Annotated in this window: 41 protein-coding genes (1 of these 41 cut by a window edge); 5 read left to right on the plus strand and 36 right to left on the minus strand. The window is 71.4% G+C overall.

Annotated elements, in window-relative coordinates; all coding sequences use genetic code 11:
• The 4 genes in view from AB0M59_RS27165 to AB0M59_RS27180 are tightly spaced (each overlapping or abutting the next) and all read right to left on the minus strand, a layout consistent with a single transcriptional unit that may run on beyond the window.
• A protein-coding gene (locus AB0M59_RS27165) for an isochorismatase family cysteine hydrolase (RefSeq protein ID WP_364620152.1) crosses the window boundary here: on the minus strand, positions 1-372 show its 5' portion. It extends 201 nt beyond the left edge of the window; only the first 372 of its 573 coding nucleotides appear in the window; its start codon is at positions 370-372; the stop codon falls past the left edge of the window.
• A complete protein-coding gene (locus AB0M59_RS27170; RefSeq protein WP_364620154.1) occupies positions 369-1,691 on the minus strand; it encodes an MFS transporter in 1,323 nt (440 codons plus the stop codon). Before AB0M59_RS27170 ends, AB0M59_RS27165 begins: the two co-directional genes overlap by 4 nt.
• Positions 1,688-3,421 (minus strand): hydantoinase B/oxoprolinase family protein, encoded by a 1,734-nt coding sequence (locus AB0M59_RS27175; protein WP_364620157.1) that lies wholly within the window; start codon positions 3,419-3,421, stop codon positions 1,688-1,690. The genes AB0M59_RS27170 and AB0M59_RS27175 overlap by 4 nt, the downstream gene beginning before the upstream one ends.
• On the minus strand, positions 3,418-5,475 hold the full coding sequence (locus AB0M59_RS27180; protein ID WP_364620159.1) for a hydantoinase/oxoprolinase family protein: 2,058 nt from the start codon (positions 5,473-5,475) through the stop codon (positions 3,418-3,420). The genes AB0M59_RS27175 and AB0M59_RS27180 overlap by 4 nt, the downstream gene beginning before the upstream one ends.
• Before the next feature lie 152 nt (positions 5,476-5,627).
• Here AB0M59_RS27180 and AB0M59_RS27185 point away from each other — a divergent pair, with 152 nt between their 5' ends.
• The gene (locus AB0M59_RS27185; protein ID WP_364620162.1) at positions 5,628-6,347 is read left to right on the plus strand and encodes a GntR family transcriptional regulator; all 720 of its coding nucleotides are present in this window, start codon (positions 5,628-5,630) and stop codon (positions 6,345-6,347) included.
• Here AB0M59_RS27185 and AB0M59_RS27190 read toward each other — a convergent pair.
• The 12 genes from AB0M59_RS27190 to AB0M59_RS27245 form a co-directional block, all read right to left on the minus strand.
• Positions 6,344-7,444, minus strand: a complete 1,101-nt coding sequence (locus AB0M59_RS27190) for a pyridoxal phosphate-dependent aminotransferase (RefSeq protein WP_364620164.1) — start codon at positions 7,442-7,444, stop codon at positions 6,344-6,346. The two genes, AB0M59_RS27185 and AB0M59_RS27190, sit on opposite strands and share 4 nt — an antisense overlap.
• 83 nt (positions 7,445-7,527) lie before the next feature.
• On the minus strand, positions 7,528-7,767 hold the full coding sequence (locus AB0M59_RS27195) for a hypothetical protein (RefSeq protein WP_364620167.1): 240 nt from the start codon (positions 7,765-7,767) through the stop codon (positions 7,528-7,530).
• Positions 7,768-7,911: 144 nt separating this feature from the next.
• Positions 7,912-8,196: an SDR family NAD(P)-dependent oxidoreductase gene (locus tag AB0M59_RS27200; protein ID WP_364620169.1), complete on the minus strand. Its 285-nt coding sequence runs from the start codon at positions 8,194-8,196 to the stop codon at positions 7,912-7,914.
• A 209-nt stretch (positions 8,197-8,405) separates the two neighbouring features.
• Positions 8,406-10,403 carry a right-handed parallel beta-helix repeat-containing protein gene (locus tag AB0M59_RS27205; protein ID WP_364620172.1) on the minus strand — a complete coding sequence of 666 codons (1,998 nt, stop codon included), beginning with the start codon at positions 10,401-10,403 and terminating at the stop codon, positions 8,406-8,408.
• A gap of 47 nt (positions 10,404-10,450) precedes the next feature.
• A complete protein-coding gene (locus AB0M59_RS27210; protein ID WP_364620175.1) occupies positions 10,451-11,221 on the minus strand; it encodes an SDR family oxidoreductase in 771 nt (256 codons plus the stop codon).
• Positions 11,218-12,279 (minus strand): alcohol dehydrogenase catalytic domain-containing protein, encoded by a 1,062-nt coding sequence (locus AB0M59_RS27215; protein WP_364620178.1) that lies wholly within the window; start codon positions 12,277-12,279, stop codon positions 11,218-11,220. The genes AB0M59_RS27210 and AB0M59_RS27215 overlap by 4 nt, the downstream gene beginning before the upstream one ends.
• Positions 12,276-13,115: an amidohydrolase family protein gene (locus AB0M59_RS27220; protein ID WP_364620181.1), complete on the minus strand. Its 840-nt coding sequence runs from the start codon at positions 13,113-13,115 to the stop codon at positions 12,276-12,278. Before AB0M59_RS27220 ends, AB0M59_RS27215 begins: the two co-directional genes overlap by 4 nt.
• Entirely contained in the window at positions 13,112-14,056 is a 945-nt protein-coding gene (locus tag AB0M59_RS27225) for an aldo/keto reductase (RefSeq protein WP_364620184.1), read from the minus strand. The genes AB0M59_RS27220 and AB0M59_RS27225 overlap by 4 nt, the downstream gene beginning before the upstream one ends.
• Positions 14,053-15,972 carry a hypothetical protein gene (locus tag AB0M59_RS27230; RefSeq protein WP_364620187.1) on the minus strand — a complete coding sequence of 640 codons (1,920 nt, stop codon included), beginning with the start codon at positions 15,970-15,972 and terminating at the stop codon, positions 14,053-14,055. Before AB0M59_RS27230 ends, AB0M59_RS27225 begins: the two co-directional genes overlap by 4 nt.
• A gap of 2 nt (positions 15,973-15,974) precedes the next feature.
• On the minus strand, positions 15,975-16,910 hold the full coding sequence (locus AB0M59_RS27235; protein WP_364620190.1) for a carbohydrate ABC transporter permease: 936 nt from the start codon (positions 16,908-16,910) through the stop codon (positions 15,975-15,977).
• Complete coding sequence (locus tag AB0M59_RS27240) at positions 16,900-17,805, minus strand: sugar ABC transporter permease (RefSeq protein WP_364620192.1); 906 nt, start codon at positions 17,803-17,805, stop codon at positions 16,900-16,902. Before AB0M59_RS27240 ends, AB0M59_RS27235 begins: the two co-directional genes overlap by 11 nt.
• Positions 17,802-19,169, minus strand: a complete 1,368-nt coding sequence (locus tag AB0M59_RS27245) for an extracellular solute-binding protein (protein ID WP_364620195.1) — start codon at positions 19,167-19,169, stop codon at positions 17,802-17,804. Before AB0M59_RS27245 ends, AB0M59_RS27240 begins: the two co-directional genes overlap by 4 nt.
• 229 nt (positions 19,170-19,398) lie before the next feature.
• On the opposite strand from AB0M59_RS27245, the gene AB0M59_RS27250 reads away from it, so the two are divergent.
• Positions 19,399-20,166 (plus strand): FCD domain-containing protein, encoded by a 768-nt coding sequence (locus AB0M59_RS27250; protein ID WP_364620198.1) that lies wholly within the window; start codon positions 19,399-19,401, stop codon positions 20,164-20,166.
• Between the two features lie 15 nt (positions 20,167-20,181).
• On the opposite strand, the gene AB0M59_RS27255 is transcribed toward AB0M59_RS27250, so the two are convergent.
• The 5 genes from AB0M59_RS27255 to AB0M59_RS27275 are packed head-to-tail and all read right to left on the minus strand — an operon-like array spanning position 20,182 to position 22,748.
• Entirely contained in the window at positions 20,182-20,700 is a 519-nt protein-coding gene (locus AB0M59_RS27255) for a hypothetical protein (RefSeq protein ID WP_364620201.1), read from the minus strand.
• A 58-nt stretch (positions 20,701-20,758) separates the two neighbouring features.
• Positions 20,759-21,520: an SDR family NAD(P)-dependent oxidoreductase gene (locus AB0M59_RS27260; protein WP_364620204.1), complete on the minus strand. Its 762-nt coding sequence runs from the start codon at positions 21,518-21,520 to the stop codon at positions 20,759-20,761.
• Complete coding sequence (locus tag AB0M59_RS27265; RefSeq protein ID WP_364620207.1) at positions 21,406-21,705, minus strand: hypothetical protein; 300 nt, start codon at positions 21,703-21,705, stop codon at positions 21,406-21,408. Before AB0M59_RS27265 ends, AB0M59_RS27260 begins: the two co-directional genes overlap by 115 nt.
• Positions 21,690-22,376, minus strand: a complete 687-nt coding sequence (locus AB0M59_RS27270) for an alpha/beta hydrolase (RefSeq protein WP_364620209.1) — start codon at positions 22,374-22,376, stop codon at positions 21,690-21,692. Before AB0M59_RS27270 ends, AB0M59_RS27265 begins: the two co-directional genes overlap by 16 nt.
• 12 nt (positions 22,377-22,388) lie before the next feature.
• Entirely contained in the window at positions 22,389-22,748 is a 360-nt protein-coding gene (locus tag AB0M59_RS27275) for a hypothetical protein (protein WP_364620211.1), read from the minus strand.
• Between the two features lie 134 nt (positions 22,749-22,882).
• Here AB0M59_RS27275 and AB0M59_RS27280 point away from each other — a divergent pair, with 134 nt between their 5' ends.
• The 3 genes from AB0M59_RS27280 (at position 22,883) to AB0M59_RS27290 (ending at position 24,670) form a co-directional block, all read left to right on the plus strand.
• The gene (locus AB0M59_RS27280) at positions 22,883-23,491 is read left to right on the plus strand and encodes a TetR/AcrR family transcriptional regulator (RefSeq protein WP_364620213.1); all 609 of its coding nucleotides are present in this window, start codon (positions 22,883-22,885) and stop codon (positions 23,489-23,491) included.
• Between the two features lie 89 nt (positions 23,492-23,580).
• On the plus strand, positions 23,581-23,973 hold the full coding sequence (locus AB0M59_RS27285; RefSeq protein WP_364620215.1) for an ester cyclase: 393 nt from the start codon (positions 23,581-23,583) through the stop codon (positions 23,971-23,973).
• Between the two features lie 10 nt (positions 23,974-23,983).
• Complete coding sequence (locus AB0M59_RS27290) at positions 23,984-24,670, plus strand: SDR family NAD(P)-dependent oxidoreductase (protein ID WP_364620218.1); 687 nt, start codon at positions 23,984-23,986, stop codon at positions 24,668-24,670.
• A gap of 134 nt (positions 24,671-24,804) precedes the next feature.
• Here AB0M59_RS27290 and AB0M59_RS27295 read toward each other — a convergent pair whose 3' ends face one another.
• The 15 genes from AB0M59_RS27295 to AB0M59_RS27365 all read right to left on the minus strand — a co-directional run.
• Positions 24,805-25,284: a MarR family transcriptional regulator gene (locus AB0M59_RS27295; protein ID WP_364620221.1), complete on the minus strand. Its 480-nt coding sequence runs from the start codon at positions 25,282-25,284 to the stop codon at positions 24,805-24,807.
• Positions 25,281-26,819, minus strand: coding sequence for an MDR family MFS transporter (locus tag AB0M59_RS27300; protein WP_364620224.1), 1,539 nt, complete (start codon positions 26,817-26,819; stop codon positions 25,281-25,283). Before AB0M59_RS27300 ends, AB0M59_RS27295 begins: the two co-directional genes overlap by 4 nt.
• 80 nt (positions 26,820-26,899) lie before the next feature.
• Positions 26,900-28,315, minus strand: a complete 1,416-nt coding sequence (locus AB0M59_RS27305; protein ID WP_364620227.1) for an NAD(P)/FAD-dependent oxidoreductase — start codon at positions 28,313-28,315, stop codon at positions 26,900-26,902.
• A 1-nt stretch (position 28,316) separates the two neighbouring features.
• On the minus strand, positions 28,317-28,877 hold the full coding sequence (locus AB0M59_RS27310) for a hypothetical protein (protein WP_364620229.1): 561 nt from the start codon (positions 28,875-28,877) through the stop codon (positions 28,317-28,319).
• A gap of 118 nt (positions 28,878-28,995) precedes the next feature.
• Positions 28,996-31,302 (minus strand): hydantoinase B/oxoprolinase family protein, encoded by a 2,307-nt coding sequence (locus tag AB0M59_RS27315; protein ID WP_364620232.1) that lies wholly within the window; start codon positions 31,300-31,302, stop codon positions 28,996-28,998.
• Between the two features lie 11 nt (positions 31,303-31,313).
• Positions 31,314-33,416, minus strand: coding sequence for a hydantoinase/oxoprolinase family protein (locus AB0M59_RS27320; protein WP_364620235.1), 2,103 nt, complete (start codon positions 33,414-33,416; stop codon positions 31,314-31,316).
• Between the two features lie 20 nt (positions 33,417-33,436).
• Positions 33,437-35,038 carry an FAD-dependent monooxygenase gene (locus AB0M59_RS27325; RefSeq protein ID WP_364620238.1) on the minus strand — a complete coding sequence of 534 codons (1,602 nt, stop codon included), beginning with the start codon at positions 35,036-35,038 and terminating at the stop codon, positions 33,437-33,439.
• Positions 35,035-35,778 (minus strand): alpha/beta hydrolase, encoded by a 744-nt coding sequence (locus AB0M59_RS27330; protein WP_364620241.1) that lies wholly within the window; start codon positions 35,776-35,778, stop codon positions 35,035-35,037. Before AB0M59_RS27330 ends, AB0M59_RS27325 begins: the two co-directional genes overlap by 4 nt.
• Before the next feature lie 38 nt (positions 35,779-35,816).
• Positions 35,817-36,443, minus strand: coding sequence for a cysteine hydrolase (locus AB0M59_RS27335; protein ID WP_364620243.1), 627 nt, complete (start codon positions 36,441-36,443; stop codon positions 35,817-35,819).
• Positions 36,440-37,756 carry an MFS transporter gene (locus tag AB0M59_RS27340; protein ID WP_364620246.1) on the minus strand — a complete coding sequence of 439 codons (1,317 nt, stop codon included), beginning with the start codon at positions 37,754-37,756 and terminating at the stop codon, positions 36,440-36,442. Before AB0M59_RS27340 ends, AB0M59_RS27335 begins: the two co-directional genes overlap by 4 nt.
• 262 nt (positions 37,757-38,018) lie before the next feature.
• Complete coding sequence (locus AB0M59_RS27345) at positions 38,019-38,612, minus strand: TetR/AcrR family transcriptional regulator (protein WP_364620248.1); 594 nt, start codon at positions 38,610-38,612, stop codon at positions 38,019-38,021.
• A 62-nt stretch (positions 38,613-38,674) separates the two neighbouring features.
• Positions 38,675-39,418, minus strand: a complete 744-nt coding sequence (locus AB0M59_RS27350) for a 3-hydroxybutyrate dehydrogenase (protein WP_364620251.1) — start codon at positions 39,416-39,418, stop codon at positions 38,675-38,677.
• On the minus strand, positions 39,415-40,281 hold the full coding sequence (locus AB0M59_RS27355) for a VOC family protein (RefSeq protein ID WP_364620254.1): 867 nt from the start codon (positions 40,279-40,281) through the stop codon (positions 39,415-39,417). The genes AB0M59_RS27350 and AB0M59_RS27355 overlap by 4 nt, the downstream gene beginning before the upstream one ends.
• Before the next feature lie 6 nt (positions 40,282-40,287).
• Positions 40,288-41,103, minus strand: coding sequence for an alpha/beta fold hydrolase (locus AB0M59_RS27360; protein WP_364620257.1), 816 nt, complete (start codon positions 41,101-41,103; stop codon positions 40,288-40,290).
• Between the two features lie 93 nt (positions 41,104-41,196).
• Positions 41,197-41,396: hypothetical protein (locus AB0M59_RS27365; protein ID WP_364620259.1), on the minus strand; the 200-nt coding region annotated here is incomplete at its 5' end.

Consider the following 41,396-nt stretch of genomic DNA (forward strand, 5'->3'; position numbering starts at 1 on the left):
CGCCACCCCGGCCAGGGTCACCGATTCCACGCCACGGGCCCGGAGGACGAGGTCCAGGTCGGTGCCGGCGAAGGCGCTCGCCCGGCGCTTGCGCACGACCACGTCCTCGGGGTGCACCGGCAGCTCGAGCTCGATGCCGGGCGAGCCCTCGTGGAAGATCTCGCCCGCCTCGAAGAACGCGGCGAACAGGGCGCTGCCCGGCGGCAGGTCCGCGCGGTTGACGCGGAACGCGGTCTGGATGTGCACGACCAGCCCGCCGCCCGCGCGCACGCGGGGCACCAGCTCGGTCAGGGGCGGCAGCACCTGCCGCGTGAACGCGAACCGGCCGGTGATGCCCCGCTGGAGGTCGCCGATGATCAGTGCGGTGCTCATGAGGTCAGCTTCCCATCGAGCCGCTCCATGCGGCGGCCGGCCGTGGCCAGGACGAGGAGCCCGGCCACCATGATCACCGCGATCGCCAGCAGCGCGTAGGTGAAGCTGCCGGTGGCGGTCTTGATCGCGCCGGTGAAGTACGGGCCGACGAACCCGCTGAGGTTGCTGACCGAGTTGATCAGGGCGATGCCGGACGCCGCCGCCGTCCCGGTCAGCCCGATCGCCGGGATCCGCCAGAACTGCGGCATCGCGGTGTAGATCCCGGCCACGCTCAGGCAGACCGCGACGATGAACAGCGGCCCGTTGCCGGCGAAGGTGGCCAGCAGGAGCCCGGCGGCGCCGACGGCCATCGGGACGCCGGTGGCGAAGACCGCGGACCGGCGCCCGGCGAAGCGCGCCCAGACGAGCATTGCGAGCGCCGCGACGACGTACGGGATCCCGGACAGCAGCACACTGCTGACGTCGCCGACGCTGTGGGTGATCGCGCTGATCATGGTGGGCAGGAAGAACGCGAGCGGGTAGAGGCCGAACACGATCGCGAAGAAGGCGACCGCGAGCGCCCACACCCGGCCGCTGGTCAGGGCCTGGCGCAAGCCGGTCAGCGCGCCGTGCCCGCGTTGCTCCTCGGCTTCCGCCGCAAGCGTTTGCTCCAGCTTGACCTTTTCGTCGTCGTCGAGCCAGCGCGCGTCGGACGGCCGGTCGGGCAGGAACACGAAGATCAGGACGCCGATGATGATCGTCAGCGCGCCTTCGACGAGGAACAGCGAACGCCAGCCCGCGATCCCGAACAGGTTCTGGCCCCACGCCAGCAAAGCGGCGGCCAACGGTGAGCCGACGATCGAGGAGAGCGGGATCATCAGGAAGAACCCGGTCAGCGCCCAGGAGCGCTGGCGGCGCGGGAACCAGTAGGTCAGGTACAGCAGGATCCCGGCGGCCAGACCGGCCTCGGCGAACCCGAGCGCGAGCCGGGCGAGGTAGAGCGCACCGGCGGAGTCGACGGTCGCCGTCAAGCCGGTGACCACACCCCAGGTGAGCATGATCCGGGTGATCCACTTGCGGGCCCCGAACCGCCGCAGCGCGAGGTTGCTCGGCACCTCGACGATGATGTAGCCGATGAAGAACAGGCCGGCGGCCAGGCCGACCTGCCCGCTGTCGAGGTGGAGGTCGCGCGACATCGGCGCGGCGATGTAGCCGAGGTTGGCGCGGTCGACGTAGCTCATCACGTAGGCGACGCCGATCAGCGGGATGATCCGGGTGCCGACCTTGCGCCAGGTCCGGCGGTCCACGGTGTCCGTGGTGGTGCGCGGGGCGGATTTCATGACTGTGTCCCTTCCGGACGGGCCGTCCCGCGCAGGGCGCGCGTGGCGCTGGGATCGATCGTCGTGCCGGCGGTGATGACGACGCCGTAGTCGCGGGCCGCGCCCTCGCGGGTCACCTTGCCTTCGCGGACGTCGTCGAGAACCCGCTCGGGGTCGCGGGTGTACGGGTCGCCGTGGCCGCCGCCGCCGGCGGTGACGTGCCGGTGCCGGCGGCCGGCGGTCAGCACCAGGTGGGGCTTGGACTCGAGGACGCGTTCGCCGGGGCCGCCGAGATCGAGCACGTTGAGCGACGGGGTGCCCGGCGCTCCCCCGTCGAGCCCGTACGGGAGGAACTTGCGCCGGTCGGAGCGGATCTGCACGCTCGCTTCGGCGGCGAGGATCGTGATGTCCCGGAACGTGCTCAGGCCGCCGCGGAACCGGCCGGCACCGCCGGTGTCGGGGAGGTAGCCGTAGCCGTCGACGCGGACGTGCCCCGACTGTTCCAGCTCTTCGACCGGGGTGTTGGCGAGGTTCGCGCCGAGCGGGCTGATGCCGTCGACGCCGTCGCGGTCGGGCCGCGCTCCCCACGCGCCGCACAGGATGTCCCAGAGCACGACCGAACCGCCGTCGGCGCCGGTGACGCCGATCGCAACCGAGTCGGGGCCGCCGTCACCCGCCGCGGGGACGCGGGTGGGGAACACCGGGGCGAGCGCGCCGAGCACGGCGTCGATGATCCGATAGGCGACGAGACCGCGCGCGCCGCGGGCGGCGGGACGACGGCCGTCGAGGATCGACGCCTCCGGGATGGTGAAGGTGAACGGCCGGTAGAAGCCGCTGTTGGCCGGGATGTCGCGGGCGAGCGCCCCCTGGACGGCCGCGTAGGACGCGGATCGGGTGAACGAGGTGGTGGCGTTGAGCGCGGAGGCCACCTGCGGCGACGATCCGGTGAAGTCGAGCGCGATCCCGGTGCCGGACAACGTCACCTTCACCTGGAACGGGATCGGGCCCGAACCGAGGCCGTCGTCGTCGATGTGGTCGGTGAACTCGTAGGTGCCGGGGACGGCGTCGGCGAGCGCGGCCCGCAGCAGCGTTTCCGAGTAGTCGAGCAGCTCGTCCTCGAGTTCCGCCAAGCCGCCGACGCCGTAGCGCGCCGCGAGCGCGCGCAGGCCTTCACCACCGGCGTGGCACGCGGCGAGCTGGGACTCGAGGTCGCCGCGCAGCAGTTCCGGCTCGCGGACGTTGCGCAGCACCAGGTTCAGGAAGGTCTCGTTGAGATTTCCCGCGTCGACCAGGCGGGACGGCGGGATCTGCACGCCCTCGGCGAAGATGCTCGTCGACTGGACGGCCATCGAGCCCGCGACCCAGCCGCCGACGTCCGCGTGGTTGACCACGGTGACGGCGAAGCCCAGCAGCTCCGCTCCGGCGAACACCGGGGCGACCGCGAAGATGTCCGGCAGGTGCATGCCACCGAGCGACGGATCGTTGAGCACGTAGACGTCGCCGGCGCGGAGCCCGTCGCCGAACTCGGCGAGCATCGCCGCCATCGCGTCCGGAATGGACCCGAGATGCACGGGACAGGTGTTGGCCTGCGCGATGACCCGGCCGCGGGCGTCGCACAGCGCGGCGGAGAAGTCCATGCTGGACGCGACGATCTGCGAGTGCGCGGTGCGCAGGATGGTGATCGCCATCTCGTCGGCGACGCCGGTGACGGCGTTGCGGAAGACCTCGAAGGTGACGGCGTCGCGGATCATTCGGCGCTCCAGGTGATGACGAGGGTGTGGAACCGGTCGCGGTGCACCCGGGCGCCCGGCGGCACGAGGGTGGTGGCGTCCATGTCCTCGACGACCAGCGGTCCGTCGATGGGCCCGGCCCCGACGTCCGAACGGGCGATGACCGGTGTGGCCACGGTTTCGGCGAAGCGGCACTCACGCATGGCTCGAGCCTTGCCGGGAGCCGGCGGCAGCCGCAGCACGTCTTCGAGGGAGACCGAGCTGGGCAGCGTGCCGCGGACCCGCAGGTTGACGACCTCGACGAGGCTGTCGTCGCCGGCGCGGCCGTAGGTGCGTTCGTGCTCTTCGTGGAACCGCGCCCGCGCCGTCGCCAGCAGCTCGTCGGTCAGCGGCCCTTCGTCCAGCCGGATCCGCAGCTCGAAGCGCTGGCCGCGGTAGCGCATGTCCAGCATCCGCTCGACGACGGCGTGCTCCCCCAGCTCGGCGATGACCCTGCCGGTCAGCCGCTCGAACTCGGCGGCCGGATCCGGCCGGCACGGGGCGACTTCGTTGAGCTCGGTGTCGGCGACGAGGAGGCCGAGGCTGCTGAACAGGCCGGGGTGGGCGGGCACCAGCACCGTCGAGATGCCTAGCTCCCTGGCCAGCGCGGCGGCGTAGAGCGGGCCGGCGCCGCCGAAGGCCACCATGGTCGCCTCGCGGGGATCGCGGCCGCGTTCGCTGGTGACGGCCTTGACGGCGGTCGTCATGCTCGACACCGCGACTTCGTAGGCGCCGCGCGCGGTGGCAGGGACGTCGCGGCCGAGCCGCTCGGCCACCGGGGACAGGGCCTTCGCGGCCAGGTCGGCGTGGATCGCCACCCGCCCGCCGGCCAGCGCGTCGGGACTCAGGTAGCCCAGGGTCACGTTGGCGTCGGTCAGGGTCGGCAGCTCCCCGCCCTGGCCGTAGCACGCGGGGCCGGGGCGGGACCCGGCGCTGGCCGGCCCGACGTGCAGGGCGCCGGCCTCGTCGACGGTGATGACGCTGCCGCCCCCGGACCCGACCTCGGCGATGTCGATCGACGGCGTCCGCACGGGGTAGCCGGCGCCGGAGCCCAGTCCGCGGGCGACGTTCATGCCGCCGCCGACCTCGTAGTCGGCCGACACGAACGGCTCGCCGTGCTCGATCAGCGACGCCTTGGCGGTGGTGCCGCCCATGTCGAACGCGACCACTGACGGCAGGTCCAGCAGGCGGGCGAGCCGCCGAACCGCGGTGACCCCGGCGGCCGGGCCGGACTCGATGATCTGCACCGGCCGGCTCGCCACGGATCCGGCGTCGAGCAGGCCGCCGCTCGACTGCATGACGAGCAGCGGCGCGTCCACCCCCACGGTCCGCAGCCCGGCTTCGAGGTGCGTCAGGTAGCCGTGGACCGCGGGGCCGACGTAGGCGTTGACGGTCGCGGTGCTCGTGCGCTCGAACTCCTGCGGCTGCGGGGAAATGTCCACCGACGCGGTGACGTACACCCCGGGCAGTTCCGCCCGCAGCAGGTCGGCGACGCGCCGTTCCTCGTCCGGGCGGACGTAGGAGTTGAGCAGGCAGACCGCGACCGCCTCGATGCCGTCGGCCCGAAGCCGGGCCGCCAGCGCGCGGACATCGTCTTCGACGGTGGCCGGGGCCAGCCGGCCGTCGGCGGTGATGCGCTGCGCCAGCTCGTGGCGGTGCCGGCGCGGGGCGAGCGGCACCGGCTTGGTCCAGGACAGGTCGTACAGCACCGGCCGCCGCAGCCGGCCCAGCTCCAGCACGTCGCGGAAGCCCTGGGTGGTGACCACCGCGGTGCGGGCGCCGGCCATCTCGAGGATCGCGTTGGTCGCCACGGTCGTGCCGTGCAGCATCGCGGTCACGGCGGCCGGCGGGACCGCGGCGGCGTCGAGCACGGCGGTCGTGGCGGTGACGACGCCCGTCCCGTAGTCGGGCGGGGTCGAGAGGACCTTCATCGGCACGACTTCGCCGGCGGGACCGAGGGCGATCACGTCGGTGAACGTGCCCCCGATGTCGGCGCCGACGCGCCAGCCGGGGCGGTGCTCGGAACTGGGAAGCACAGCGGGTCTCCTTCGCCTGTCCGGTGTCTGGGAGGCAGCGTAAGAACCCGTTGAGATATTAGCAAGACGTACTTGAGATATTTACTCACCTTGTTGAGTACGACCAGGCTGGCGTACCGTTGCGGCAACCGCCTGCGCCGAAGGAGCGACCGTTGCGTTACGAGCCCGACCTGATCCGCGAGCGGCCACCCTCGGGCAGCCTGATGGAGAACGCCTACCGGCGGCTCAAGCGGGAGATCATCGAGCTGGTCCGGCCGCCCGGCGCGAGCTTCACCGAGCAGGAGGTCGCGAAGGCCTACGAGCTGAGCAAGACGCCCGTCCGCGAGGCGCTCGCCCGCCTGCACCGCGACGGCCTGGTCCGCCCCCTGCCCCGGGCCGGGTACGTGGTTTCGACGGTGACCCTCGGCGACGCGACCGACCTGTGCGACATGCGTTCCTTGCTGCAGTCCCAGGCGGCGGCGCTGTGCGCCGAGCGCGGACTGTCCGAAGCGGACACCCGGCGGCTGGCGGAACTGGCCGTCGACACCGATGAGGACCAGCTCGGCGGGCCGCACTTCGAGGAGCGGTTCCGGGCCAACTACGAGTTCGAGTCCCTCATCGCCAACGGCGGCGGGAACCACCGCCTCGCCGCGGCGTCGGTCGGCGTGCTGGACGAGATCGAGCGCATCATCCGGCTGAGCATCCGGCTGGACCCGTCCATGCCGCCGACCCGGATCCGCGAACGCCAGGCCATCGTGGACGCGATCGCCGCCCGCGCCCCGGACGCCGCCCGGGAGGCGATGCGGCAGCGGACCGCGTCCGCGCGGCGCGAGATCGTCGGCGCGCTGGCCGCGAGCCGCTCGATCATGCACGCCGAGATCGGCATGCCTTAGCCGGTCAGCGCGGCGAGCCGGTTCCCCACTTCGACCAGGTCGGCCTCGGCGCCCCCGTACAGCAGGCGGGCGTGCCCGGCCGGGCCGTGGAACGCGTCCCCGGCGATGCCCGTGATCCCGTGCCGCAGCAACGTGTCCTCGAGCTCCCGGCCCCGCACGCCGAGGGCGGAGAAGTCGGGGAACAGGAAGATGCCGGCGTCGGGGCGCACGACGGGCAGACCCGCCGCCTCGACCGCCTTGACGAGCAGGTCACGGCGGTGCCGGAAGGTCGAGTAGACGACGTCGAGCCAGTCCTGCGGGCCGGTGATGACCGCGCAGGCCGCCGCCTGGGGTACGTCGCCGACGTTGATCGCGTCCCACTCGAACGCCCGGTGCACGCGGTCCAGCAGCGACTCCGGCGCGTGCACGTAGCCGACCCGCCACTGGCTGAACGCGTAGTTCTTGCTCAGGCTGGTCACCGTCACCAGCTCGGGCCAGACGTCCCGCAGGGACTGCTGAGGTGTATAGCTGGGTCCGCTGTGGACGTAACGGGCGTAGGACTCGTCGGACAGCACCAGCAGCCCGCGCTCGGCGGCCAGCGTCAGAATTTCCGAGAGCTCTTCCCGGCTCGGCGTGTGGCCGGTCGGGTTGACGGGGTTGCACAGCAGGATCGCCCGGGTCGCCGGGGTGACGGCCGCCCGGACGGCGTCGAGATCCGCGGCCCAGCCGCGCTCCGGCCGCCCCGGGACGTACACCGGACGGGCGCCGGTCATGCGCACCATGCCGTCGAAGAAGTAGGTCGGCGCCGGGACGACGACCTCGTCGCCCGGCGAGAGCAGCGCCCGCAGGACGACGCTCATCCCGTGCTGCGCGCCGTGGGTCACCAGCAGCTCACGGTCCGGGTCGACGTCCAGGGCGAACTCCCGGCCGAGGTGCTCCGCCACGACCCGGCGCAGCTCCGGCCACCCCCGCGACTGGCGCGGGAGCAGCCGGGCCGCGGCCTCGTGAACCGCCTCCAGCACGTGGTCCGGCATGGGCAGCACGGGCACCCCGGCCATCGGTATGACGGGCCATTCTCGCGCTCGCTCGGTCAAAGCGAGCGCCGGGAGTCGCTCCATGTCGCCTCCTTGATATCTTACGGCGCTGTGTTAAGATATTAACACTGGAGCGTCGCAGCCGCAGCTCCCGGCGCGGGACTCGGTCAGGCCTGCGGGTAGCGCACACCGGTGAGCTGCTCGCACCTCTCCCACAGCGTCGCGCCCGCGGCCTCGTCGCGGGCGACGGCTGCCGCCTCGACCCGTTCCGGCCGGGCCTTGACGCCGTGCCACCCGCCGGGACCGTAGAGGTCGCCACCGCGCACGTCCGGATCGGCCGCTGCCCGCAGCGTGGGCAGCGCGCCGGCCGCGGCAGTGTTGACGAGCGGGGACAGCAGCCACCGCACGGGCGGCCACCGAGATCGCCGGTTCCCCGGCTGCCGCCAGTCGCCGCTGGAGTTCGAACGTGAACACGAGGTCGGCCGGCTTCGTCTGCGTGTAGGCGCGCCAATGGCTGTAACGACTCTTCGCGAAGCCCAGGTCGTCGAGGTTCAACCGCCCCATCTCGTGACCACCGCCGCCGCCTCACGAATGGACGCCGCGTCCGCGAGGTCCAGCCGAACAGCGCGGAGGTCCGCATCCGGTGCGGACGAACGGATCGCGTCACACGCCGCGGCCCCTCGGTCGAGGCTCCGGCACGCCAGAACCACCTGCGCACCCTTCTCGGCGAGCATGCGCGCGGTCTCGAAACCGACCCCGGAATTCGCGCCGGTGACGACCGCGGTGCGACCTCGCTGGTCGGGGAGGTCGGCAGCGGTCCAGCCCGAGGTCGACATGATCACGTTCCTTCATCGAGGCGATGGGTGCCGCGCCGGACGATCCAGGCCAGGGCTCGGGAACGAGGTCGCGGGTCCCCGGTTCGGGGACATCGCGGGTGGCTCGCAGGAGGGACAGCGAGCTTCGTCGGAAGGCGGCGGCTCCGGGACGCGGGCACGCGTTCCCGGAGCCGCCGCGGGTCGGCAAAGCGCCACTCAGGCGCCCGTCATCACGACGAGGGACCACCCCGCTGTCCGGGCCTGATGCCCGCGTCGCGCATCACGTCCTGCGCGCCCGGCGGCCAGCTCCCGTCGGCGACCTTGACGTTCCCGTCGAGGACGTTGTTGTGCGGTGGGCCGGTCGCGACCTGGGTGGCGCCGGTGTCGTACCAGTTGCCGGTGAAGGTGTTGTCGTTGGTGTTGTTGGTGTTTCCCGCGTTGGTGAAGGCCCAGACTCCGGCGTCCTGGATCACGTTGTCCGCCAGGCTCACGTACCGCGACCCTTCGTCCAGGTACAGGCCCACGGTGTTGTGGTTGTCGTAGATGTAGTTCCGGTCGATGACCGCACCCGGGTTCGCGGAGAGGTTGTAGATGCTGCCCCCGTCGTGGAAGACCTTCTTGGTCCCGTGCACGAGGTTGTAGCGGACCACGGTGTCCTTCAGCGTGGTCGGCGTGGTGTACACGGGCTGGTAGGCGTACAGGCCGCGGTTGCGGTAGTCCTGGCTGCCGCCCGGGTCGTTGGCGCCCCAGCCCCAGCCGACGTCGATGCCGTCGTAGGCGAGGTCGGACACTTCGTTGTGCTCGATCACGGCGTGGGTGACGTAGGTGCTCAGGATCCCGGCCATGTCCTTGTAGTCCCGCGCCACGTTCGTGACGAGGTTGCCGGTGATGGTGATGTCCTTGTTCGTCATCGCCGGGTTGCCCGGGTGGTGCGCGTCGGGCTGCACCCCGCCGGCCACGATGCCGGAACCGGCGTCGTCGGTGAAGGTGTTCCCGTGCACGGTGATGCCGGACGCGCCGAGGCCGACGCCGGCGGCGTGGGCGTTGGCATCGTTGCCGATGCCGAGGGCGACCTGGCCCAGGTGGGCGAACGTGTTGCCCTCGAACGAAATGGTGTCCGCCGCCGAGACCTGGACGGCGGCCGGGACCTGGTGCCAGCTGTTGCGCGCCGCTTCGAACAGGGGGCAGCCGATCTGGCACGAGGTCAGGAAGTCGGCGGGCTGGGGGAAGGCCGAGGCGAGGAACGTCCCGCTCTGCTGGTCGGCGTAGCCGATCGACGTGCCGGGCTGGAGCCAGGTCGTGTGCTCGAAACCGAGCCCGCGGAAGGCGAGGTTGCGGACCGGGCGGTCGTAGGTTCCGCTCACCTGGACCAACGACGTCAGGCGCGGCAGCTCCACGTCCTTGCCGGCCGGGGACTGTCCCGGCGCGGCCTTGTAGAACAGCTTCCCGGCGGCCGGGTCGAGGTACCACTGCCCGGTCTGCAGGAAGGAGTACGAGTTCTCCAGCAGCAGCGTCCCGCCCGCGAACGGACGGGCGAGGGTGTCGTAGCCCCAGTTGTTGTTGTTCCACGCCGGTTGCTGCATGGTGATGGTGGTGCCGGCGATGCTCTGCACCGGCGCGTACCGATCGGTGAAGGAGTTCTGGCTCTCCACCTCGATGCGGTTCTGAGCGGGCAGGGAAGCCAGCTGGTTCAACGCCGGGTTGACGATGGTCAGGCCGGTGGCCGTGACTTGGACGTCGGTCCGCGCGATGGTGATCGCGGCCCGGGGAGCCGAAGCGCCGTCGACGTAGAGCTGCCGCGAATCCGCTCCCTTCGGCACGTCGGCGACGTAGATGTTCGCGGCCGGGTCGTGCAGCTTCCACCCGGTCACGGCCTGGCCACCGGACAGGACCGGAGCCTGGCCGGAGCGGGCTCGCCACGTGATGGTGTGGCCGTTGCGGCCGGAATCCTCGCTGGTGAACCGGAGCGGGGAAGTCAGCCGGTACGTGCCGCCGGTCAGCTCGACGTCGACGTTCGCCAGCGCGGACAGCGTGCGGGCGAGCTTCTGGGCGTGCTGCAGGGTGGCGACCGGACGGCCGGGGGTGCCGGGGTCGCGATCGTTGCCGCGGGGCGCGACGACGATCGTGAACCCGGGGATCCCGGCGGCCTGCGCCGGGACGGCGGCCGGTGCCGCGGCGCAGGCCGCGACGGCCAGCGCCGCCAGCACCTTCTTGACGGGGTGACGCATGATCATCCTCCTCGAGGATCGTGCGGTGGGGAAAACAGGGAGCGCGTTCAGCGGCCCAGCCAGCCGCCGTCGACGGGGACCAGCGCGCCGTGCACGTAGTCCGATGCCGCGGAAGCGAGGAAGACGGCGACACCGCCGAAGTCCCCGGGGTTCGCCCAGCGGCCCGCCGGGATGCGGTCGAGGATCGCGGCGAAGCGGCCGGGATCCGCCCGCAGCGCCTCGGTGTTGTCGGTTTCGACGTAGCCGGGGACGATCGCGTTGACGTTCACGCCGCGTCCCGCCCATTCGTTGGCCAGGGCGCGGGTGAGGCCCGCGATGCCCGACTTCGCCGCGGCGTATCCGGGAACGTTGACGCCGCCTTGGAAACTCAGCAGCGAAGCGGTGAACACGATCTTGCCGCGGCCGCGGACGAGCATGCGCCTGCCCACCTCGCGGGTGAGGGTGAACTGGCTGGAGAGGTCGACGGTGATGACCCGGTCCCAGTCGGCGTCGGGGTGTTCGGCGGCCGGAGCGCGGGCGATGGTGCCCGCGTTGTTGACGAGGATGTCCACCGGACGCCCGAGATCGGCGAGGGTGTCCGCGAGTTCCGCGACGGCGGCCCGATCGCCGAAGTCCGCGCTCAACGCGGTGCAGGTGCGCCCGAGCGCCGTGACGCGCCTTTCGACCTCGCTGCCCGACGGCTCCTGCTGCGCGCTGACCGCCACGATGTCCGCGCCGGCGGCGGCCAGCGCCTCGGCGATGCCGAGGCCGATCCCCCGCCGGGCGCCGGTGACCACCGCCAATCGGCCGGTGAGGTCGAACGGGGAAGGCGGGGTCATCGTGTCTCCTCGGCGGCACGGCAGTCGATGAGGACCTTCATCACGCCCGCGCCGGATTCGAGTGCCGCGAAGGCCTCGCCGGCCCGCTCGAGGGGTTCGGTCCGCGAGATCAGGGCGCGGGCCGGGATCGCACCCTCGCCGAGGAGCCCGACCGCGGCGGTGAAGTCGTCGCGGTCGTACAGGCGGGCGCCGACGAGCGTCAGTTCGCGCCAGAAGAACCGGTGGAGGTCCACCTGCCTGGGCGCCGGGTGAATGGCCACCTGGACCAGCCGGCCTCTCGTGGCCAGTGCGCCGATCGCCGTCGCCACGCCCGCTTCGGCTCCGGAAGCCTCGAAGGCCACCGCAGCGCCTTCCCCGCCGGTCCACCGGTCGACGGTGGCAGGGAAACCTTCGGCACGCGGGTCGAGCGCGGTCAGGCCGAGCCCTTCCGCGACCGACCGGCGGAACGGGTCCGGCTCGGCCAGCAGGACGGCCGCCCCGGACCGGCGTGCGACGACGGCGATGAGCAGTCCGATCGGTCCGCCGCCGACCACCAGCGCCCGCTCGCCTGGCCGGAGGGCGGCCCGCCGGACGTCGTGCACGGCCACCGCGACGGGCTCGACCAGCGCGGCGTGGTCGAGCCGGAGGTCGTACGGCAGGCGCACCAGGGTTTCGGCGGGGACCGTCCAGCTGCTCTGCATCGACCCGGGCGCGTCGATGCCGAGGAACACCAGGCGGTGGCAGATGTGGGAGTGGCCTGCCCGGCAGGCCGGGCACTCGCCGCACCACCGCAGCGGCATGACCGTCACGGGATCGCCGGGTCGCCGGCCTTCGACACCGGCGCCGAGCTCCGCGACCCGCCCGGACATTTCGTGGCCGAGCACGCCGGGCGGATGGACGCGGCTGTCCATGTCTCCGTGGTAGATGTGCAGATCGGTGCCGCAGATCCCGGTGTAGGCCACGTCGATCCGGACGTGGCCGGGTGGTGGGGACACGGGATCCGCCGCCTCGACGACCAGGCTCCGGCGGCCGGAGTAGGCGACCCGCCGGGTGGGCGGGCTCTGCGGTGGGGCGTTCATTCCGGGTCCTTTCGTCCTGCTTGCCCGACGGCGGCGCGTGCGAGGTAGGTCTTCTCGGCGTTGTGGCGGAGAACGGCTTCGGCGGGGTGACCGCCGAGCGCGGCGTGGACCGCGTCCAGCCACGCCTCGAGATCCGTGGCCAGGGTCATGACAGGCCAGTCGCTGCCGTACAGGCACCGGTCGGGCCCGAACGCGTCCAGAGCTTCCTCGAGCGCGTCGACCACCAGCGAGCGGGCCGTGCCCGGGGCGGTTTCCGTGGCCAGGCCGGACAGCTTGCACCGCACGTTGCCGTGCCGGGCGAGCCGGCGCAGGGCCCCGCGCCACTCGCCGTACCCGGGCCCGCCGGGCGACGGTTTGCCGAGGTGGTCCAAGACGATGGTGGTTTGGGGGCAGGCTTCGGCCAGTGCGGTCAGTTCGGGCAGCTGGTGCGCGCGGACGCAGGCGTCGAATGGCAGCCCCGCCTCCCCGAGCAAAGCCACGCCCGTGCGGAAGTCCTCGCGCTGAAGGAAGCCGGGAGCTTCGTCCTGCACGTTGCGCCGGACTCCGACCACGAACGGGTCGTCGGCGAACCGGCCCGCCTCCGCGGGGTTCTCGAGATCGGCGTGCGCGACGATCCCGCGGATCCAGGGGTGTCGCTGCGCTTCCCGCCGCATCCACGCGATCTCGGCGACGGCGTCCGCCGCGACTCGCCCGGCCTCGACGACGATGACGTCGTGCCGAACGGGGAAGAGGTCCGGGGTGAACGGCCGGTCGAGCCGGGCGACGTCGTCGAGCCACGGGTAGCGCAGCCGCCGCGGATCCCAGAAGTGCACGTGGGAGTCGAGGACCGCGGTCACGCTGCCACTCCCGGCTCCTGGTTTTCCGGGCGTCCGGTCGGCCACGAGCGGTCGCGGACCGGCCCGAGGCACTTCTCGACTTCTCGCAGCAGGTCGTCGTCGACCGGCTCGGTGAGCCAGCGGACGTCCCGGCGCACCTCCTCCGGGTCGGCGGCACCGACCAGCGTCGAGGCGAACCCGCCGGTGTTCACCGCGAACCGGAGGGCGACCCGGGCGAGTTCTTCACCCCGGTCCCGGCACAATGCGGCGGCCTCCGCGCACCGCGCGAGGATGTCGCTCGGCGCCGGGTGCCAGGACGGCGCCCCGCGGTTGGTGAGGGCCCCCATCGACAGCGGGGACGCGTTGACGACGGCCGTGCCGTGGCGCGCGAACCACGCCCGCCACTCGGCGAGCCGCCGGTTCTGCAGCGTGTACTGGCAGTAGGAGATGACCGTGTCGACCCGCGCACGCTCGACGACGTAGGCGAGCGCGGGCAGCGGGAAGCCGGTCACGCCGACGGCACCGATCAGGCCGGTCTCCTGCAACGCGCGCAGGGCGGGAACGGTCTCGTGCACGACTTGGTCGAGGTCGCCGAACTCGACGTCGTGGCACTGCACGAGGTCGAGGTGGTCGGTCCTCAGCCGGTCGAGGCTTTCGTGCACGCTGCGGGTGACCCGGTCGGCGCTGAAGTCGAACTCCGTTTCGCCATACCGGCCGACTTTGGTGGCGAGCACGTATTTCGAGCGCCCAACGCCGCTCAAAGCCTTGCCGAGAACGGTTTCCGCGACCGTGGTCCCGTAGAACGGGGAGACGTCGAAGAAGGTGATGCCGAGTTCGAGCGCGGTGTGGACGGCGTCGATGCCGCGGTGTTCACCCCCGCGGGGCAACCGGCCCAGCGGGGCGGCGCCGAAGCCGAGTTCGGAGACCTCCAGCCCGGTGCCGCCGAGTGGTCCTCGCCTCATGCGTCACGCTCGTCGAACGGGGTGGCGTAGGACGCGGTGCGGGCTCGCAGGGCAAGCCGCAGCGTCAAGCGGATCCGGCTGGACCGCGGCAGGTCCACCCGCAGCCACGGGCCGTCGAGCTCGATCGACGCCGACGTCACAGCCGGTTCGCGGTGGCCGTAGTCGTAGAGGCCGCCGATCCACGACGGGTCCTCGCACACGCTGTACTCCACGTGGCGGATGTGGTGCTCGGCGAACGCCCCGGCCTGGACGACCACCGACCGCGGCTCCTGCGGGTCGAGGTTGACCAGGTCGACGACGGTCGCTTCGGGGTCGATGCCGGAGACCAGCGCCGCCACGGACGGCGGCAGGCCGGGACGCCGCGCCTGCGCGTCGTGGTAGCGGACGCGAGCCTGCTGCAGCCCGCCGTTGTAGACGACCTGCGGGCCGCCCCAGGTGAGCTGGACCAGCGCCTCGGTGACCACGGGGTTGGACTGCTGCCACAGGTGGATGTCGGCTTCGGGCACGGCCTCGCCGCGGTAGCGCTCCATGCGGGTGAGCCGGTGCCGCACCTGCGCCTGGGCGGCGGCCAGGATCCGCTCCGGGTAGTCCGGGTTGTCACCGGCGAGGTAGGCGAGCCACGGCTCCTCGTGCCCGGCCTCCTCCTTGCTGCGGAACGGCCGCACGGTCCGCCAGTCGTGGCCGCCGGCCGCGCGCAGCCGCTCGAGGCGTTCGCGGTCTTCCGGCGCGGCCGTGTGGTGCCACAACGCGGCCGGGACGCCCATCAGCATCGGGTTGTAGTCGAACCAGCCCCGGTCGTCGTAGCGGAAGGGAACGTGCAGGGTCGGGGTGTCCACGTCCTCACGCAGCTGCACACTCCACTTGGACGCGAGGCTGGAGTCCGCCTCGGTGAACGCCATGACCTTGCCGTGGGCGATGAGCTCGTCCAGCGCCGGGCGCACCAGGTCGGTGAACGTCTCGTCGCCCGTGGCGATCGCGGCCGCCAGTGCGGCGACGACGGCGGCGTGCCCGACGCTGTACCAGCCGTGCGGCCAGGACCAGCCGTAGTGCCCGCCGTACCAGCGCCCCTCCAGCAGCCCGCCCACGGTGCCGTCGGGAGCGACGTTGTCGGGGAGGATGCCGTTGTTGGCCGCCGCGCGCTCCCGCCACGCGCCGACGTACTCGGCGAGCCAGTCGCGGTAGCGCCGGTCGCCGGAGAGCAGCAACGCGTTGAAGACGAGCCCGGACGCGGCCAGGTTGACCGCGGTGTCCCCCCGCCCCGTGCGCTGCCGCATCTGCTCCCCCAGCCGCGGGTCGCGCTCTCGCGGGGGCTCCTCGGCGTCCGGCGGCAGCAACCACTCCAGCGGGAAGCCGTACATCGCGGCCTCCTGGGGCAGCCACGGGTACGAGTCGCCGTCGAAAAGCCCGTCGCGCGCCGGGTCGCTGCCGTTGTGCGGACGGCGGATGATGCGGTGCACGGGGTCGTAGTTGCCGTAGGCGGGGTCGACGTACAGCTCCGCGAACCGCAGCGCGCGCTTCCGCCACCGCTCGGGCGCGGCCATGCACAGGAAGTACAGCAGCAGCAGGCTTTCGCCCTGGTGGAACCAGTCGTAGCCGCGTTCGTACTCGTCGTGCAGCATGCCCAGCTCGGTCAGCTGCCGGGTGACGCCCTCCCAGTGCCGCTCCGACTCGGCGAGCAGGTCGTCGGCGCCGCCGAGCAGGTAGAGCTGGGGCCAGTTGAAGAAAGTTTCGTAGAAGTCGTCGACGCCGTCGCGGCTGGTGAGCCCGTCGTCGTAGGCCAGCCGTCCGTCCGGGCCGGTGAAGTCGCCGGCGAACCGGCGCCAGGCCCGGTCGAGCAGGTCGAACAGCTCGCGCTGGGCGATCGCCCACCCCGGTGGTTCGAGCAGCGGGACCGACGCCGTGATGACGGGATGCATGACTACTCCTTGGTCGCGCCGGCCAGCATCCCGGTGACCAGGAAACGCTGGGAGAAGAGGAAAACCACGAGGACGGGCGTGATCGCCAGCAAGGTGGCCAGCGCCAGTTCCGGCCGCTGCACCGCCGCGGTGCCGACCGTCGGGTTGAACTGGGGAACCGAGTTCAGCAACGTCCCCAGCCCCACCTGGACCGGGAACTGGTCGCTTTCCGGCAGCAGGACGTAGGGCAGGAAGTAGTTGGTCCAGTTGGCCACGAAGCTGAAGAAGCCGACGAGCGCGACGATCGGCGCGGCCAGCGGCAGGGCGACGTGGCGGAACACCCCGAACGACGAGCAGCCGTCGAGCTTCGCCGCCGCGATCAGGTCACGCGGCACCGCGGTGGTGAAGTAGATGTAGGTCAGGTACACGCCGAAGGGGTAGAACGAGTACGGCAGGATGATCGACCACATCGAGCCGATCAGGTGCACCGCGTTCACCTCGAGGAACAACGGCACCACGAGGGTCGCGTTCGGCATCAGCATCACGACCAGCGTCGCGACCAGCAGCGTGCGCCGGCCGCGGAACTCGGTCATCGCGAGGGCGTAGCCGGCCGGGATCGCCACGCACAACGTGATCGCGAGCGCCACGAACGAGTACACCGCGGAGTTGCCCAGCCACTGGAAGATCGCGTTGTCCTGGAAGGACGTGAGCGCGTTCCAGTTGTCCCCCAGCGCGCCCCACGAGCCGAAGGACAGCGGGTTGCCGTGCACGAGCTGGTCGTCGGTCTTCGTGGCGGCCAGCAGGAGCCACAGCACCGGGAGCACGAAGAAGACGAGGAACAGCACGAGCACCAGAGCCGAGAGCGGGTTCGGCAGCCTCCGGGTGCGACGCCGCCGTGGAGCGGCCGCGCGGCGCACCGCCTCGTTCACTGGCGCGGCAACGTGGGTGTCAGTCGGCATCGAAGAACCCCGATCGGGCGACGAACACGCCGGCGACGATCAGCCCGACCAGCAGCAGCTCCACCGAAATCGCCGCGGCGGTGTTCACGTTGTTGTTCTGGAAGGCGAAGTCGTACGAGAGCTGGTTGAGCGAGTAGTCGTGCCCGGCGACGCCGACACTGGCCTGCGAGAGCAGCTGCGGTTCGACGAACAGCTGGGTCCCGCCGGCGAACGCCAGGATGACCATGTAGACGATCCACTTGCGCAGCAACGGGATCTGGATGCGCCAAGCCGTCTGCCACGCGCCGGCGCCGTCGATGCGGGCCGCCTCCAGCAGGTCGGGGGAAATGTTGTTCAGGGCGCCGTACATCACCACGATCCAGCCGCCCGCCCCGGTCCAGAACGCGATCAGGGCGAACAGGACCGGGAGGTGGTCCGGCGCGACGACCTGGCCGAAGGTGTCGAACCCGACAGCGCGCAGCAGCGCGCTCACCGGGCTCACCGACGGGTCCAGCATGAACAGCCACACCAGCACGCTCGCGGCCCCGGCGAGTGCTCCCGGGATGTAGTACAGGAAGCGCAAGGCCTTGCCGGCCCCGGTCGCGGTCAGGCGGTGCAGCAGCAACGCCAGCCCGACGACGAACACCACCAGGGAAACCAGCCAGAACACCAGGTACAGCGCCACGTGTCCGACTGCGGCGAAGTACCGGAAGTCGGTGGCGGCGTCGACGAAGTTCGAGAAGCCGGCGAAGCGGTCCCCCGCGTCGGTGAAGGCGAAGTACACCGCGTACACCGTGGGGACGACGCCGAACGCGATCAGCAGGACGACGTAGGCGGCGACGAACAGGTGGCCGGCCCGGCCCGGCCGGAACACCCGTCGCCGCGACGAGGTCCTGGCCGTGGCGGCGGTGGTCACCGGCTGACCTCGTACCCGGCGGACCGCGCGTAGTTCGTGATCGCGGTCTGCCATTCGGGCAGCAGCGAGACGATCGTCTTGCCCGCGGTCAGCCCCGGTGTCACGGTCGCGGCCCAGATCGCCTCCTGGCTGAACTGGCCGTAGCCCCAGCCCGGCCACACCTGCGGGGCGGCCGCCTGCAGCGGGACCGCGACGTCGTTGGCGTAGTACTTGCTCGAGGACTGCTGCGCCAGCCAGGTCTTCGCCGCCGCCGCGTAGGCGGGGTAACCCGGCGAGACCTTGCCCTGGTAGTCGTCCGAGGTGGTGACCCAGGTGAGGAAGTCGGTGGCGTCCTTGAGGTTGGCGCTGTGGGCGGACAGCAGCCACGTGCCGCCGCCGACGTTGCCGACCGAAGGGGACGGGTCTCCGGCCCACTGCGGCAGCGGGGCCGCGGCGATCTGACCGGCCGGGGTCTTGAACGACTCCTGGAACACCGAACCGCCGAACCACGACGGCCCGGGCATCATGAGGATCTTGTCCGCGGCGTTCTTGTCGAAGTCGGAGCTGAACACGCTGCTGGTGGACATCGTGCGGTTCTTGACGAGCGTGTCGAGCAGCGACGCCATCCGGGTGCAGTTCGGGCTCGAGGTGTCGACCTTGACCGCCTTGGGACCGGTGATCTCGTTGGCGCCGCACTTGGACGCCCAGAGGTAGATCTCCGGGGTGAAGTTGTCGCCGGCGGTGCCCACGAAGTAGCCGGGGTGCTCGGTGGCGACCCGCTGACCCAGCGCCTGATACTCCTCCCACGTCTTGGGCACCTGGTAACCCCACGACTGCATCAGCGGCGCGTTGTACCAGAGGACGGTCTGGGCCAGGTCGTTGCGCAGGCAGTACAGCGTGCCCTCGACCGTGCACGGGTCGTTCGCCCCCGCGGTCCAGCCGCTGAGGGTGGCCTCCGGGATCTGACCCTTGTTCAGCGGCGCCGTGAACCCGGCCTGCACCGCCCAGGTGGCCTCGTTGTTCTGCGAGCTGAACACCACGTCCGGCCAGCCGCTGCGGGTGCGGTTGAACAGGCTCACCTTGGTCTGCAGGTAGTTCGAGCCGTTGGCGTCCCCGTCGTAGGTGACGATGTCCATCGGCACCGACGGGTGCTGCTTCTGGTAGAGCTGCGCCGCGGGCAGCCGCGTGGAGTCGACCCAGACGGTGATCTTCCCGCCCGTCTGCTGCACCGGCTGGAACCCGCCCTGGGCACCGCTGCCGCTCCCGCCGTTGCCGCAGGCCGTGACCCCGGCGAGGACGGCCGCGACGCCGACGATCAACCCCGCGTACCGCCTGCGGCGCACGAACGAGCCTCTGGCTCCGGAAGCGCGCACCTGAACTGTCATGAGGTTCTCCACTTCGTCGTGGCACCCGCAGGTCACACCTGATAAGGGAACAGATCCACCAAATGTGTCGCACACATTGCTGCGAGCTGTCTCTACTGCGCACCATCACAGCTGGTCGAGCCGCCTTCGTCAAGAGGTCATGCGGCCGAAAATAAGTCATACACATTGTTGCGCAGCTCGGGCGGATGTAGGGTTCACGGCGCAGAGCCGAAGACGAAGGAGACAACGGGTGGACGAGACGCGCGCCGCGGGCGAGCCCGGGATCGACCCGCCCGCGCCGCAGGAAGCCGCCTACCGGCCGGGGTACGAACGCATCGCCGAGGAGATCCTCCGGCTCATCGCCGAGCTGCGGCTGCAGGCCGGCGAGCGGATGCCCACGGAGAACGAGCTCGCGACCCGGCTGGGCGCCTCGCGCACCGTGGTGCGGGAGGCGATCAAGATCCTCTCCGCCCTCGGACGGGTGCGCGCCCAGAAGGGGCGGGGCCTCTACGTGGCCGACGACGAGGGCATGCTCGGATCGGCCCGCTGGTCGGGTTTCTTCCTGCCGACCGACCTGGACCACGTCTACATGCTGTTCGAGTTCCGCCGCGTCCAGGAGATGACCGCCAGCAGGCTGGCCGCCACCCGGGCCACCCCGGTCGAGCTCCGGTCGATCGAGGCGGCCGCGGAAACCTGCCGCCAGGGACACGTGACCGGCGAAGCGGCGCTGTTCGACCGCGGGGACGAAGACTTCCACCTCGGGATCGCCGCCGCGTCCCACAACCAGTTCCTCCTGGCCGCCGTCCGCGAAGTCCGGCGGCTGCAGCACCAGTCGAGCACCATCGGGCTCCACGGCACGGTCGGTGGCCACGCCGCGGAAGCGGTCGAAGAGCACGCGGCGATCTACGAGGCCATCCGGGACGGCGACCCGGAAGCGGCCGCCCAAGCCGCCGCGGTGCACCTCGACAACACACTGGAGGACTACCGCCGCGAGATCCAGCGACGCGTCTTCGGCTGACGCCCGCTCCCCTCCCTACTCGACGTCGTCTTCGTCATCGACGGGACCGGCGTACCAAAGGTCGATCGCGTAGCGTTCGAGCCCGGCGTACCGGTCGAGTTCGTCCAGCGCATCCGGGTCGCTGCCGAGTCGCTCGAGGACGGTGCGACGTACGCGTTCGGCTTCGTCACGGCCCGCGTGGCTGACGGCGACGTGATACTCCCCCGGCCCGGGCGGAAGCGTGAAGTCTGTGACCTCGCCGGTGGGCGAGCCCAGGACGAGCAGCCCGGTGGGGCACTCGAGCGGGAGACGCGGCATGCCGCCGGGTTCAGCTTCGGGTTCGCCGTCCCACACGACAACGCGCGCGGTGACCGGAAACAGGTCCTGGACACAGCTGATGAACAGCTCGTAGCCGGTGCCGGCCACGATGGAGGTCTTCAACCGATCGATGGCCGCGGAACTGCCGACTCCGGCGTCGTTGTCCTGGTCGCGCAAGGTCAGAAGCCGATAGCCGGCAACCGTGGTCATCTCGTGCTCGGCGATCGAACGGGCCATCGTCGGGCGGTTCTCCGTTCTTCAGCGGCTTCGGCGATCCTAGCGACGATGATCACGACTAACGCTCGGCTCCCGTCGTCGTCGCCTGTTCTCCGGACGGGGCGGGCCAGCGGCCGTGGATGCGTTCCTGGGCCGGCGCCGGCCGGTGCACGGTTCCGGACGTCGGCCGCAACCGCGTGCGGGACAGCACGGCCAGCCGGAGCAGGGGGCCGACCAGCCGGTCGTACACCAGGGGCAGGAGCCGGAATCCCGCGATGATGAGCGGATTGCCCGGGCCGACCGGTACGGACACGTGCCGGCGGGGGCGGTCGGCCAAGCGCATGATCGCCGCGGCCACCCGTTCCGGGGCCAGCACCGGCCACGGCGGCCGTACGACGTGGCCGGTGTAGTTGGCCGCCTGGTAGTAGATGGGCGTGTTGACGCTGCCGGGACTCACGATGCAGACCGACACCCCGGGCTCGTCCCGGGTTTCCTGCTGCAGGGTGCGCAGCACCGCCCGCTGTCCCCATTTCGACGCCGCGTACGCGCCCATCCGAGGCACAGTGACCGAGCCCAGCAACGAGTTGACTCCGATGAACGTGCCCGCGTGCTGGGCGCGCATCACCGGGAGCACCGCACGAGCCAAGTGGACGGTGCCGTGCACAGCGGTGTCGACGACGGCGGTGAACACCTCGGCCGGCATCTCCTCCACGCTGCCGTACCCCATCACCGCCGCGGTGTGCACGAGGACATCGATCCGGCCGTGACGCCCCAGAACCCGAGCGACGAGATCGTCGGCTGCGCCCGGGTCGCCGATGTCCTCGGCCACGGTGTCCACCACGTCGGCGCCGGCACGTCGGCACGCCGCTTCGGCGGCGTCGACCGCTCGGCGCTGCGCGACACCAGAACGAGCTTGCCGGCCCGGGCCGCGAACGCGACCGCGGCGGCCAGCCCGATCCCGCTCGTAGCACCGACGATCACCACGACCCGTCCGGTCGCCGAGCGGGGTTTCAGGCGACTGTGCACGATGCTCCGTCCAGGATCCGGCCCAGTGGGCCGCGCGCGCCGACCAGAGGTTCGTCGAGCAGGGTGGCGGCCGTGAAGCCGGCGGCCAGTCCGTCGAAGGTCCGATGCCGGCGCAGCATCGCGTGCCGGCCGTGGCGCACCTGGACCACGCCGACTCGCGCGGTGCGGGCGAGGCGACGGGCGGCCGCGAGCGCCCGGTGCGGGCTCGCGATGCGATCCGCCGTGCCGTGCACGAACAGCACGTGCCGGTCCGCGGCGTCGACGTCACCGTCGTGGGCGTAGACCCAGGGTGCCAACGCGACGACGCTGCGAACGCCGTCCTCGCCGGCGCTCAAGATCGCCGCGCGGCCGCCGAGCGAGTGTCCGATCAGGCCGATCGGTGTGGCGGGTGGCAACTGCGCTCGGAGCTGGTCCAGCGCCCACCGGACGTCGTCGACCGGGGTGTGCGTGCAGTCCCAGCCGCGTACCGAGTTCAGCAGCCGCCACACGGCCAGCCGCCCGCGGCCGGCGTGGGCGACGCGGCGGGCGATGGGGATCATGCGCACCACCGACAGCTGAGCGGGACTCACCGGCATGGCGCCACCCCGGCTGCCACCGCCGTGCAGCACGACGACCGCGGCGGCCGGGGACCGCGGGATCCGGGTCGGGAAGAGGCGGGCGGTGGTGAGCAACGGGAGTCCTCTTCAGCGCACGAGAGCGGAGGCGGCGCACAGCGCGGCCCAGGTGGCGGCGAAGGCCGCGACCTTGGTGCGCGCGGAGCGGTCGGGCAGGGTGGTGCCGAAGATGAGGGCGTCCGCGGCGTCGGAGGCCACGCGGGCGGCGAGGGCGAGCCGCAGCGGACGGCCCGGCGGGGCGAACATCATCGCGAGACCGATGACGGCGTCCCGGGCACCGATGCCGCCGACCAGTGTCCGCACGCCCGCGGTGACATCGCCGGTCGGTGTGGTCAGGCCGCACGGTTTGGCCAGCACCTTCGGTGCGGCGATGATCGTCGCACTGTAGGCGGCGGTCGCCGCTCCGAGAACGCGGGTCAGCGCGGGCATCGGTCACTTCCTTCGCATCGGAGTCGAACACCGAACTGGCTGCATACCCGGTCGAATCGCCAACAAACCGATGCATTCGCCGAGCCGACGCCGCTTTCCGCATCGATCGCTGCGGAAAGCGGTAGACTGCGGCCGTGGAGACCGACAAGCGCCGCCCGAGCGGCCGGCCCCGAGGATTCGACCCCGACGCAGCCCTCGAGCGCGCCCTGCTGGTGTTTTGGGAACACGGCTACGAAGGCGCCAGCCTGGCCACGCTGACCGAGGCGATGGGCATCTCCACGACCAGCATGTACGCGACCTTCGGCAACAAGGAAGAGCTGTTCCGCAAGGCCCTGGAGCGCTACACCGAAGGCCCGAGCGCCTACGTCGCGCGCGCCCTGGAAAAGCCCACCGCGCTCGACGTCGCCACCGCGCTCCTCGCCGGCACGATCCAGACGACCACCCGGCCCACCGGCCCGCACGGGTGCCTGGGCGTCCAGGGCGCCCTGGCCACCGGCGACGCCGGCCGCGGCGCCCGCGACCTGCTCGTCGACTGGCGCGACGACGGCTACAGCACCCTCCGGGACCGGTTCGAGCGAGCCGTCGACGACGGCGACCTGCCTCCGGAGGCCGACCCGGCGCTGCTGGCCCGCTACGTCACCGCGCTGGGGTACGGCATCGCGGTGCAGGCCGCCGGCGGGGTCGGCCGCGACGACCTCCAGGAGATGGCCGACGCCGCGTTGCGCAGCTGGCCACTCCTCTAGCCCGGGACTTCTGCATCGATCGATGCGGAACCTGCTACAGTCGAATTGTGCATCGATCGATGCGAAAGTCGGCGAGAGCGGGGCACCCGATGTCCGTCAGCGATTTGCGCGAGTTCTACCTGCGCTACCTGCAGGAGCTCAACGCCCACCGGTTCGCTCGGATGGCCGAGTTCATCGACGACCGGACCACCCTGAACGGCGAGCCGGCCACCCGGGACGACCTCATCGCCGTCCAGCAGGCCGACGTGGCCGCGGTTCCCGACCTCCACTGGGAGCTGAAGGAACTCCTCTTCGACGGCGACCGCCTGGCCGCGCGCCTGGTCAACACGGGCACTCCGGCGAAGGAGTGGCTCGGCGTGGCACCGACCGGCGCCTCGTTCGAGATCGTCGAGTACGCCATCTACCAGGTCCACAACGGACGGTTCGTCCACATGACCGCCCTGCACGACGCCGGCGAACTCCGCCGGCAGCTGACCGACTGAAAGAGAGACCATGACCGTCACCCTGATCACCGGAGCCAACAAGGGCATCGGGTTTGCGGCAGCGAAACAACTTCTGCGGCGCGGGCACACCGTCTACCTCGGCGCCCGCGACGTCGAGCGCGGCGAGAAAGCCGCGGCGGAGCTCGGCGCACGGTTCGTTCAGCTCGACGTGACCGACGACGCCTCGGTCGGCAGCGCGCTGGCCACAATCGACGCGGCCGAGGGCCGGCTCGACGTCCTGGTCAACAACGCGGGCGTCCTCGGCAGCGAAGCCCTCGACGGCCCCACCGCGCTGCGGGTCTTCGACACCAACGCCGTGGGGATCGTCCGCGTCACCGAAGCGGCGCTTCCCTTGCTGCGCAAGTCCTCGAACCCCACGGTGGTCACGGTGTCGAGCAGCGCCGGCTCGTTCTGGGCGGTGACCAACCCCGACCGGCCGGAGTTCGGGCTGCCGCTCGCGCTCTACTCCGCGTCCAAGGCCGCGGCCACCATGCTGACGGTCCAGTACGCCAAAGCCCAGCCGGGCATCAAGTTCAACGCGGTCGAGCCCGGCACCACGGCCACCGACATGACCGCGGCCTTCGGTATCGGCCGCTCACCGGAAGAGAGCGCCGAAACAGTCGTGCGCCTGGCCACGCTCGACGTCGACGGCCCGACCGGAACCTTCAGCGACGAAATCGGGGAGCTGCCCTGGTAGGCCCGAGCGCGGCGGCCACCGACCGGGACGCCCACGAAAGTTCATCCGCGGCTACTCCGAAGAATCGACGAGGAGGGCCGGCTGGTCGGCGTCGACGCGCCGGTTCGTCTCGATCGGGCCATGGCGGTCTCCCCTCATCCGGGGGCGTCCTCGATTCCGCCGCACCGCCGGGAAGGTCTCGCGGCGCTGCCGTTGAACCTCGCCAGCAGCTCCGCGAAGGTGCGGACATCGCGGTCCGGCCAGGACTCGAGCAGCTCGCCCAGCCGTCCGCTGCGGGCGACCCGGACCTCGTCGACCCGGCGGCGGCCCGCGCCGGTCAGCGTGACCAGGTACGCCCGGCCGTCGTCCACCGCCCGGAGCCGTTCGATCAGGCCCAGCGCTTCCAGGTGCTGGAGTTGCCGCGAGATGGTCGGCGAGGTGACGCCGACGTGACAGGCGAGCTCGGTCGGCCGGCGCGGACCGCGATCGGCCAGCTGAGCCAGTAGCCGGTACGCGGCGACCTTGAGGTCGGGGTGAACGTCGCGGCCGAGCTGTCCCGACGCGGCGCGGTCCTGCCGGACGAAGACGGCGAACTCGCGTTCGAGGTCCGTGATCGTTTCCTCGTCGAGCGTCATCGCGGCCCTTCCCCGGGAACGGCGTTGGAGGTGCGCAGCGGCACTTCGCGGATGAACAGGACGCAGACCAGCGCGACCAGCGCCAAGGGCAGCGCGTACTGGAAGATGCTGCCGGTGGCCTGCCCGTACGCGTCCTCGACCACGGCGCGGACCGGGGCGGGCAGCTCGGCCGGCCGGGACAGCGATGCCCCGGGCGTGACGCCCAGCTTCGCCAGTCCGTCGGCGACGAGGTCGCCGACCCGGCCGGCCAGGACCGCCCCGAGGGCCGAGACGCCGATCGTGCCGCCGAGGGTGCGGAAGAACGAGACCGAGGAGGTGGCCGCGCCGAGTTCGCGGGGGCTCACCTGGTTCTGGACGGCGAGGACGAGGTTCTGCAGGGTGACACCGAGCCCCAGGCCGAGCAGCGTCATCGCGAGGGCCAGCTGCCAGTACGGGGTGTCGCGGCCGGTGAGGCCGAGCAGCGCGAGCCCGGCGGCGATCAGCACGGTGCCGGCGACCAGGAGCGGCTTCCACCGGCCGGTGGCGGAGATGATCCGGCCGGCGATGGTGGACGCGAGTGCCAGGCTGAGGATCTGCGGCAGGGCGAGGATGCCCGCCACCGTGGGCGACTTTCCTTCGGCCAGCTGGAAGTACTGGCTCAGGTAGGTCGTCGCGGCGTAGAGGGCAACCCCGATCGCGAGGCCCGCCGTGATCGCCAGCACGACCGTGCGGGTGCGGAACAGCCACAGCGGCAGCACCGGGGCTTCGGCTCGCCGTTCGACGGCGACGAACGCGACGGCCAGCAGCAGGGTGCCGCCGAGCATGACCGCGGACGGCCAGGAAAGCCAGGCGTACCGGTCGCCGGCGAGCGTCACCCAGATCAGCAGGAGCGACGCGGCGGCCGTCAGCAGCGCGGCCCCGGCCCAGTCGATCTTCACGGAACCCTTGGTGGCCGGCAGGTTCAGCGTCTTCTGCAACACGATCAGGGCGACGACCGCGAACGGCGCGCCGACGAAGAAGCACCAGCGCCAGCCCAGCCAGTCGGTGTCGACGATGAGGCCGCCGATCAGCGGACCGGCGCTGGTGCCGACCGCGAACACCGCGCCGAAGTAGCCGGAGTAGCGCCCCAGCTCCCGCGGCGGGATCATCGTCGCGATGATCACCTGGATCAGCGCGAGCAGACCGCCTGCGCCGATGCCCTGGACCACGCGCGCCGCGATGAGCAGGCCCGGCCCGGAGGACAGGCCCGACAGCACCGAGCCCGCGGTGAAGATGACCAAGCTGGCTTGGATGAGCAGTTTTTTGCTGACGAGGTCGGCCAGCTTGCCCCAGACCGGGCTGGACACCGTCGTGGAGAGCAGCGTCGCGGTGATCACCCAGGTGTAGACGCTCTGGCCCGCGTGCAGGTCCGCGACGATCGTCGGCAGCGCGTTCGTCACGACCGTGGACGACAGGATCGCCACGAAGATGCCGACGTAGAGCCCGGACAGGGCTTGCAGGATCTGCTTGTGGGTCATCGGCGCGGCCGCGGCGCGGGTGGTGGTTTCGGCAGTCATCGAGGAACCCCTTTCGGGGAAGGAGGCGTGCCGGTGTCCCGTCCCCCGGATCGCGGTGGGACGGGACACCGGCGGGCTGATCAACGGCCGTAGGCTTCGAGCAGCCGAAGCCACACCTCGCTGACGGTGGGAAAGGCCGGGACCGCGTGCCAGAGCCGGTCCAGCGGGACCTCGCCGGCCACCGCGATCGTCGCCGCGTGCAACATCTCCGCGACGTCCGGGCCGACCAGGGTGAACCCGACGATCACCTTGCGGTCCTCGTCGACGACCATCCGGGCGTGGCCCTGGTAGCCCTCGGCGTGCACGGCGGAGCCGGCGGTGGCGGCCAGGTCGTAGTCGACGACCCGGATCCGCAACCCGGCAGCCTCGGCGTTGGCCGCCGTCAGGCCCACCGACGCGATCTCCGGCTCGGTGAAAACCACCTGCGGCACCGCGCGCTCGTCGGCAGTCGCCGCGTGCCGGCCCCACTCACCGTCGTCGACCGGTTCGTCCTTCGCGCGCGCCACGATGACGTCGCCCACCGCGCGGGCCTGGTACTTGCCCTGGTGCGTCAGCAGAACCCGCCGGTTCACGTCACCGGCGGCGTACAACCAGCCGTCCCCTCCGACGACCCGCATCGTGCCGTCGACCGTGAGCCAGGAACCCGGCTTCAGGCCGACGTTGTCCAGCCCGATGTCCTGGGTGTTCGGCGTGCGGCCGATCGCGACGAGCAATTCGTCGGCCTCGAGCTGCTCGCCGTCGGTGAGCGTGATCGACACCGTGCCGTCGTCGTTGCGCTTCACAGAACCGGCCTCGGCGCCGACACGCACCGAAACGCCCTTGTCCCGCAAGGCCTGCGCGACGCTTTCGCCGACGAACGGCTCGTTGAGGTGCAGCACGCCGTCGCGGGCCAGCATCGTCACCGACGACCCCAGCTCACTGAACGCCGTCGCCATCTCCGAGGCCACCACCCCGCCGCCGATGACGGCGAGCCGGCCCGGAACCTCCTTGGCCGCCACCGTTTCCCGGCTGGTCCACGGTTTCGCGTCGCGGAGACCCTCGATGTCCGGGACGAGCGCGCTGCTGCCGGTAGCGACGATCACCGCGTGGCGTGCGGTCAGCGTCGTGGTGGTGCCGTCGGCGCCGGTCACCTCCACGACCCGCGCCGCGGTGATCCGGCCGTGACCGCGGAACAGCGGGATGCCCGCCGACTCGAGCCACGACACCTGACCCTCGTCGTTCCAGTTCGAGGCGAAGGAGTCACGACGGCGCAGCACCGCCGCCACGTCGAGCTCACCGGTCACGGCTTCGCGCGCGCCGGGCACCTGGCGGGCGGCGCGGAGGGCCGCTCCGCTGCGCAGCAACGCCTTCGTCGGCATGCACGCCCAGTAGGAACACTCACCGCCGACCAGTCCCCGCTCGACGATCGCGGCGGTCAACCCGCCCTGGACGATCCGGTCGGCGGCGTTTTCCCCGACCGGGCCGGCGCCGATGACGACGACGTCGTACGTGGGCATGTCAGTTCGCCTTCGCGGCGCGGCCGAGCCGGATCGCCGAGACGAGGAAGAAGACGCCGCCGAGGACGGCGTATCCGGCCACTGTGGACAGTGACGGGTTGGCTGCGGAGGCGCCGATGACGAAGTTGGCGCCGGCCAGCACGGAGATGCCGCCGCTGAGGATCATCGGCCACTGGCCACCCATCTTGCGGCGGCTGACGGCGACGATCAGCTGGACCAGCCCGGCGACGATCGCCCAGGCCCCCCACACGCGCAGCACCCCCGGCACGCCGGATGCGGAAGCGATGGCGATCCCGATGGCCGCGAGCAGGCTGATCGCGATGTTGACGTAGAGCCCCCGAGCCGAGCCGGTGGCCCGGGACGACCGAGCGTCCACGACCGCGGCGGCGACGTCGAACAGCGGGTAGAGCACGACCAGCGCGACGCCGATCGGTCCCACCTGCGACTTGGAGGTGACGAACAGCAAGACCGCCCAGACGATGGCGAAGGCGAACCGCACGAAGTACAGCCGGCGCAGAGCCGGGGCGATTCCGCTGGTGGCGGGTGAGTCAACGGTGGTCACGATGATCCTCTCGAGGCGGTGGCGTAGGCGGTCAATGAGACCGAACGTTCTATCTCCTTTCAGCATGGCAATACCCTCGCGCACTGTCAAGACAGAACGTTCTATCCAAACTCTTACGTCAGGCCCAGCTCCGGTACTCGTCGACCGGGAGCGGGTGGTCGACGGGCACGACGCGCGAGTGGACCGCGGTCAGGCAGCCGGGGCAGAACAGCTGGCGGAAGACGATCTCGGCGTCGACGTACTCCAGTGGGTCGTGCCAGATGTGCGGGCCTGCTTCGGTCGGCGCCGCGTCCCGGCGAGCCAGCGCCGCGACGAACGCGCCGCCGGCCAACGGCCCGATCTCGGTTCCACAGTGGACACACGCCACGGTCCCGCTGTCCAGGACGGCGAGGTTGTCGTCGAGCCGGCGCACCTCGCCCAGTTCAGGCGTGCTGATCGGTGTGAGACCGGACAGCCCGGCACCGGATGCCCGGCGGTGACGCAGTTTCGAGCGGACCTCGTCCGTCGCGGCCACGTCCACTTCGCCGCCGCGGACCACGACGCCGTAGACGTCCCTCGCGGCATCGGACGACACTCGTACCTGCTGCACGTCTTCGCGCACGCTCTCGGGCGAGCGAAGCAGCGGATCGCCGTACCCGCCGCCGGCTTGCCAGTGCAGGTAGAGCGCGTCCCCGGGCCCGAGGTCCGACTCCCCTTCACACGGCAGCACCTCGATCTCCCCGCCCAGCTCGCCCAGGTGGCCGGGGATGGTGACCGCCTGGGCGAGCTGGGGTTCGTGGACCCCCCGCACGACCAGGTCGAGCTGGGAGTTGCCCGGATAGCCGCCGGCCAGGCCGACGTTCTGGTTCGCGACCTTGCCGGTACCGGAGACGACCAGCGACATCGTCCCCTCCTGGTCGGGGTGCTGGACATAGCAGACCGAGCCGCTCATCCCGCCCCGCTGCCGGCCGGGGCCGCCGGAGTCGGTCTGCTCACGGCGCCACAGCGCCACGAGCGGGTACAGGTACTCCGTCATTTCGACGTCCGGTGCCCGGGCGGAGGGGATGATGAGGCGGCCACCGGTGTCGACGCCGTCGTGGTACACCTGCGCGCCGTAGCCGCCGGCCATGACGTCGAAGATCGGTGACACGAAGCCCTTGCTGCCCCCACCGCGAGTGTCCACACCGGACACCACGCAGAGGTCGGTGGTGCCGTTGCAGATCGACTGCACGTCGGTGCGGTGGTCGGGCTCGGCGTCCAGCATCTTGGCGAGCACCTCGGCGACCAGGTTGCCGGAGCCCCACGCCGGCCCGAAGGGCCCCTTGCCGACCGCGGCCGGGAAGGACGCGTTGGTGATGGTGTCCTCGTCGGTGATGATCTCGAAGCAGCGCATCAGCCCGCCCGCGGCCCACGGGATGTCGCCGGCCAGCAGGGGCAGCATCGTGAAGACGATCCCCGCGCGCAGCCCTGGGTAGGGGCAGTTGATGATCCCGGTCTGCCCGGCGGTGCCGCGGAAGTCGAAGACGAGCCGGTCGGCTTCCTTCGTCATCGCGACCTTGATGGCGTGCAGGCCGCGATCGCCGGTCCGCGACTGCTCTTGGTAGCCGACCGCGGACCACGTCCCGTCGGGCAGCTTCTCGAGCTTGGCCCGCAGCCGGCGCTCGGCGTCGTCCATCATCCGGCGCATCACGGACTTGACCGTGTCGGCGCCGTACTTGGTGATGAGCCGCAGGATCTGCTCGGCCGCGTTCTTGTTGGCGGCGATCTTGGCCCGCAGGTCGAGGCCGACCAGGTGCGGCAGCCGCGACCGGCGGACCCACGCGTCGGCGATGTCGCGCTGCAGCACGCCGCCGCGGACCACCTTCATCGGCGGCGTCGGAACGGCTTCGCCGAAGACGTCCTGCGCGGACGGGCTGAAGGAGCCCGGCCGCGGCCCGCCGAGATCGACCTGGTGGGCGATGGCCGTCGTCCAGCCGAACAGCTCGCCGTCGTGGAAGATCGGCGCCAGGATCGCGGCGTCGTTCTGGTGCAGCCCGCCCCCGATCCACGGGTCGTTGCACAGGAACATGTCGCCCTCGGCGATACCGGGGTTGTCGCTGCGATGGCGCAACGTCCAGGTGATGGCCAGGTCCATCGAGCCGATGAGGCCGATGTTGTAGGTGCCGACCTGGACCTGCTCGCCGAGCTCGTCGCAGATGGAGAAGTTGAAGTCGTTGGACTCGGTGACGACGTGCGAGCCCGACATCCGCCGCAGCGTCTCCCCCATCTCCTGGGTGATCGCCCACAGCCGATGCCGGACGACCTCGTACGTCAGCGCGTCGACGTGTTCGGCCCAGTCGTCGCCGACCTGGTGCAGCGGCAGGCTCGGCGAGATCTGCCGCAGCAGTTCCTCACGCGGCATGGGCCGGCTGGTGAACTCGTCCGCCCCGGGGATCCTGGAAGTCATGGGAACTGTCCTCACTGGTAGCGCAGCACGAGGTTGCCGAGGTGGTCGACGCGGCCGGTGACCCCGGCGGGGACCACGACCACCGTGGTCGGGACGTCGACGATCGCGGGTCCGACGAGCTCGTGGCCCGCGCGCAGCCGCGCGTAGTCGTAGACGGGGGTCATCACGAAGCCGATCTGCGAGTCGAGGCAGACCGAACGCTCCAAGAGCAGCGCCTCCGCCGGGTCCGGGCCGTCGGCCTCGGGGACCACCGGAAGCCGGACGGGGAATCCGAGACTGGCCTTGGCCTGCACGCGGTAGGTGATCGCCTGGACGCCGGCCTCGCGGTAGCCGGCGCCACTGCCGTTGATGCGCTCGTACTGCTCCTCGAAGCGCTCGAGGATCTCGTCGCCGGTGCGCTCGGTGAACTTCGCGTCCGGGACGGCCGTGGCGAGCTCGGTGACCTGCATCGAGTACCGCAGGTCGATCTCGCGGTGCAACGTCACGTCGTGGAACTTGACCTTCTGCCGGTCCAGGGCGCGCTGCAGGTCGGCCTCCAGCCGGTCGAAGTGGGACTCGATCACCGCGGGGTCGACCGGGAACGACGACGGGTCGGACAGCTCCGCGCTCAACGCGACGTCCGAGGCCGCGAGCCCGTAGGCCGAGAAGGCGGACGCGACGGGTCCGAGCGGCACGACGACCGCGCCGACGCCCAGGTCCTGGCAGTAGCCGGCGCAGTGCGCGGGTCCCGCTCCCCCGAAGGCGTAGGCGACGAAGTCGCGGGGGTCGTAGCCGGCCTGCACGACGGCCCGGCGCAGGAGGTCGCCCGCCTGCGCGTTCTGCACCTCGTGGATGGCGATGGCGGCTTCCTCGACGGTGAGGCCGAGCGGCTCGGCCACGTGCTCGCGGATCGCGTCCCGCGCCAGGTCCAGCCGCAGGGGCTTGCGGCCGCCGAGCAACCCGCGCTCGCTGAGGATGCCGAGCACGAGGTTGGCGTCGGTGTTCGTGGGCCGGGTGCCGCCGTTGCCGTAGCAAGCCGGGCCGGGGACGGCTTCGGCGCTCTGCGGGCCGAGCCGCAGGTTTCCGCCTCCGTCCACCGATGCGAGCGCCCCGCCACCCGAACCGATGGTGTGCACGCGGATCGTCGCCGCGTTGATCGGGAACTGGTTCACGATCGAGCCCGGCGCCATGACCGGCTCGCCGTCGACGATCAGTCCCGCGAGGAACGTCGTGCCGCCGACGTCGGTGGTGATGACGTTGCGGTGCCCCAGCTGCTCGGCCAGGCGCATCCCGCCGATGACGCCGCCGGACAGCACGGACCCCACCGTGGTGATGGCGTGCTCCGGCGCGCGGTCGGCGGTGATGGTGCCGCCTTCGCTCTGCATGACCAGCAGGGGCCCCTTGAGGCCGCCCTCCTCCAGGTGCTTCTGCAGCGGCAGCAGGTAGGTGCGCAACCGCGGGCCCACCTGGGCGTTCATGATCGTCGTGGAGGTCCGCGCGAACTCCCGGATGCGCGGGCTGACCTCCGAGGAGAGCGTGACGTACATGTCCGGGGCGATCTCGTGGATCAGCTCGCGGACGCGCTGCTCGTGGACGCCGTTCTTGAACGACCACAGCAGGCAGACCGCGATGGCCTCGACGCCTTCGTCCACAAGGGACTGTGCGACGCGGCGCACCTCTTCTTCGTCCAACGGCACCAGGATCTTCCCGGCGTGGTCGATCCGCTCGGTGACCTCCAGCGCCCGGTACTTCGGGATGAGCGGCGCGGGCTTGCGCTGCCGGAGCGTGTCCTGGATTTCGTGCGCCGATCGGCCGAGGGTGCGGCCTTCGGCGTTCATGATGTAAATCGAGTCCCGGTGGCCCTTGGTGGCGATCAGGCCGACGTCGGCCACCTGGCCCTGGACCAGGGCGTTGATCGAGGCGGTCGTGCCGTGGGCGATGTAGTCGGTCTGCGACAGCAGTTCGCCGACGCTGATGCCGAGCTCACCGGCGAGGTCCTCGATCGCGCGCATGACCCCGGCCTCGCGGTTGGGCGGGGTCGTCGGCGTCTTGGCCGACACGATCCGGCCGGCGCCGTCGGAGGCGACCGCGTCGGTGAAGGTGCCGCCGACGTCGATGCCCAGTGCGTATGGCATGGCGTTTCTCCTGGTGATCCTCATGCCTGGTGGGCGGCGACGCGCCCGGTGACGGTGTGCAGGAGCTCGTCCGGCCGGGCGTCCGCTCCGCCCATCCAGGCGACGTGCTGGTCCGGGCGCACGAGCAGCAGCTCGGCGGGGTAGCGGCCGGGCCACCGCCCGGGAAGGTCGACGACGGTGAGCGGAATCCCGAGTTCCCGGGCCGCCAGGGTCCAGGACGTCGTCCCGGTCCCCGGGTCCGTGCGCAGCAGGGTGAAGCCGGGGCCGAGGAGGTCGAACACCGACCGGCCGTCGTCGAGCCAGGCGTGCGGCAGCCGGAACCCGGGGTGCGCGCGTTCCCGGTACTCGCCCATGGTGATCTCGGCCTGGTCTTCCCCACCGACCACCAGGGGCGAATCCGCGTAGTGGTAGCCGAAGCTGAAGCCGTCGGGCGAGTACCGCCGCGGTTCGGTGTCCGCGAGCCGCTCGGCGAACTCCGCACGAGCGCGCTCGCCCTCGGGGCCAGCAAGGTGGATGTCGGGCGAGACGTCCGCGAACGACGTGCGTGCCTGTGCTCCGACCGCGGTCGCGAACTGTTCGCCCACCGGCTTGCGTTCCCGCTCGTACGCATCCAGCAGCTCCGGCGGGGCCCAGCCGTGGTGGACCGCCGCCAGCATCCACGCCAGTGTCGCCGCGTCCTGGATGCCGGCGTTCATGCCGAAGCCCCCGACGGGGATCCAGATGTGGGCGGCGTCGCCGGCCAGGAACACCCGCCCCGCGCGGTACCGCTGGGCGACGAGCCGGCGGCCGGTCCAGCGCACCACGCCGAGCACCTCGTGCTCGACGGGCTCCCCCACCGCCTCGCGCAGCAGTTGTTCCGGGTCTTCGCCCTCGGTGTCGTGGCCGGGGGCGAACGCGACGTGGTTGAGCCACAACGATTCCCCGTCGATCGCGATCAGCGACGCGATCCGGCGGCCGTAGGTCCAGTACGTCCAGGCCCGGTCCCGCGCGGCCAGCCGGCCCAGTTCGGGCGAGCGGACGAAGGTCGACACGAACTGCTGGATCGCATCGACACCCTCGTAGCGGATGCCCAGCCGGCGGCGGACGGTGCTGTGGGCGCCATCGCAACCGACCACGTACGCGCAGTGCAGGGTGCGCCGCTCCCCGGCGGTCTCCACGACCGCTTCGACGTGGTCGTCGTGCTGCCGGAGCTCGACCAGCCGGGTGCCGCGTTCGAGGGTCAGCCCGGGGAGCTTGCTCGCGTGCTCCTCCAGGATGGGCTCGAGGTACAGCTGCGAGATCCGGTGCTGCGGTTCCGGCGTCGGCCAGCTTTCCTTGCCTTCGCCCGCCAGGACGTCACCCGCGGACGGCAGGTCGATCCGGTAGATCTCCTCGCCACGCAAGGTCGTCCGGTAGCGGATCGACGTCGGATAGTCCTCGGGCAGCCCGGCCCGCCGGATCTCGTCGGCCAGTCCGAGGCGGCGGAAGATCTCCATCGACCGCGCGGACGTGGTGTTGCACCGCGGGTTGACGCCGCGTTCCTCGGTCGCCTCGACGACGTGGCAGGCAACACCGCGTTGGGCCAGGTCGATGGCGAGGGTCAGGCCGGCGGGACCGGCGCCGACGATCAGAATTTCGTTCATGCGCTCAGGAACTCCCCTACCAGCTTGGCGAACTCGTCCGGCCGGTCGACGTGGATCCAGTGCCCGGCCCCCGCCACCACGTGCAGGCGGCCGTGGGGCAGCGCGGCGGCGAGGCGCTCCGAAACCTCGACCGGCGAGACCCGGTCGCGCTCTCCGTGCAAGGCGAGGACCGGCGTGGTGATCTTGGCCGGGTCGACGGGTGGCGGGCCGCCGGCGGTGGCGGCGAACATCGCGCGGAACGCTCCCTCCGCGGCGGGGCGAAGAGCTTGCCTCAGCCGGAGTTCGGTGAGTTCGTCCAAGAGTTCTTCGTGGACGCTCTCGTCGGCGACCAGCCGGCCGAGCGTGGCGCGCATGGACTCCCTGGTCGGGTTGTCGTAGAAGGGGACCACCGGGGGCAGCGGCCCGGTCCCGGCTCCGCCCATGACCACCGCACGCTCGACGCGGTGCGGCGCCACCGCCAGGAGGGCCAGCGCCGCGGCGCCGCCCGCGGCCGAGTTGCCGACGAGGTGGACGCGGTCCAGGCCGTGGCGGTCGAGCAGGTCCAGCACCTGCCGGGCCCGGGCGATCGCCCAGGCGTGCGGGCCCCGGAGCCCGGCCGTTCCGGCGATCTGCGTGCCGAACCCGAGCAGATCCGGCGCGAGACAACGGAATTCCGCCGCGAACCGGGACCGCACGCTCGCCCAGTTGCTCGCGGCGTCCACTCCCGGCCCGCCGCCGTGGAGCAACACCAGGGTGGGCACCGTCAGCCTCCTCAGTGGATCGTACGTCGGGGCTTGCGTCACGGCAGCCGCGAAAGGAACTCGTCGGTGCCGATCAGCCGCGACGACGTCAGGGACATCACCCGCAACGCGGCCAGGTGCATTTCGCCGGCGGACATGGGGCCGGCCCCGAGGTCCGGGTAGTCACAGGACGCGCACGCGTCCGAGATCACCACGGAACGGAACCCGCGTTCCAGGGCGCCGCGTGCCGTGCCGAGCACGCAGCACTCGGTCGTCATGCCGGTGAGGACCACCGTCTCCACGCCGAGCCCGCGCAGCATGATCTCCAGGTCGGTCGCGTAGAAGGCGTTGTAGCGGTGTTTCTTGATCACCGGTTCCCCCGGACGGGGCGTGAGCTCGGGATGGATCTCCGCGCCGCGCTCGCCGTCGACCAGGGCCTCCCCGGCGGCCACCGGCGGGTACAGCTCGCGGTGGATCCCCAGGTCGGCCCCGCCGGGACGGTGGACGTGCGCGGCGTAGACGACCGGCATCCCCCGGCCGCGCGCGGCTTCCAGGACCTGCTGGATGGCGGGGATCACGCGGCGCCCTTCCGGGAACTCGAGCGGCGCACCCTCTTCGGCGAAGTCGTTCTGCATGTCGATGACGAGCACCGCGGTGCGGGCCACGTCGATCACCGGGCCGCTCATGCTTCGGCCACCGCGCTTTCGACGGACGGGTTCGAAGTGCTCGGGAGTGCGCGCCCGAACCGGGTGAGGAAGACGACCGCCACGGCGCCGATCACCGCCGGGATCGCGAAGACCCGGAACATCGACCCGGGTGCCCAGCCCGCCTGCAGCAGGAAGCCGGCGATCAGGGGCGCCAGGACGGCCCCCAGCCTGCTCACGGCGACGGCCAGGCCGAGCGCCGTCGCGCGGGCTTCGGCCGGGTAGAGGCTCGGGATGATGACCGTCATCCCGGAGACCGTGCCGTTGAGGAACAACCCGACGAGCACCGCCACGACCAGCGCGGTGGCCAGCGTCCCGAGCGACACGGAGAAGAGGATCAAGGCGAGGGCGCCGATGCCGAAGTAGGCCGCGGTGAGCCGCCGGGTGCCCGCCTTGGCCGCCAGCAGTCCGAACAGGACCGCGCCGGTGACGCCACCGAGGCTGAAGAGGACGCCGCCGCTGATGCCCTGCTGGTTGGACATCCCGGCCTTCAACAGCAGGCTCGGGGTCCACGAGCTGGCGAAGTAGAACAAGAGCTGCGCGGAGATGAACGCGACCCAGACGAGCACGGTCCGGACGGCGTTGCCGCCGCGGAACAGCGCGTCGAGGGCCACTTTGCGTGACGTCGACGCCGTCGGCGCCGCGGGCAGGGCTTCGGCGGGAGCGCGGCCCATCGAGACGAGGATCCGGTTGAGCTTGTCCAGCGCTTGCCGCGGCCGGCGCGCGACGAGGTAGTCCATGGATTCCGGCAGGGAGCGCAGGGCGACCAGGAAGAGGATCGCGGTGGCGGCACAGCCGAAGACGAACACCGACCGCCAGCCGAACGAGCCGATCAGCACGCTTGAAGCGATCCCGGCGATGAACGAGCCCAGGCCGTAGCCGGTGGTGATCAGGGCGACGACCAGGCCCCGGCGCCGGTGGTTCGCGTATTCGGAGGTGAGCACCGGCAGGCTGGCCGCCATCGCGCCCACGGCCGCGCCGGTCACCACCCGGCAGACCAGCAGCTGGGTGAAGTCCTGCGACACGGCGGCGGCGAGCATGCCCAGCGAGGCCAAGGCGAGGCAGCCGAGAGTGAGCCGGCGACGCCCGACGCGGTCGGCGAGCGGGGCGAGGAAGAGCCCGCCGATGGCCATTCCGGCCAGTCCGGCGCTGAGCAGCACGCCCACCCCCGACGGGGACAAGCTCCAGGCGCGGGTGATCGTCGGGCCGACGAAGGACGTGACCAGGAGGTCGAACCCGTCGACCAGGTTGATCACCAGGCACAGCGCGACCGCTCTCACCTGGGCGCGGCTCATCGGTGAGTTCTTCACCTGTTCGAGGACGTTCAAGGGAAACCTCGCTTCGTTGCGGCGGTCGGACCGGGCCCCCCGGTGATGCTCTGTATGTAGCGCTCACTCTACAACTCGGAAGAGGCGTTGGCTACAGCCGACCGCGTGACCGCGGAGGATCCACAGTGGTCAGTGCGGCGAGTTCGCCGCGCCCGCACTCACTTCCGCGCTGGCAGTGGTGACGAGTGAGGCACCCGTCGCGCACAACAGCGCGACCCGGACGAGAGGGTTACTTCGCCGCGGAGTCCCGGCGAAACCGCAGGATTCCTTCGACGCCCTGAAGGAAGGTGTCGCAGACCTCGGCCGGGTCCGCCAGGCAGCCCGAAGCCATCGCGCCGTCCCGCAGCATCACGAAGTGCCGTCCCGCGGGCGCCGGGGGCGTCTCGCCCACCTGCGCGAGCAAGTCCGTGATCGTGTGGAGGAACCACTCGCGATGGGCGAGGACAGCCTGGTGCACGGGGTGCCCGGGGTCCGAGTACTCCGCCACCGCGTTGAGGAAGGCGCAGCCGCGGAAGTGGGGGGACCGGATGCCCTCGGTGATCGACTCGGCGATGGCGCGCAGGATGTCGACCGCCGGCAGACCACTGGAAAGGGCCTTGCCGACCCCTTCGCGCTCCATCTCGTGGACGCCCTGCAGGTACGCGACGACGAGGTCGTCCTTGCTCGGAAAGTGCCGGTACAGCGTGGCCCGGGTGACCTTCGCCTCCGCGACGATCCGATCGATCCCCACGGAGTGCAACCCCTCCGCGTAGAAGATCCGGGTGGCCGTCGCGAGCAGCCTCGACCGCGCTTCGGACACCTGGCCTCGAGAGTTGTGCACCATCAGACCGAGTGTAGCAGATAGAACGGTCGGTATCTCGCGGCTCGCTCTACGCCGGAACCCGCTCAGGCGGCGCTCCAGCCGCCGTCGAGAACCAGTTCGGTACCGGTGACGGACGTGGCCTCGGGCGAGCACAGGTACGTGACCGCCCCGGCGACCTCGTCGGGTTCGATCAGGCGCTTCACCGCCGACCTCGCCAGCAGCACCTCGGACAGCACCTCGTCGGCGCTCAGCCCGTGCGCCGCCGCCTGGTCCGCCAGCTGGTTCTCGACCAGCGGCGTGCGCACGTAGCCGGGGCACACGCAGTTGCTGGTCACCCCCCTGGCCGCACCTTCCAGCGCGATGACCTTCGACAGCCCCAGAAGCCCGTGCTTGGCGCTGACGTAGGCGGACTTGTAGGCGCTGGCCCGCAGGCCGTGGACACTCGAGAGGTGGACGATACGTCCCCAGCCGCGCTCGTACATCCCCGGCAGGACGGCCCGGGTCAGCAGGAACGGCGCCTCCAGCATCAGCCGCAGCATGAACGCGAACCGCTCGGCCTCGAACCGCTCGATCGGCGCGACGTGCTGGATGCCGGCGTTGTTCACCAGGATGTCGGCTTCGAGCGGCAACTCGACCAGGTCGGCGGTCCTGCTCAAGTCGATCACCAGTGCCTCGCCACCGATCCGATCGGCCGTCCGTGCCGCCCCTTCGGCGTCGATGTCGCACACGACGACGTGGGCCCCGAGTCCGGCGAGCCGGGTCGCCACGGCCGCGCCGATCCCGCTCGCCGCGCCGGTGACCACGGCGCGGCGACCCGAAAGACTCACGACTTCGGGGACGCGAAGGGGTTGGCGTCGGCGTGGTGGTGTCCCCACTCGTCCGAGCGACCGAAGTCGTGCGGGACCCAGTCGTCGCCGACCTCGATGCCACCGCAGCCGATCTCCAGGTGGAACCCGCTGGGGTTCCGGACGTAGAAGGAGATCGCCTTGTCGTTCATGTGCCGGCCGAGGCTGATCGAGATCGGCACGTCGTGGGCCGTCGCCCGGTCGTAGGCGCGCCCGACGTCGTCGATCGAGCCGTGCTCCAGCTCGAGGTGGTGGATCGACGGCGTTTCCGCGTTCGCGAGCGCGATGCTGTGGTGCGTCCGGTTGCAGCGGAAGAAGAACAGGCCGGGCGCGCGGTAGTCGGTCAGCTTGAACTCGAGCACCGACTCGTAGAGCTCGCGAAGCTCCTGGAGTCGGGGGCTCGCCAGCACGAGGTGTCCCAGGCCGGTGACGCCGGGCCCCCCGGCCGGCCGGTCGACGCCGAGGCGCACCTTGGCTTCCCCGACCGCCAGCTCGACGCGGTACCCGACCGGGTCGGTGAACCAGCGCAGCCCCGTGGCGCCGCGCAGCTCCCGCTCCTCCGCGGATCCCTCCGCGACGGCGAACCCGGCGTCCGTCAAGCGGCGGGTCAGCCGGTCCAGCTCCGGCACGGAGTCGACGACCCAGCCCAGCTCGCGCGGCCTGTCCTCAGTGGACGGATAGAGCGCGAGGCGGTACTTGAACTCGTCGAGCTCGGCCAGGGCGATCTCGTCCGTGCCGGACTTGGCGTGGGTGACGCCGATGCCCAGCGTGCGCCCGAGCAGGTCGGTCCACGCGTCGACGTCGGTGACGTTCAGCCCGACGTAGCCCAGCTTCCTGATACCCACGGTGTGTCATCCCTCCGCCGCGGCGGCCGCGCCGCCCCGCAGAAACTCGCGAACGATGTGGTTGAACTCGGGCGCCCGCTCGTACTGGACCCAGTGCCGGCAGTGCGGCAGCACGCGCAACTCCGCGTCCGGGATCCCGGCGAGGATCTTCGCCGCCCAGGTCAAGGGCACGGTCTGGTCCTCCCGGCCCCACACGAGCAACGTGGGAGCGGCGATGAGCCCCAGGTCGGGCGTCAGGTCGCCGAAGTTCGGCGGGATGGGCAGCTCGGGGTGGGCCCGGAGGCTCGACTCGTACCGCTCGTCGATGAGCGCCTCGGTCGCCAGGGACTCGTCGAAGACCATCAGGCGCACGAACTCGGCCATGGCCTCGCGCGAAGGCTTTTCCGCGGCCATGTAGGCGAAAAGGCGCTCGAGCCCGACGGGCCAGGGCGGCGCGTCCGCCGGAAGGACACCGCCGGGCGCCATGAGCACGAGCCGGTCGACGCGATCCGGGTGGCGCATCGCGATCCGCATCGCCACCGCGCCCCCGTAGGAGTTGCCGACCAGGTGGGCCCGCTCGATCCCGAGCGCCGTCATCGCGCGGCAGACCCGCTCGGCGGCGTCGAAGATCAACGGCTCGTCCGACGCCGGCCGCGGGGACTCCCCCCAGCCCGGCAGGTCGACCACGATGTTCCGGTGGTCCGCGAAGGCGGGCAGGTTCCCGCCGAAGTTGCTCATTCCCGTGGCGCCGGGCCCCGAGCCGTGCAGCCACACGACCGGGCGGCCCGAACCGGCCTCGGTGTAGGCCAGCCGCGGGTCACCGGCATCCGAAGTGCTCGTCACAGTGCCGCCCTCACTCGTTGTATGTAGCGCTCACTATACAACGGACGGCAGCGTTATCAAGGCCGGCGAGGAACAGAGTGCGGCGGGCTGCGTTCAGCGCTTCCGCTTGGCGCCGTCCCGCTGCGCGGCCAGGCCGCGGACCAGGGCGACGAACGGTGCGACCTGCGAGGTGTAGCTCGTGCCGTCGAAGCTGTCGGCCACCGAAAGGCCGTCGGTCAGGGCGCGTCCGAGGACGGCCAGCTGCTGGACGAGGGCTTCGTTGTTCTTGCCGCCGTTGGGCGCGAAGATCGGGG

The organism is Amycolatopsis sp. NPDC051371 (assembly GCF_040682155.1).
Classification (GTDB): domain Bacteria; phylum Actinomycetota; class Actinomycetes; order Mycobacteriales; family Pseudonocardiaceae; genus Amycolatopsis.

Excerpts from the sequence above, each read along its gene's own strand:
- AB0M59_RS27170 (WP_364620154.1), bottom strand. The coding sequence starts at position 1,691 with ATGAAATCCGCCCCGCGCACCACCACGGACACCGTGGACCGCCGGACC.
- AB0M59_RS27175 (WP_364620157.1), bottom strand. The coding sequence starts at position 3,421 with ATGATCCGCGACGCCGTCACCTTCGAGGTCTTCCGCAACGCCGTCACC.
- AB0M59_RS27190 (WP_364620164.1), bottom strand. The coding sequence starts at position 7,444 with ATGGAGCGACTCCCGGCGCTCGCTTTGACCGAGCGAGCGCGAGAATGG.
- AB0M59_RS27200 (WP_364620169.1), bottom strand. The coding sequence starts at position 8,196 with ATGTCGACCTCGGGCTGGACCGCTGCCGACCTCCCCGACCAGCGAGGT.
- AB0M59_RS27205 (WP_364620172.1), bottom strand. The coding sequence starts at position 10,403 with ATGCGTCACCCCGTCAAGAAGGTGCTGGCGGCGCTGGCCGTCGCGGCC.
- AB0M59_RS27210 (WP_364620175.1), bottom strand. The coding sequence starts at position 11,221 with ATGACCCCGCCTTCCCCGTTCGACCTCACCGGCCGATTGGCGGTGGTC.
- AB0M59_RS27215 (WP_364620178.1), bottom strand. The coding sequence starts at position 12,279 with ATGAACGCCCCACCGCAGAGCCCGCCCACCCGGCGGGTCGCCTACTCC.
- AB0M59_RS27225 (WP_364620184.1), bottom strand. The coding sequence starts at position 14,056 with ATGAGGCGAGGACCACTCGGCGGCACCGGGCTGGAGGTCTCCGAACTC.
- AB0M59_RS27230 (WP_364620187.1), bottom strand. The coding sequence starts at position 15,972 with ATGCATCCCGTCATCACGGCGTCGGTCCCGCTGCTCGAACCACCGGGG.
- AB0M59_RS27235 (WP_364620190.1), bottom strand. The coding sequence starts at position 16,910 with ATGCCGACTGACACCCACGTTGCCGCGCCAGTGAACGAGGCGGTGCGC.
- AB0M59_RS27245 (WP_364620195.1), bottom strand. The coding sequence starts at position 19,169 with ATGACAGTTCAGGTGCGCGCTTCCGGAGCCAGAGGCTCGTTCGTGCGC.
- AB0M59_RS27255 (WP_364620201.1), bottom strand. The coding sequence starts at position 20,700 with ATGGCCCGTTCGATCGCCGAGCACGAGATGACCACGGTTGCCGGCTAT.
- AB0M59_RS27275 (WP_364620211.1), bottom strand. The coding sequence starts at position 22,748 with ATGCCCGCGCTGACCCGCGTTCTCGGAGCGGCGACCGCCGCCTACAGT.
- AB0M59_RS27285 (WP_364620215.1), top strand. The coding sequence starts at position 23,581 with ATGTCCGTCAGCGATTTGCGCGAGTTCTACCTGCGCTACCTGCAGGAG.
- AB0M59_RS27290 (WP_364620218.1), top strand. The coding sequence starts at position 23,984 with ATGACCGTCACCCTGATCACCGGAGCCAACAAGGGCATCGGGTTTGCG.
- AB0M59_RS27295 (WP_364620221.1), bottom strand. The coding sequence starts at position 25,284 with ATGACGCTCGACGAGGAAACGATCACGGACCTCGAACGCGAGTTCGCC.
- AB0M59_RS27300 (WP_364620224.1), bottom strand. The coding sequence starts at position 26,819 with ATGACTGCCGAAACCACCACCCGCGCCGCGGCCGCGCCGATGACCCAC.
- AB0M59_RS27305 (WP_364620227.1), bottom strand. The coding sequence starts at position 28,315 with ATGCCCACGTACGACGTCGTCGTCATCGGCGCCGGCCCGGTCGGGGAA.
- AB0M59_RS27315 (WP_364620232.1), bottom strand. The coding sequence starts at position 31,302 with ATGACTTCCAGGATCCCCGGGGCGGACGAGTTCACCAGCCGGCCCATG.
- AB0M59_RS27320 (WP_364620235.1), bottom strand. The coding sequence starts at position 33,416 with ATGCCATACGCACTGGGCATCGACGTCGGCGGCACCTTCACCGACGCG.
- AB0M59_RS27325 (WP_364620238.1), bottom strand. The coding sequence starts at position 35,038 with ATGAACGAAATTCTGATCGTCGGCGCCGGTCCCGCCGGCCTGACCCTC.
- AB0M59_RS27335 (WP_364620243.1), bottom strand. The coding sequence starts at position 36,443 with ATGAGCGGCCCGGTGATCGACGTGGCCCGCACCGCGGTGCTCGTCATC.
- AB0M59_RS27340 (WP_364620246.1), bottom strand. The coding sequence starts at position 37,756 with ATGAGCCGCGCCCAGGTGAGAGCGGTCGCGCTGTGCCTGGTGATCAAC.
- AB0M59_RS27345 (WP_364620248.1), bottom strand. The coding sequence starts at position 38,612 with ATGGTGCACAACTCTCGAGGCCAGGTGTCCGAAGCGCGGTCGAGGCTG.